Annotated in this window: 48 protein-coding genes and 1 tRNA gene (1 of these 49 running past the window's edge); 21 read left to right on the forward strand and 28 right to left on the reverse strand. The window is 63.4% G+C overall.

What is annotated here, in order from left to right; genetic code table 11:
- The 5 genes from PG900_RS13235 to PG900_RS13255 all read right to left on the reverse strand — a co-directional run.
- Positions 1–76: the 5' portion of a bactofilin family protein gene (locus tag PG900_RS13235; RefSeq protein WP_043121419.1), read on the reverse strand. Its footprint begins 566 nt before the window's first position; only the first 76 of its 642 coding nucleotides appear in the window; it begins with the start codon at positions 74–76; the stop codon falls past the left edge of the window.
- Positions 77–250: 174 nt separating this feature from the next.
- Positions 251–4,003: an AAA family ATPase gene (locus tag PG900_RS13240; RefSeq protein ID WP_266141107.1), complete on the reverse strand. Its 3,753-nt coding sequence runs from the start codon at positions 4,001–4,003 to the stop codon at positions 251–253.
- A complete protein-coding gene (locus PG900_RS13245; protein ID WP_024944177.1) occupies positions 4,000–4,182 on the reverse strand; it encodes a hypothetical protein in 183 nt (60 codons plus the stop codon). The genes PG900_RS13240 and PG900_RS13245 overlap by 4 nt, the downstream gene beginning before the upstream one ends.
- Positions 4,179–5,405: an exonuclease SbcCD subunit D gene (locus PG900_RS13250; protein ID WP_266141106.1), complete on the reverse strand. Its 1,227-nt coding sequence runs from the start codon at positions 5,403–5,405 to the stop codon at positions 4,179–4,181. The genes PG900_RS13245 and PG900_RS13250 overlap by 4 nt, the downstream gene beginning before the upstream one ends.
- 101 nt (positions 5,406–5,506) lie before the next feature.
- Positions 5,507–5,935: a GNAT family N-acetyltransferase gene (locus tag PG900_RS13255; protein ID WP_011706840.1), complete on the reverse strand. Its 429-nt coding sequence runs from the start codon at positions 5,933–5,935 to the stop codon at positions 5,507–5,509.
- A 180-nt stretch (positions 5,936–6,115) separates the two neighbouring features.
- Here PG900_RS13255 and rdgC point away from each other — a divergent pair, with 180 nt between their 5' ends.
- From rdgC to PG900_RS13275, 4 genes are all read left to right on the forward strand, one after another.
- A complete protein-coding gene (rdgC, locus tag PG900_RS13260) occupies positions 6,116–7,027 on the forward strand; it encodes a recombination-associated protein RdgC (protein ID WP_011706841.1) in 912 nt (303 codons plus the stop codon).
- A 179-nt stretch (positions 7,028–7,206) separates the two neighbouring features.
- Positions 7,207–8,985, forward strand: coding sequence for a gamma-glutamyltransferase (gene ggt, locus PG900_RS13265; protein ID WP_270800446.1), 1,779 nt, complete (start codon positions 7,207–7,209; stop codon positions 8,983–8,985).
- Between the two features lie 387 nt (positions 8,986–9,372).
- Positions 9,373–11,016 (forward strand): YbaL family putative K(+) efflux transporter, encoded by a 1,644-nt coding sequence (gene ybaL, locus PG900_RS13270; protein ID WP_043162254.1) that lies wholly within the window; start codon positions 9,373–9,375, stop codon positions 11,014–11,016.
- 400 nt (positions 11,017–11,416) lie between these two features.
- Complete coding sequence (locus PG900_RS13275; RefSeq protein ID WP_270800450.1) at positions 11,417–12,598, forward strand: M28 family metallopeptidase; 1,182 nt, start codon at positions 11,417–11,419, stop codon at positions 12,596–12,598.
- A 74-nt stretch (positions 12,599–12,672) separates the two neighbouring features.
- Here the strand turns inward: PG900_RS13275 and PG900_RS13280 are convergent, their stop codons facing one another.
- On the reverse strand, positions 12,673–12,885 hold the full coding sequence (locus tag PG900_RS13280; protein ID WP_270800452.1) for a hypothetical protein: 213 nt from the start codon (positions 12,883–12,885) through the stop codon (positions 12,673–12,675).
- 304 nt (positions 12,886–13,189) lie between these two features.
- On the opposite strand from PG900_RS13280, the gene pykF reads away from it, so the two are divergent.
- The 4 genes from pykF (at position 13,190) to pgl (ending at position 20,190) form a co-directional block, all read left to right on the forward strand.
- A complete protein-coding gene (gene pykF / locus PG900_RS13285; protein WP_010633307.1) occupies positions 13,190–14,602 on the forward strand; it encodes a pyruvate kinase PykF in 1,413 nt (470 codons plus the stop codon).
- Positions 14,603–14,751: 149 nt separating this feature from the next.
- Positions 14,752–18,075, forward strand: coding sequence for a mechanosensitive channel MscK (mscK, locus tag PG900_RS13290; RefSeq protein WP_270831593.1), 3,324 nt, complete (start codon positions 14,752–14,754; stop codon positions 18,073–18,075).
- Positions 18,076–18,284: 209 nt separating this feature from the next.
- Entirely contained in the window at positions 18,285–19,118 is an 834-nt protein-coding gene (locus PG900_RS13295) for a hypothetical protein (RefSeq protein WP_270831594.1), read from the forward strand.
- A 64-nt stretch (positions 19,119–19,182) separates the two neighbouring features.
- The gene (gene pgl, locus PG900_RS13300) at positions 19,183–20,190 is read left to right on the forward strand and encodes a 6-phosphogluconolactonase (RefSeq protein WP_270831595.1); all 1,008 of its coding nucleotides are present in this window, start codon (positions 19,183–19,185) and stop codon (positions 20,188–20,190) included.
- Between the two features lie 100 nt (positions 20,191–20,290).
- Here pgl and PG900_RS13305 read toward each other — a convergent pair whose 3' ends face one another.
- The gene (locus tag PG900_RS13305; protein ID WP_016351527.1) at positions 20,291–21,529 is read right to left on the reverse strand and encodes a uracil-xanthine permease family protein; all 1,239 of its coding nucleotides are present in this window, start codon (positions 21,527–21,529) and stop codon (positions 20,291–20,293) included.
- 305 nt (positions 21,530–21,834) lie between these two features.
- Between PG900_RS13305 and PG900_RS13310 the strand changes: the two genes are divergently transcribed.
- The gene (locus PG900_RS13310) at positions 21,835–22,947 is read left to right on the forward strand and encodes a hypothetical protein (protein ID WP_270831596.1); all 1,113 of its coding nucleotides are present in this window, start codon (positions 21,835–21,837) and stop codon (positions 22,945–22,947) included.
- Entirely contained in the window at positions 22,944–23,285 is a 342-nt protein-coding gene (locus PG900_RS13315; protein ID WP_270800464.1) for an RT0821/Lpp0805 family surface protein, read from the forward strand. The genes PG900_RS13310 and PG900_RS13315 overlap by 4 nt, the downstream gene beginning before the upstream one ends.
- 69 nt (positions 23,286–23,354) lie before the next feature.
- Here PG900_RS13315 and PG900_RS13320 read toward each other — a convergent pair whose 3' ends face one another.
- Entirely contained in the window at positions 23,355–25,070 is a 1,716-nt protein-coding gene (locus PG900_RS13320; protein ID WP_024944164.1) for an NAD-dependent malic enzyme, read from the reverse strand.
- 240 nt (positions 25,071–25,310) lie between these two features.
- Between PG900_RS13320 and PG900_RS13325 the strand changes: the two genes are divergently transcribed.
- Complete coding sequence (locus PG900_RS13325) at positions 25,311–26,441, forward strand: hybrid sensor histidine kinase/response regulator (RefSeq protein ID WP_270800467.1); 1,131 nt, start codon at positions 25,311–25,313, stop codon at positions 26,439–26,441.
- 65 nt (positions 26,442–26,506) lie between these two features.
- Here the strand turns inward: PG900_RS13325 and PG900_RS13330 are convergent, their stop codons facing one another.
- The 8 genes from PG900_RS13330 to PG900_RS13365 form a co-directional block, all read right to left on the reverse strand.
- Positions 26,507–27,478 (reverse strand): formate dehydrogenase subunit gamma, encoded by a 972-nt coding sequence (locus PG900_RS13330; protein WP_270831597.1) that lies wholly within the window; start codon positions 27,476–27,478, stop codon positions 26,507–26,509.
- Positions 27,475–28,098 (reverse strand): formate dehydrogenase FDH3 subunit beta, encoded by a 624-nt coding sequence (gene fdh3B, locus PG900_RS13335; RefSeq protein ID WP_042865547.1) that lies wholly within the window; start codon positions 28,096–28,098, stop codon positions 27,475–27,477. The genes PG900_RS13330 and fdh3B overlap by 4 nt, the downstream gene beginning before the upstream one ends.
- Positions 28,099–28,102: 4 nt before the next feature.
- Positions 28,103–30,991, reverse strand: coding sequence for a formate dehydrogenase subunit alpha (locus PG900_RS13340; protein ID WP_270800470.1), 2,889 nt, complete (start codon positions 30,989–30,991; stop codon positions 28,103–28,105).
- A gap of 23 nt (positions 30,992–31,014) precedes the next feature.
- On the reverse strand, positions 31,015–31,218 hold the full coding sequence (locus tag PG900_RS13345) for a transcriptional initiation protein Tat (RefSeq protein WP_005303194.1): 204 nt from the start codon (positions 31,216–31,218) through the stop codon (positions 31,015–31,017).
- Positions 31,219–31,287: 69 nt separating this feature from the next.
- The gene (locus tag PG900_RS13350; RefSeq protein WP_270831598.1) at positions 31,288–31,908 is read right to left on the reverse strand and encodes a TorD/DmsD family molecular chaperone; all 621 of its coding nucleotides are present in this window, start codon (positions 31,906–31,908) and stop codon (positions 31,288–31,290) included.
- A 10-nt stretch (positions 31,909–31,918) separates the two neighbouring features.
- Positions 31,919–33,661, reverse strand: a complete 1,743-nt coding sequence (locus tag PG900_RS13355; protein WP_270831599.1) for a 4Fe-4S dicluster domain-containing protein — start codon at positions 33,659–33,661, stop codon at positions 31,919–31,921.
- A gap of 104 nt (positions 33,662–33,765) precedes the next feature.
- Positions 33,766–34,368: a DUF3306 domain-containing protein gene (locus PG900_RS13360; RefSeq protein ID WP_270831600.1), complete on the reverse strand. Its 603-nt coding sequence runs from the start codon at positions 34,366–34,368 to the stop codon at positions 33,766–33,768.
- Positions 34,361–34,927: a DUF3305 domain-containing protein gene (locus PG900_RS13365; protein ID WP_270800477.1), complete on the reverse strand. Its 567-nt coding sequence runs from the start codon at positions 34,925–34,927 to the stop codon at positions 34,361–34,363. Before PG900_RS13365 ends, PG900_RS13360 begins: the two co-directional genes overlap by 8 nt.
- A gap of 336 nt (positions 34,928–35,263) precedes the next feature.
- Here PG900_RS13365 and PG900_RS13370 point away from each other — a divergent pair, with 336 nt between their 5' ends.
- The 3 genes from PG900_RS13370 (at position 35,264) to PG900_RS13380 (ending at position 38,771) form a co-directional block, all read left to right on the forward strand.
- Positions 35,264–36,793, forward strand: a complete 1,530-nt coding sequence (locus tag PG900_RS13370) for a competence protein CoiA family protein (RefSeq protein WP_270831601.1) — start codon at positions 35,264–35,266, stop codon at positions 36,791–36,793.
- A 152-nt stretch (positions 36,794–36,945) separates the two neighbouring features.
- Positions 36,946–37,803: a formate dehydrogenase accessory sulfurtransferase FdhD gene (locus PG900_RS13375; protein ID WP_270803297.1), complete on the forward strand. Its 858-nt coding sequence runs from the start codon at positions 36,946–36,948 to the stop codon at positions 37,801–37,803.
- Positions 37,804–37,904: 101 nt separating this feature from the next.
- Positions 37,905–38,771 (forward strand): helix-turn-helix transcriptional regulator, encoded by an 867-nt coding sequence (locus PG900_RS13380; RefSeq protein ID WP_024944156.1) that lies wholly within the window; start codon positions 37,905–37,907, stop codon positions 38,769–38,771.
- A gap of 146 nt (positions 38,772–38,917) precedes the next feature.
- Here the strand turns inward: PG900_RS13380 and PG900_RS13385 are convergent, their stop codons facing one another.
- Positions 38,918–41,011 (reverse strand): sensor histidine kinase, encoded by a 2,094-nt coding sequence (locus PG900_RS13385; RefSeq protein ID WP_270803059.1) that lies wholly within the window; start codon positions 41,009–41,011, stop codon positions 38,918–38,920.
- 31 nt (positions 41,012–41,042) lie between these two features.
- Positions 41,043–42,398 (reverse strand): sigma-54-dependent transcriptional regulator, encoded by a 1,356-nt coding sequence (locus PG900_RS13390; protein WP_270803057.1) that lies wholly within the window; start codon positions 42,396–42,398, stop codon positions 41,043–41,045.
- A 248-nt stretch (positions 42,399–42,646) separates the two neighbouring features.
- Here PG900_RS13390 and PG900_RS13395 point away from each other — a divergent pair, with 248 nt between their 5' ends.
- The 6 genes from PG900_RS13395 (at position 42,647) to PG900_RS13420 (ending at position 48,543) form a co-directional block, all read left to right on the forward strand.
- The gene (locus PG900_RS13395; RefSeq protein ID WP_270803055.1) at positions 42,647–43,489 is read left to right on the forward strand and encodes a substrate-binding domain-containing protein; all 843 of its coding nucleotides are present in this window, start codon (positions 42,647–42,649) and stop codon (positions 43,487–43,489) included.
- Between the two features lie 67 nt (positions 43,490–43,556).
- Positions 43,557–44,258, forward strand: a complete 702-nt coding sequence (locus tag PG900_RS13400; RefSeq protein WP_043163605.1) for an ABC transporter permease — start codon at positions 43,557–43,559, stop codon at positions 44,256–44,258.
- Positions 44,259–44,373: 115 nt separating this feature from the next.
- On the forward strand, positions 44,374–45,069 hold the full coding sequence (locus tag PG900_RS13405) for an energy-coupling factor ABC transporter ATP-binding protein (RefSeq protein ID WP_045527711.1): 696 nt from the start codon (positions 44,374–44,376) through the stop codon (positions 45,067–45,069).
- Entirely contained in the window at positions 45,041–45,679 is a 639-nt protein-coding gene (mobA, locus tag PG900_RS13410; protein ID WP_118880736.1) for a molybdenum cofactor guanylyltransferase MobA, read from the forward strand. The genes PG900_RS13405 and mobA overlap by 29 nt, the downstream gene beginning before the upstream one ends.
- Positions 45,676–47,421: a bifunctional molybdopterin-guanine dinucleotide biosynthesis adaptor protein MobB/molybdopterin molybdotransferase MoeA gene (locus PG900_RS13415; RefSeq protein WP_270831602.1), complete on the forward strand. Its 1,746-nt coding sequence runs from the start codon at positions 45,676–45,678 to the stop codon at positions 47,419–47,421. Before mobA ends, PG900_RS13415 begins: the two co-directional genes overlap by 4 nt.
- A gap of 63 nt (positions 47,422–47,484) precedes the next feature.
- Positions 47,485–48,543 (forward strand): FUSC family protein, encoded by a 1,059-nt coding sequence (locus PG900_RS13420; RefSeq protein ID WP_043121351.1) that lies wholly within the window; start codon positions 47,485–47,487, stop codon positions 48,541–48,543.
- A 70-nt stretch (positions 48,544–48,613) separates the two neighbouring features.
- Here the strand turns inward: PG900_RS13420 and PG900_RS13425 are convergent, their stop codons facing one another.
- The 9 genes from PG900_RS13425 to PG900_RS13465 all read right to left on the reverse strand — a co-directional run bounded on the left by PG900_RS13425 (position 48,614) and on the right by PG900_RS13465 (position 55,793).
- On the reverse strand, positions 48,614–49,987 hold the full coding sequence (locus tag PG900_RS13425; protein ID WP_017409128.1) for an HD-GYP domain-containing protein: 1,374 nt from the start codon (positions 49,985–49,987) through the stop codon (positions 48,614–48,616).
- 87 nt (positions 49,988–50,074) lie between these two features.
- A complete protein-coding gene (locus PG900_RS13430) occupies positions 50,075–50,695 on the reverse strand; it encodes a DUF3332 domain-containing protein (protein ID WP_017409129.1) in 621 nt (206 codons plus the stop codon).
- Between the two features lie 128 nt (positions 50,696–50,823).
- On the reverse strand, positions 50,824–52,119 hold the full coding sequence (locus PG900_RS13435; RefSeq protein ID WP_270831603.1) for a methyl-accepting chemotaxis protein: 1,296 nt from the start codon (positions 52,117–52,119) through the stop codon (positions 50,824–50,826).
- A 194-nt stretch (positions 52,120–52,313) separates the two neighbouring features.
- The gene (locus PG900_RS13440) at positions 52,314–52,775 is read right to left on the reverse strand and encodes a GNAT family N-acetyltransferase (protein ID WP_016351550.1); all 462 of its coding nucleotides are present in this window, start codon (positions 52,773–52,775) and stop codon (positions 52,314–52,316) included.
- Positions 52,776–52,853: 78 nt separating this feature from the next.
- Positions 52,854–53,297 (reverse strand): DoxX family protein, encoded by a 444-nt coding sequence (locus tag PG900_RS13445; RefSeq protein WP_016351551.1) that lies wholly within the window; start codon positions 53,295–53,297, stop codon positions 52,854–52,856.
- Between the two features lie 5 nt (positions 53,298–53,302).
- Positions 53,303–54,058, reverse strand: a complete 756-nt coding sequence (locus PG900_RS13450; RefSeq protein ID WP_270831604.1) for an HvfC/BufC N-terminal domain-containing protein — start codon at positions 54,056–54,058, stop codon at positions 53,303–53,305.
- The gene (gene bufB, locus PG900_RS13455) at positions 54,051–54,899 is read right to left on the reverse strand and encodes an MNIO family bufferin maturase (protein ID WP_252375675.1); all 849 of its coding nucleotides are present in this window, start codon (positions 54,897–54,899) and stop codon (positions 54,051–54,053) included. Before bufB ends, PG900_RS13450 begins: the two co-directional genes overlap by 8 nt.
- Positions 54,900–54,970: 71 nt before the next feature.
- Positions 54,971–55,234 carry a BufA1 family periplasmic bufferin-type metallophore gene (locus PG900_RS13460; RefSeq protein WP_016351554.1) on the reverse strand — a complete coding sequence of 88 codons (264 nt, stop codon included), beginning with the start codon at positions 55,232–55,234 and terminating at the stop codon, positions 54,971–54,973.
- Positions 55,235–55,592: 358 nt separating this feature from the next.
- A complete protein-coding gene (locus tag PG900_RS13465) occupies positions 55,593–55,793 on the reverse strand; it encodes a YbfA family protein (protein WP_011706879.1) in 201 nt (66 codons plus the stop codon).
- 214 nt (positions 55,794–56,007) lie between these two features.
- Here PG900_RS13465 and PG900_RS13470 point away from each other — a divergent pair, with 214 nt between their 5' ends.
- A complete protein-coding gene (locus PG900_RS13470; RefSeq protein ID WP_011706880.1) occupies positions 56,008–56,301 on the forward strand; it encodes a hypothetical protein in 294 nt (97 codons plus the stop codon).
- 63 nt (positions 56,302–56,364) lie between these two features.
- Here the strand turns inward: PG900_RS13470 and PG900_RS13475 are convergent.
- A tRNA-Cys gene (locus tag PG900_RS13475) sits at positions 56,365–56,438 on the reverse strand.
- Positions 56,439–56,442 lie beyond the last annotated feature (4 nt).

Below are 56,442 nucleotides of genomic sequence, written 5' to 3' on the forward strand. Positions count from 1 at the left end.
ACCAGATGAGATACAGCGCGTCACTGCGTGGCCGCATCGCGATGCGAGCCAGGATCCTTTCAGGCATCAATGTCATTGACCATTCCCTCTTGCGGGCAGATGGATGCAAGACCGGGGTCAACCCCTCACTCTCGTTTCCCGCGATACGCGGGCATGGACCTAGCTCAAGCGACCAGATTGCCGAAACACTGAAACAAAAAAGCCCCGCCAGAAGGCGGGGCCGCGATTAATCAGCAAACCTAAGCAGGATTCAGGGCAACACCACCCGGCTTTCGCCGCCGCCGAGGGCCTCCACCCGCACCTGCACGCCGATCCGCTCCACCAGGGTCTGCACGTGGGAGATGACCCCGATCTGGCGGCCGGCCGCCTGCAGGGAATCAAGGCTTGAGAGCGCCAGATCCAGGCTGTCGGGATCGAGCGTGCCGAAGCCCTCGTCGATAAACAGCGATTCGACCTGGGTCTGGCGCGACGACAGGCTGGAGAGGGCCAGCGCCAGCGCCAGCGACACCAGGAAGCTCTCACCGCCGGAGAGGGAGTCCACCGAGCGCACCTCGTCCCCCATGTCGAGATCCACCACCTGCAGCGCCAGATCGGTGCCGGGCACCCGCTCCAGTCGATAGCGGGGGGAAAGCTCGGCGAGCTGGGCGTTGGCCTCCAGCAGCAGCCGCTCCAGCGTGAGGCTCTGGGCGAAGGTACGCAGCTTGGCGCCGCTGGCCGAGCCGATGAGATCACAGAGTCGCTGCCAGTGATCCGCCACCGCCTGCTGGGCGGCCAGTTTCTCCTGTAAAGAACCCGCCTTGAGAGCCGCCGCCTCAGCCTGGGCCAGCGTGCTCTTGCACTGGAACAACTGCTCGTCAAGGGCGCGGCAGTGCGCTTCCAGCGCCGTCAGCCGGCTGTCGAGCTCCTGTAGCGCCAACGCGGCCAGCTCGGGGTGATGCTCGCGGTAACGATCCCGCTTGCTCTCCTCCAGTGCCAGCGTCCGCTGCCGCTCGGTCAAACGGGTACGCGCCTCGGCGCGGGCATCCTCCAGCGCCTGCAAGGCGGCGCGGCGCGCCTTGAGCTCATCCGGGCTCATGGCCAGCAGGCGGCGCAGGTCATATTCGGCGATGCCGAGGCTGCTGGCGTGGGCAGCCCAGCGCCCCAGCACCTCCCGTCGCCGCCGGCTGCTCACCTGCTTCTCCTGTTCAAGATGGCTGAGACGGGTCTTGAGCTCGGTCTGGCGCTCGCGCAGGGCGCGGGCCGCCCCCTGCATCGTCTCCAGCTCGCTGGCCAGCTGCTGCAGCCGCTGCTGCCAGCGGCTCTCGACCAGGGCAATCTCCTCCCCCCCCAGACAGGTGGCACGGCTGGTAACCAGCCCCTGTCGTTGCTGTTCATGCTCCTTGTAGTCGCGCTCGAGCTTGTGCAGCAGCTCGCGCTGGGTCTGCAGACGCGCCTCCTGGGCGCTCAGGGCCGGGGTGAGGCTGGCAATCTCGCCGGTCAGCCGCTCCCACTCGCTCTGGCCATGCAGCCAGGCCTCGCAGGCCCGCTGCCACTCGCGCCACTGCTGGCTGCCCAGCCACTGACGCCAGGGCTGACCTCCCATCTGCTCGTCGAGCCGGCTGCCCCCCTGCTCAAGGCGCTGGCGCAGGGTCGTTTCCTGCTCGCCCATCGCCTTCACCTCCCCTTCCAGGGCGATGCGCTGGCGGTCGGCCTCCTGCCACTGCTGCTCGAACTGCTGGTGCTGGCTGGCCAGCTGGCTCAGCTGCTGACGCACGGCCTGCAACTGCTGCTGGCCGAGCTGGGCCTCGCGCAGCTGCTGCTGGCTGCGGGCCAGCCCCTGCTCCAGACTCTGGCCGCGACCGAGCAGGGTACTCATCAACTCGTTCCACTCGATTGGGCTCTGACGCAGCGGCAACGGATGGCCCAGCAGCTCGGCACCGCCCAGCTGTTGCCAGCGCTGGGTCAGCTGCTCGGCGCGCGTCTCCAGCTCAGGCAGATGCTGTTGGCGCACCGCCAGCTGACGGGCCAGCTCCTGGTGCTCGCTCTCGCACTGAATGTATTGGTGATTGAGCCGCTCCCACTCGAGCTCCAGGCTGCGGACGCGCTCCGCCAGCTGGCCGAGAATACCCGCCACCTGTGGCTGGCTCTGGTGATAGGGATGCTCCTCGGCGCCGCAGAGCGGGCAAGGTTCACCGTCGCGCAGGATGTGGCGATGCTGCTCGAAACTGGCGATGGCGCGGGACTGCTCCAACGCATGGCGTGCCTCGTCCCGTTGCAGGGCGAGCCGCTCGCGGGCCGGCGTCAGCTCGTCGCCGAGGATGGCCAGCTTGCCAAGCGCCTGCTCCAGCTGGGCGACCTCCTGCTGCAGGCGACCATGCTGCTCGCCGTGATTGCGGCCATAGTCCGCCAGCTCCAGCAGCTGGCGCAACTGGCCCAGCTGCTCGGTCTGCCCTTGCCACTGCTCCTGCGCCTTGGCCAGACGCCCCTCCCACTGCTGTTCCTGCAGCTCATGCTGCTGTTGCTGCAGCCGCGCCTGCTCGCGCTGCCAGTAGTCGCGCTCCTGCTGCCCCTGCTCCAGCTGGTGCTGCAACTGCCTGAGGGCGCGCAGCTTGTGTTCGCGCAGGGTGAGCAGTTGCTGCAGCCTATCGGCATCCTCGGCCCAATCCTGCATGGCGGTGAGCAGGGACTGCCACTGGCGGGCCACCGGCGCCAGCTCCTTGTGCTCCTCAAGCCAGGCGCCCCACTGCAGGTGCTGGGCCTGGAGCTGCTCCACCTGCTGGCGCTGCTGGCGCCAGCCCTGCTCCAGAGTGAGCTGCACCTCCCGCTCCTGCGCCCCCTCCTGCTGGATCTTCTGCAGTTGCTGCTGCTTTTCCCGAATGCGGGTGTCGAGTTCCTGCGCCCGTTTGAGCTCGGGCTGCAGGGCGCCCCACTCGCGCTCGGCGGCGATCTTCTCCGCCAGTAGCTGCTGTTCGGTGAGGGCGCTCTGCTGGGTCTGCTCCTCCAGCTTGCCAAGTTCGGGACCAAGCTCGGCCAGCGCCTTCTCCTGCTGCTGCACCTCCAGGGTGAGGCGAGCCAACTCGTCGTGATCGGCGCGGGCCACCTGGGCCTGCTCGGCGCGGGCGAACTCCTCGCGCTCCGGGGCGGCCGCACCATGGGCCGCCTCGGCCGCGGCAAGGGCCGCCTCCCCCTCCTGACAGGCCTGCAACTGGGCGGCGATGCGGCCGTTGAGATCGCGCAAATCCTGCATCAGCTGCTGTTGCTGCTGCTCGTGCTTGAGGCTGGTGGCGAGGCTGACCTGTTGGCTCACCCACTGCTCGCGGGTCGCCTCGTCCATCAGTGCCACGTCGCCGAGCCGCTGGCTGATGGCGGCCAGTTTCTGCTGCTCCTCCCGCGCCCGTTCATGAGTCTGAATCGAGATGGCGGAGTAAAGCTCGGTGCCGGTCATCCGTTCGAGTAGGGCAGAACGCTCGTCGGCGCTCGATTTGAGGAAGGCGGCAAACTCCCCCTGCGGCAGGATGACGGCGCGGCGAAACTGCTCCCAGGAGAGCCCCACCAGCTCGTCGATGCGATCCTGCAGCTCCCGCTTGTTGCCACTGAACACCTGGCCAGACGCCACGTCGGTCAGGCTGCGCTCCTGGGCCTGAAAGCGCCCCTCGGCGCGGTTGCGGGCCCGGCGTACCGCCCAGCGGGCCAGCCAGATGCGGCCGTCACAGCCGCGAAACTGCACCTCGGCAAAACCGCTGGCGTGGCCGCGGCTGAGGATACCGCGCACGTCGTTGGCCTTGAGCTTCTCCTCGTCATCCATGCGGCCCACTTCGGCCACGTTCTTGCGATTGGCGATAAAGCGCGGCATCTCGTCGTAGAGCGCCAGGCAGATGGCATCGAGCAGGGTGCTCTTGCCGGCGCCGGTATTGCCGGTGATGGCAAACAGGCCGGCGGCCCCCAGGGCACCACCAGCAAAATCGATGGTGAATTGACCGGTCAGGCTGGCGAGGTTCTCACCACTCAAAGAGAGGATCTTCATACGCCACACGCCTCCATCCATACCGACCCGATATCGCGCGTGCTCTTGCCCCCATCAGCCCGGGTATTGCCGGTGATGGCAAACAGGCCGGCGGCCCCCAGGGCGCCACCGGCAAAATCGATGGTAAAGGGGCCGGTCAGGCTGGCCAGATTCTCCCCTGACAGCGACAAGATTTTCATTGGCTAGACTCCTTCACCTGCTCCAGGATCTCTTCAAACGACGCCACCAGCTCGGCCTCCGGCTCCCCGTCGAACTGACGCTGATAACAGAGGCGAAACACCTCGGTGGGGGAGAGCTCATCCAGCCGGCGCTGGCCGGCTCCATCCGCCAGCCCCTGGCCCGAGCCCTGATAACTGGTCGTGATGCGGGCAAGGCGCACCGGCTTGTCGCCGATGGCGGCCAGCACGCGCTCGCGGATGCGGGCCTCGGGTTTGGGCAACAGCAGCCGCACCTCGAGGAAGGGCTGCGCCAGCTGCGGGCAAGCGGGCAGGTCCAGCGCCTCGATGGCCTGTAGCGCCTCGTCGAGACCGCTCTGGGGCAGCCGGATCATCTCCACCGCGCGGGGCACCGGGATCCGCTCAAGCCGGGCCAGCTTGCCCCCCTCAAACGTCACCTCCAGCACCTGATGGTTGTAGTTCGCCTCGGCCAGCGAGAGCGGCAGCGGCGAGCCGCTGTAGTGCACCCCCTCGGCCGGGCTCTGGGCCAGATGCAGGTGACCCAGCGCCGTGTAGTCGGCGGCGGCAAACAGCTCGGCAGGCAGGGCATGCTGGTTGCCGCCGAGCACCCGCCGCTCGGAGAGCTCGGAAAGCTGGCCCGCCGCCAGATAGGCGTGGCCCATGGCGATGAGGGCCTGATCCGGATTGCAGCGCGCACGCCCCTCGCTCAGCACCGCCTCATAGACCTGGCGTACCCCTTCGATCAGTCTGTCCTGCCCCTCGCTGAGCCCGTCGGGGCGCAGATCGCTGCTGCGCAGAAACGGCACGGCGGCGCACCAGGCGGCCACCTCACCACCCTTGCCTCGCAGCGGCACCAGCAGACGCTCGGTCTCGAGGCGCCCCTCGTCGTCCCGGCTGATGCTGCCCACCAGATGCAGGTCGAAGGCGCGCAGCAGCTCGTGGGGGGCATCCAGCTTGGAGGGAGAGTCATGGTTGCCGCCGATCAGCACCATCTCCAGTGCCGGGTGCTCGGCGCGCAGCCGCGCCAGAAAGCGGTAGAGCTGCTGCCAGGCGCTGGCGGGGGGGTTGGCGGTATCGAACAGGTCGCCCGCCACCAGCAGGGCGTCGATGTCGCGACGCTTGATGGTGTCAGCCAGCCAGTCGAGAAAGGCATCGTGTTCAAAACGGCGATCGTGGCCATGGAGTTGATGGCCAAGATGCCAGTCGGCGGTATGCAGGATCTTCATGAAAAACGGCTCGTATGGAGGAGGTGTCAGCGGCACCCGATGCAGACAAGATGAGGATATGCCTCCCCTTTTTCAAGCCATACCCGGCGCGGCCGGCAGATTCAGGCGGGCTCGCAGCACATCTGGTACTGGGGATGACCGGTGAGGGGATCGGCCACCTCCCCCTCGATCACGAAACCGTGGCGACGATAAAAGCGCACCGCCAGATCGTTTTCCACGAACACCCGCGCATGCAGCCGGGCCCCCTTGGATTTGGCCTCCTGCAGCAGGGCATGGCCCACCCCCCGCCCCTGGCGGTCGGGGCGCACGAACAGGGCCGCCAGGTAGTCATCCACCAGCGCCATGAAACCGAGCAGCTCGCCGCGCTCCTCGAACACCCAGATGCGGGCGTGATCGAGATAGCGGGTGCGTAGATCTTCCTGGGCCTGCCACCAGCAGGAGGCATCAACAAAGTCGTGGGCCTGCAGGGAGGCCAGCAACCAGATTTCGACGATCTCGTCCATGTCGTCGGACCGACTCGCCCTCAGCATATTGGTATCCTTGTTAACAACCTGAACATCCGCAGTCTAGGGGAGTTTGATGACGGCTTTGGGGACGAATATGACTCCCTGTGAAGTCGATCGCCCTTTATTTAACAAGAATGATTGGCTGATCACAAAGCGCCTCTCTAGTACAATGCCCGCCGGACAATCTATGAGACCGAGGACGCCATGTGGTTTAAAAACCTGCAGATTTATCGCTTTACCCGCCCCTTCGAGCTGACCGTCGAGCAGCTGGAAACCCAGCTGGAAGCCTGTGCCTTCACCCCGTGCGGCAGCCAGGACATCTCCCGGTTCGGGTGGGTCAAGCCCCTTGGCAAATTCGGCTCCACCCTGACCCACTCCGCCGCCGGCCACATCCTCATCTGTGCCCGCAAGGAAGAGAAGATGCTGCCCGGCACCGTGGTCAAGGAGATGCTGGCGGAGAAGGTAGAAGCGATCGAGTTCGAGCAGGGCCGCGCTCTCAAGAAGAAAGAGAAGGAAGCGCTGAAAGAGGAGATCCTCCACACCTTGCTGCCGCGCGCCTTCAGCCGCACCAGCCAGACCTTCGCCTGGATCAATCCGGCCGACAACCTGATGGTGGTGGACGCGGGCTCCGCCAAGAAGGCGGACGACCTGCTGGCCCTGCTGCGCAAATCCATCGGCACCCTGCCGGTGGTGCCGGTGGCCCTCAAGAACCCGCCCGAGATCACCATGACCGAGTGGCTGAACGAGGGCAACCTGCCCGCCTCCTTCACCCTGGAGGACGAGGCCGAGCTGCGCAGCGCCATGGAGCACGGCGGCATCATCCGCTGCAAGCAGCAGGATCTGATGACGGACGAGATCAAGAACCACCTGGCCAACGACAAGCTGGTCACCAAGCTGGCCCTCAACTGGGGCGAAACCCTGAGCTTCGTGCTGGGGGACGATCTCTCCATCAAGCGCCTGAAATTCAGCGAAGAGCTGCGCGAGCAGAACGATGACGTCACCAGCGAAGATCCGGCCGCCCGTCTGGATGCCGACTTCGCCCTGGTCACCGCCGAGCTGGCCCAGTTCATCCCGGCCCTGTTTGCCGCCCTGGGCGGTGAAGAGCAGTCCATCTAAGTGAACTGGCTCAGCCTGATTGCAAAAAACCGCCTCCGGGCGGTTTTTTTATGGGCGCTCGCTCGGGGCGACTTGTTGATAGATGAGTAACTTGTTGATCTGATTCAACAACTTGAGCCATTAGCGCCAATCGTGACATAGTCGCTCTTCATGCTCATAAAACAGACAAGGGGAGTGTCATGTTGCGCAAACCACTGGGGCTGGCCATCGCCCTCGCACTGCTGGCCGGCTGCGCCACTCAGCAGAGCCTGCAAGCGCCCCCCGCCCACACCCTGATCGCGCCTGAGGCCGCCAGCGGCTGGCAGGACAAACAAGGCTGGCAAGGCCGCGACTTCATGGTGGCCGCCGCCAACCCGCTGGCGGTGGAGGCAGGCTACCAGATGATCCAGGCCGGTGGCAGCGCGGTGGACGCCGCCATCGCGGTGCAGCTGGTGTTGACCCTGGTGGAGCCACAATCCTCCGGCATCGGCGGCGGCTCCCTGCTGCTGGTGTGGGATGGTAAAAAAGTCGCGGCGGTGGATGGCCGCGAGACAGCCCCCGCCGCCGCTACCGATCAGCTGTTCATGAAAGATGGCAAGCCGATGGCCTTCTACGACGGCGTGGTGGGCGGGCGCTCGGTGGGCGCCCCCGGCACGGTGCGGGCGCTGGCGCTGGCCCACCAGCGTTACGGCAAGCTGCCCTGGGCTGCGCTGTTCGAGCCCGCCATCACCCTCGCGGAGCAGGGATTCGTGATAAGCCCTCGGCTGGCCGCGTTGCTGGCCAAGGACCCTTATCTTGCCAAGGACCCGGACGCGCGGGCCTACTTCTATCAGGCCGACGGCAGCCCCAAAGCGGCGGGAACCCGACTGACCAACCCGGCCCTGGCCAAGGTGCTGCGAACCCTGGCAAGCCAGGGGCCGGACGCCTTCTATCGCGGCCCGCTGGCCGAGGCCATGGTGGCCAAGGTGCACGCCCACCCGACCAACCCCGGGGTGCTGAGCGCGGTCGATCTCGCCAGCTACCGCGCCAAGCTGCGCGACGGCCTCTGCTTTGACTATCGCCAGAGCCGGGTGTGTGGCTTCCCGGCCCCCTCGTCCGGCACCCTCGCCCTCGGCCAGATCTTCGGCATGCTGGAGAGCCGCGACATGGCGGCCCTCAAGCCGGTGCAAGGGGAGCAGGGCCAGCCGGCCGCCTCCGCCGAGGCGATCCACCTCTACAGCGAGGCGGCGCGGCTCGCCTTTGCCGATCGCAACCAGTACGTGGCGGACAGCGACTATGTGGCGGTCCCCGTCAGCGGCCTGCTCGACAAGCACTATCTGGCCCGCCGCGGTGCCCTCATCGGCGAGCGCTCCATGGGCCTGGCCAAAGCGGGCACCCCGCCGCTGGCGCCGGCTCGCGGCCAGGATGCCACCCCGGAGCTCCCCTCCACCAGCCACGTCTCCATCGTCGACAAGGCGGGGATGGCGGTCTCCATGACCAGCTCCATCGAAGACGGCTTCGGCTCGCGGCTAATGGTCAACGGCTACCTCCTCAACAACCAGCTCACCGACTTCTCCTTCACCTCGCTGGACGCCGCCGGACTGCCGGTGGCCAACCGGGTGGAGCCGGGCAAGCGGCCACGCTCCTCCATGTCCCCCCTGCTGGTGTTTGACAAGGACAGCGGCGAGCTGGAGATGAGCCTGGGCTCGCCGGGGGGTTCCGCCATCATCAACTACGTGGGCAAGACGTTGCTGGGCACCCAGGATTGGGGGCTCAACCTGCAGCAGGCGATCAATCTGCCCAACTTCGGCAGTCGCAACGGCCCCACCGAGCTGGAGGCGGGCCGCACCCCGGCCGCCGTGGTCGAGGCGCTCAAGGCGAAGGGGCACGAGGTGTTACTGAGCGAGCAGACTTCGGGCCTACAGGGCGTGCAGCGCAACGCAAGCGGCTGGCTGGGCGCCGCCGATCCGCGCCGGGAGGGGATCGCCAAGGGCCAGTGAGCGCGGCTGAATCTGCACTCAGCCCCCCACGCAGCGAAGCGGCCAGTTGGCCGCTTTTTTGCTATCTCCCCTCCTCCAGCGGTGACCAGAAAAACCATCACCGATTGATTACTGTTGCCAGCCTGACCGCCAGAGAAGCGCGCTTTCGCCTCAAAACAGCCACTTATACAGTTTTAATCGCAAATTAAGTCTTAAATGTGGATAAATATTGTTTTTCTACCAAAAACGTATTATTTTTCAACAGAAACGGCAACTGTTGTCCCCCAGACACACCCTCTGTGCATGCGGCCAGCATCTGTCTCTTTCGCCCCCTGCTCATTGACAGCTGCCCTCTTCGCCCGTGCGGTGATCTGGTAGCCCCCTGACTGCCATTAGCGAGGTGACGACATGGACCACTCCCTTCCCCTGATTACCACTCTGGTCGGCGGCTTCGTGCTGGCCTACATCCTCGGCATGTTTGCCCAGCGCCTCAAGATCTCCCCCATGGTGGGTTATCTGGCGGCCGGGGTGATCTCGGGTCCCTTCACCCCGGGTTATGTGGCCGACATGAAGCTGGTGCCCGAGCTGGCGGAGCTGGGGGTGATCCTGCTGATGTTCGGGGTGGGGCTGCACTTCTCCTTCCGCGATCTGATGTCGGTGAAGCGGATCGCCATCCCCGGTGCCATCGCCCAGATCGCGGTCGCTACCCTGCTCGGCATGGGGCTCTCCTCCCTGCTGGGCTGGGATCCGGTCGCCGGCCTGATGTTCGGCCTCGCCCTCTCCACCGCCAGTACCGTGGTGCTGCTGCGGGCGCTGGAGAGCCGTCAGAATCTGGAAACCCTGCAGGGGCGCATCGCCATCGGCTGGCTCATCGTCGAGGATCTGGTGATGGTGCTGGCGCTGGTGATGCTGCCGATCATCGCCGACATCCAGTTCGGCGAGCAGACCCTGAGCTGGCAGAGCATTGCGCTGGATCTGGGCTGGACCCTCGGCAAGGTGAGCCTGTTCGTGGCGCTGATGATGGTGGTGGGCAGCCGCTTCATCCCCTGGCTGCTGGCCCACACCGCCAGCACCGGCTCGCGCGAGCTGTTCACCCTGGCGGTGCTGACCTGCTCGCTCGGCATCGCCTTCGGCGCGGTCAAGCTGTTTGGCGTCTCCTTCGCCCTCGGCGCCTTCTTCACCGGCATCGTCATGAACCGCTCCGAGCTGAGCCACCGCGCCGCCAACAACACCCTGCCGCTGCAGGACGCCTTCGCCGTGCTGTTCTTCGTCTCGGTGGGCATGCTGTTCAACCCGGCGGTGCTGCTGACCGAGCCGCTGGCGGTGCTGGCCACCCTGTTCATCATCATGTTCGGCAAGTCGGCGGCGGCCTACGCCATTGTGCGACTGTTCCGCTACAGCCGGCGCACCGCCCTCACCATCTCCGCCAGCCTGGCCCAGATCGGCGAGTTCTCCTTCATCCTCATCGGGCTGGCCATCGTGCTCAAGCTGGTGCCGGAAGGGGCCCGTGACCTGATCCTGGTGGGTGCCAGCCTCTCCATCATGCTCAACCCGCTGGTGTTCAACGCCGTCGAGCGCTACCTGGAGAAACACCCGGACGCCGACAACGCCAAGGTGCTGGCAGAGTGCAAATGCCCGGCGGTGGAGATGAAGGCCCACACCATACTGGTGGGCTATGGCCGGGTCGGCCGCCTGCTGGTGAACGGCCTGCAGCAGGCCGGCCGCGAGCTGGTGGTGATCGAGCAGGATCCGCACCGGCTGGAGAGCCTGCGCCAGGCCGACATTCCCCACGTCAACGGCAACGTGGCCGATGACGACGTGCTGTGCCGCGCCGCCATCACCGACGCCAGCTGGCTGCTGGTAGCCATTCCCAACAGCTTCGAGGCCGGCGAGGCCATCGCCCAGGCCAAGCTCATCAACCCGGCGATCCGGGTGATCGCCCGCGCCCACAGCGACGACGAGGTGAGCTTCCTCACCAAGCAGGGGGCGGACAAGGTGATCATGGGCGAGCGGGAGATAGCCCTCGGCATGCTGGCCCAGGCCACCGCATAAACCGCTATCCAGTGAACCAGAGGGGCCTTGGCCCCTCTTTTTTTATGCCTCTTTGTCCACCCGCACTTTTGGGTGCCGCCCCCTTTCCCACCCATTCCCGCCGGCGTCTCACGCCGATATGGCACAGTTTGGCTCCCTTTGTCAGCCCCCCAGGTCAGGGCCGTACGCCGCCTCTGCGGCGGGCACACTGCGCAGCTTCCCCTCGCCAGCACAAAGCTCCAGCGGTTACCCCCAGCGGGGCGCAGTAGACAGCAGATCCTGCAGCGGCCCCCACCGGACGGGGGTAGGGTCGCGCCAGATGGGCAAATTCGCCGTTTTCTCCCTTTGGCTAGACTGGGCCAGTCGTCTTATGACACCCACTTGGCACACATGCCTGCAACTCATTCTGGAAGGATCCGCTATGAAACCCTTGTTGACCGCCCTCTTGCTCCCCCTGCTACCCCTCGCCGTACAGGCCGCCGAGCCCGTCTGGATCACGGTCGGTGCCGACAGCGGCGTCGAACTCAAGCAGGTCAAGGCCAAACTGGCCCCCCTGTTCAGCGCCAGCGGCGCCCCGGTCCAGCTGGCCCAGGTCGAGGCGAGCGAGCTTGGCACCCTCTCCCACCTGATGCACGAAGGGCATCAGCGCTGCGGCGGCTACGTGGTGCACAGCACCCTGGCCGACGCCTTGCAGAGCATGGCCCAACCCATCAGCCAGAACCTGTTCAGCGCCCCGCCGCTGACCCAGGGGGCCAGCGTCAACCGGCTGCTGCCCTATCTGGATCAGGGCAACATAGTCGGCACCATCAGCCAGCTCGCCAGCTGGCGCAACCGCTACTACACCACCACCACAGGGGTGCAGTCGGCGGACTGGGTGGCCGGCCAGTGGCAGGCCCTGAGCGCGACCCTGCCCTGGGCCAGCGTCAGCCGGGTCAAGCACAGCGGCTATCCGCAACAATCCGTGGTGCTGACCCTCAAGGGCAGCCGCTACCCGGACGAAGTGGTGGTACTCGGCGGCCACCTCGACTCCACCGCGGGCTCGGCCCCCAACAGCCGCACCCTGGCCCCCGGCGCCGATGACGATGCCTCCGGCATCGCCACCCTGACCGAGGTGCTGCGGGTCATCGCCGAGCAGGGCCGCCAGCCGGAGCGCACCCTGCAGTTCATCGGCTATGCGGCGGAAGAGGTGGGGCTGCGCGGCTCCAAGGACATCGCCACCCGCTACAAGGCGGCCAATACCAAGGTGCTGGCGGCGCTGCAGCTGGACATGACCAACTACCAGGGCTCGGCGGAAGATATCGTCTTCATGACCGACTACACCGACAAGGGGCTGACCGGCTATCTGGCCCAGCTGCTCGACGCCTATCTGCCCCAGATCCGCTACGGCTATGACAGCTGCGGTTACGGCTGCTCGGATCACGCCTCCTGGCATAATCAGGGCTACCCGGCCGCCATGCCGTTCGAGTCGCGCTTCAACGACTACAACCCCGACATCCACACCGCCCAGGACACCTTGCAGAACTCGGATCCCTCGGCTGCCCACGCCCTCAAGTTCGCCCAGCTGGCCACCAGCTTTGCCATCGAGATGGGCAAGATAAACTGAGCCGCCGAGGCGAGGTGACGCATCCAAAACAAGAGGGAGGCCAGGCCTCCCTCTTTCGTCTCAGCGTCTGCCACTCAGGGCTGTCGATGCGCCCCGTCAAGCGGGGTATTGGGGGGCGGCCAGCCCTGCTGCGCGCGGGCTGTGGCGGCCTGGGTCTGGTGCATTTCAAGGCGCTCGAACGCGCGCAGAGCGCCATCGCGGGGAGCGGGATCCGCTGGCCAGCAGCTGGCGGGCAGCGCCTGCACCCCCAGCAGGGCAACGGACAACAGCAACAGATAAGGGGCCATCTTGCAGCACTCCGGTGGCAGCAGAGTGTCTATTCTTGTCGAGGACCGATGACGGCTTGATGACGGGACGGGATCGTCATTTTACAACATCTGACGAGGCGGGCCGGCGCCGAGATACATATGGCGACATTTATGCCAAATCTGCGCGGACCAGTTAATTTATGCCCTAAAAAGTAGCCAAGAGGAAAACGTTATCCCTGAAAAGAAAACGTTATCTGGTCAAAACGTTGTTTCTGGATCATAAAAAGTATCCAAAAACTGGTGTATATTGCACGGCGGAAACTCCTTAACCATGAAGACTGACATGAAAAAGACCAAAATCGTCTGCACCATCGGTCCCAAGACCGAATCCAAAGAAATGCTGGCCAAGATGCTGGACGCCGGCATGAACGTCATGCGCCTGAACTTCTCCCACGGCGACTACGCCGAGCACGGTGGTCGCATCAGCAACCTGCGCGCTGTCATGGCCGAAACCGGCAAGCACGCAGCCATTCTGCTGGACACCAAGGGTCCGGAAATCCGTACCATCAAGCTGGAAGGCGGCAACGACGTTGCCCTGGTCGCTGGCCAGACCTTCACCTTCACCACCGACCAGACCGTGGTTGGCAACAAAGACAAAGTAGCCGTGACCTATGCCGGTTTCGCCAACGACCTGCGCGTCGGCAACCGCATCCTGGTTGACGATGGCCTGATCGGTCTGGACGTCATCGAGATCACCGAGCGCGAAGTCATCTGTAAAGTACTGAACAACGGCGATCTGGGCGAGAACAAGGGCATCAACCTGCCGGGCGTCTCCATCAAGCTGCCGGCCCTAGCCGAGAAAGACAAGCGCGACCTGATCTTCGGTTGCGAGCAAGGCGTTGATTTCGTTGCCGCCTCCTTCATTCGCAAGAAAGAAGACGTGCTGGAAATCCGTGAGCACCTGAAAGCCCACGGTGGCGAGAACATCCAGATCATCTCCAAGATCGAAAACCAGGAAGGCCTGGACAACTTCGACGAGATCCTGGCTGTTTCCGACGGCATCATGGTTGCTCGTGGCGACATGGGTGTCGAAATCCCGGTTGAAGAAGTTATCTTCGCCCAGAAAATGATCATCGAGAAGTGCAACAAAGCCCGTAAAGTGGTCATCACCGCCACCCAGATGCTGGACTCCATGATCAAGAACCCGCGTCCGACCCGCGCCGAAGCCGGCGACGTGGCCAACGCCATCCTGGACGGTACCGACGCAGTCATGCTGTCCGGTGAGTCCGCCAAGGGCAAATACCCGCTGGAAGCCGTGACCATCATGGCCACCATCTGCGAGCGTACCGATGCAGTGATGCCGTCCAACCTGTCTGCTGCCAACGACAGCAACAAGCTGCGCATCACCGAGGCGGTCTGCAAAGGCGCGGTAGAGACTTCCGAGAAGCTGGACGCTCCGCTGATCGTGGTTGCCACCGAAGGCGGCAAGTCTGCCAAGGCCATCCGCAAGTACTTCCCGAAAGCCTGGATCCTGGCCATCACCACCAACAAGAAGACCGCTGCCCAGCTGGTACTGACCAAGGGTGTGGTTGCTCACGTGGTTGACAGCATCGCCTCCACCGACGATTTCTATCGCATCGGTAAAGAAGCGGCGCTGGCCAGCGGCATGGGTCTGAAGGGTGACGTGGTTGTCATGGTCTCCGGTGCCCTGGTACCGAGCGGCACCACCAACACCGCTTCTGTTCACGTTCTTTAATCGGAACTGAACAATCTGAAAACGGCGCCTGCGGGCGCCGTTTTTTTTATCTGCCCCCCTGCTGCCCATTCCTGCCCGGTGTTAGAATCCACGCGGATTTAATCCAAGTGGGAAATCTCCCAAATATCGCGTAATAACCCGGAAGTTTTATGCTCTCAACACGCTTCAAAAGAGCCTCGGCCACCCTGTTGCCGCTGCTCTGCTTACTCGTCAGCCTCTGCGCCCCGCAGGCCATGGCGCAGGATGTGCCCTCACGTGCCAGTGTGCAGCGGGCGCTCGATGCCCTTGGCAAGTCTGATACCCTCACCGTCAGCCAGCAGGCCGACCAGAAATTCCTGACCGACACCCTCACCCTGCTCGACAGCATCGAGAAGGAGAAGAGCAAGGCCAAGAGCCAGAGCGAGCGCATCCGCTCCCTGCCGGCCGAGCTCAGGGACATCAGCGCCAAGCTCGATGCCCTGACCCAGAACAAGAGTGCCGAGCAGATCAAGAGTGAATACGCCAGCATGAGCCTGAGCGAGCTGGAGAGTCGCCAGCCCGACGTCATGGCCAACATGCAGGATGCCCAGGAAGCCCTCGGCACCATCGGCAGCCAGATCACCAGCCTGCAAACCTTGCCGGAGCGGGCCCAGGCCCTGATGAGCCGCGCCTATCAGCGCAGCCAGGAGATCCGTACCCGCCTCAATGCCGGTGACGGGGTGAGCGGTGCCGAGAAGATGAAGCTGGGCGCCGAGCTGGCCTTGCAGGAGCTGCAACTGGCCAACCTGCAACAGCAGTTGGACAACCGCACCAGCATGCAGGATCTGGCGGTCAAGCAGCGCGACTACCAGAGCGCCCGCCTCGCGAGCGAAGAGCAAAAGCTGCAACTGCTGCAAGAGCAGAGCAGTGCCAAGCGCCTCGGTGACACCGAAAAGACCGCCGAGCAGACCGGCGAGCTGGTCGCCGCGGATGACAACCCGCTGGTACAAAAAGAGCAGGAGCTCAACCATCAGCTCAGCCAGCAGCTGGTCAGCGCCACCACCAACCTCAACTCGCTGGTGCAGAAGAACCTGCAGGCCAAGAGCTGGCTGGAGCGCGGCACCCAGACCGAGCGCAACCTCAACGAACAGGTGCAGATGCTCAAAGGCAACCTGCTGCTGTCACGTATTCTCTACCAGCTCTATCAACAGCTGGAGTCGTCGCCTTCCACGCTGGTGAAGAACCTGGAAGAGCAGATCGCCGACCTGCACCTGGCCCAGTTCGAGCTGAGCCAGCAGCGCGACCAGCTGTTTCAGAAGACCCAGTATCTGGACAACCTGATCGCCAACAGCAGCGAGCCGGTGAGCGAGGAGGACAGAACCAGCCTCTCCAAGCTGCTCGACACCCGCATCAGCCTGCTCGACCAGCTCAACCGCCAGCTGGATGCCCAGCTGACCAACGCCATCAGCCTGCAGCTGACCCAGCAGCAGCTGGCGCGGATCTACTCCTCCATCGAATTTACCCTGCAGCAGCACATCTTCTGGGTGAGCAGCAACAAACCCATCGACGGCAAGTGGTTCATCAGCTGGCCGGCCCAGGCCTACAAGCAGGCCTCCGACTGGGTGCTGAAACCGGATTGGAGCGGCTGGGGTGAAACCTTGCTGCCCATCACCCTGCTCGCCTTCCCGCTGCTGCTGGTGGGCGGTCTGCTGATCTGGAAGCGCCCGGCGCTGGTGGAGCGGCAGAAGAAGATCACCAAGGATCTGGGGCGTTTTCGCCAGGACAGCCAGTGGCACACCCCGCGCGCCCTGCTGTTTACCGTGCTGCAGCGCCTGCCGGGCAGCCTGTTCATCCTGGCTGCCGGCCTGCTGCTGACTGACTGCGGTCTGCTCAGCTCCAGGCTCATTTTCCAGATCACCCTCAATCTGGCGCTCGGTTACCTGGTGTTCAGCGTCTATCTGGCGGTGATGCGGCCGGGCGGCATTGCCGAGACCCATTTCCGCATTGCCAGAGCCGAACTGCAGGCCAAGCGCACCAGCATGCGCTACCTGTGGGTGCCCTTGCTGCCGCTCATCATGCTGTCGACCAAGGCTGTAGTAGAGCCCTCGTCGCTGGGCAATGACGTGGTGGGTCAGGCGCTGACCCTGGCCCTGCTGGGGCTGGCCGCCTATCTGGTGTTCCCCATCTCCCGCGCCCGCATCAAGGGCGAGGCGAGCATGCAGCAGTCGATCACCGCCATCGCCCTGGCGCTGGCACCGGTGGCGCTGATGGTGCTGGTGGGACTGGGCTACTACTACACCGCCCTCAAGCTGACCGGCCGGCTGATCGAATCCTTCTACCTCATCATCATCTGGAGCCTGGTCTACCGCACCGCCCTGCGCGGGCTGGAGCTGGCGGCCCGCCGTCTGGCCTATCGCCGTGCGGTAGCCAAGCGCGAGCACAAGTCTTCGGAAGATGCGGAAGGGGGTGAGTCCATCGAAGAGCAGCCCATGGATCTGGAGGATGTCAGCCAGCAGTCCCTGCGTCTGACCCGCACCGTGCTGCTGCTGGTGTTTGGCGTCGCCTTCTACTGGCTCTGGTCCGATCTGGTGGCGGTCTTCTCCTACCTCGACAGCATGGTGCTGTGGCACAAGAGCGTGGGCTCCGGCGCCAATGCGGTGCTCTACCCCGTCAGCCTGAGCGATGTACTGACCGCCATCTTCATGCTGGGGGCGGCCTGGTCGCTGGCCCGCAACCTGCCGGGTCTGCTGGAGGTGCTGGTGCTCTCCAAGCTGCGTCTGGCCCAGGGCACGGCCTACGCCATCACCACCATGCTCAACTATGTGCTGATCGGGGTCGGTACCCTCACCGCCCTCTCCCTGATGGGCATGCAGTGGGACAAGCTGCAGTGGCTCGCCGCCGGTCTGACGGTCGGTATCGGTTTCGGTCTGCAGGAGGTGGTCGGCAACTTCGTCTCCGGCATCATCATCCTGTTCGAGCGTCCGGTGCGGATCGGTGACACCGTCACCATCGGCACCTTCTCCGGCACCGTCTCCAAGATCCGCATCCGCGCCACCACCATCACCGACTTCGACCGCAAGGAGGTGATCATCCCCAACAAGGTGCTGATGACCGAGCGGCTGATCAACTGGTCGCTAAGCGACACCGTCACCCGCGTCATCGTGCGGGTGGGGGTGGCCTACGGCTCGGATCTGGAGCTGACCCGTACCCTGCTGAAACAGGCGGCGGACGACAACAGCCGCGTCTTGAAAGACCCGGCCCCCATCGTCTACTTCCTCACCTTCGGCCCCAGCACCCTGGATCACGAACTGCGCTTCTTCGTGAGCGAACTCGGCGATCGCAACCCGGCGGTGGACGAGCTGAACCGCAAGATCGATGCCCTGTTCAAGGCCAACGGCATCGAGATCGCCTTCAACCAGATGGATGTCTACATCAAGAATATGAAGGGCGAAGAGCAGAAGGTGGAGTCCGACTCCGCCCAGCCTCCCGCCCTGCCGGGTGCCCAGCCTGTCTAAGGCAGCACGCCATACCACTCGAAGGCCCCGCAAGGGGCCTTTTTTATGGTCGGCGGCCAGCCATCTGCGCTGGTTTTGTGACACGCCGGCCAGAATGGGACACCGTTTGCCGCTAGCCTGAAACGCTTATCCCCTGCTCGCCGACCTGCCAATCGAGGCCGGTCGCGATACACTGAGGGGCCAACCCCCACATTTGCCAAGGTGCGCCAATGAGTTCCCAACCCACTCTGCTCTCTTTTCTCGGCTCTCCCCTGCTCGGGGTGGCCGCCACCTATGTCGACCCCGCCAGCAAGGAGACCGGCGTCTACATCTGCGGGGTCGAGATCCAGGCCGGCGACGAACTGTTGCTGAGCTTTCCCAAGGGGCACCAGCTGGCGATGGGGGAGAAGGTCACCCTGCATCTGGACAACCGCACCGGGGTCGACGAGTACGATGCCTCCTTGAGCGTCTACCGCGTCTCCTACAAGGGGGTGATAACAAAAACCGCCCCGGACAAGGTACAGGTCACCCCGCTGCAGTTCGAGCTCTGGTACGGCAACCGGGTAGTCTATGGCTTCGCCCGGCCGGACTATCAGCATCCGGCCGATGAACGCCCCGCCCGCGGGCTGCCGGTCACCCCGCTCACCGGCCTGCCGGTGCCTGACCTGCGCGAAGTGGAGAACAAGATCGGGGTGCTGGTGACCCGGGCCCAGTCCCAGCCGCACACCACAGTGCTGGCATTTCTCTCCTCCGATGAGGACGATATCTTCTTCATCACCTTCCCCGAGACCTTCAAGTCGCAGTTGCTCAAACGCGACGGTCGCTGCCACTTCGCCATCGACTCGCGGGCGGTGTTCACCTACACCCGCGCCATCGAGTGGAACTACACCATCATCGCCGCCGACGCCTACCAGATCCCGCAGGATCACCCGCTGTTCGAGCCCATCCGCGCCGCTTTCGTGCAGAAGAATCCGTGGGAAGTGGGCTTCTTCAGCCACCCGCAGGTGGAGCTCTATCACCTCAAGGCCCGTCAGGTGGTCTGCCCGGGGCGGGCAAAAGAGTAGCCCAGAGCGGGCCCGAAAGAGGATAAGATGACCGCCGTTGCCCATGACAAGGAGTAGAGAACAGATGCAGCAGGTCGTTTATGTGGCGAGCCCCGCCAGCCAGCAGATCCACGTGTTCGCCCTGACCGGGAGCGGGGAGCTCGCGTTATTGCAGGTGGTCGACACCCCGGGCCAGGTCCAGCCGCTGGTGATCAGCCCGGACGGGCACTGGCTCCATGCCGCCGTACGGCCCGATTTTGCGCTCATCAGCTACTGGATTGGCGTGGATGGCCGGCTCAGCGAGCCGGGCTCGGCGCCGCTGGCGGGCAGCGCCTCCCACACTGCCATCTCGGCCGACGGCCGCTTCCTGCTGGCGGCCTCCTATGCCTTCAATCATGTCACCGTCTCCGCCATCGGCAGCACCGGTCGGGCTGCGCCGCCCCACCAGCAGCTCGACGGCTTGCAGGCCGCCCACTCGGTCACCCTGCTGGCCACCGATGGCCAGGGCGAGCAGGAGGTACTGGTCGCCTGCCTCAAGGAGGATCGTATCCGCCGCTTTGTGCTCTGCCGGGAGGGCCGGCTGCGCCCCCATCCGCTGGGGGATCTGCAGACCGCCAGCGGCGCCGGCCCGCGCCATCTGGCGCTCCACCCAATCAATGGCGACCTCTATTGCCTGAACGAGCTCGACTGCACCATCAACCGCTATCGGCGCAGCGCCGATGGCGACATCACACTGTGCCAGAGCCTGGAGATGCTGCCTGCCGGTTATCAGGGGGAGTACTGGGGAGCTGATCTGCACGTGACACCGGATGGGCTCTTTCTCTACAGCAGCGAGCGGGCCAGCAGCCTGCTGACCCAGTTCGCCATTGCGCCGGATGGCGAGCTCGGGGTGGTCGGCCACTTCCCCACCGAAACCATGCCGCGCGGCTTTGCCATCGACGGGCAGGGCTGCTGGCTGCTGGCGGCAGGGCAAGCCTCCCACCAGCTGGCGCTGCACCGCATCGATCCGGCCAGCGGCGCCCTCACCCTGCAGGCACGCCAGCCAGTGGGCGAAGGGGCCATGTGGGTGCGGGTATTGACGCTGGCACCCTGAGATCTCAGTACTTAGCCCAAGCCCGGCGCACCGACAAAACAGAGAGGCCACCCTGGGGTGGCCTCTCTTTCATCATCTCAACGCACAGCAAGCCAGGCATTTAATCCTTGGCGCTCTCCATGGCACCCTCTTCGGAGTGCTGGGGCAGGATGAGGTTGAGCAGGATGGCGGCCACCGAGGCCAGACCCACACCCGCCAGGGCGAAGTCACCGATCTTCATCTCCAGCGCACCGACACCCACGGTCAGGGTCACGGCCACGATGGCGATGTTGCGCGACAGCCCCAGATCCACCTTGGACTCCACCAGGGTCTTGAGACCGATGGCGGCGATGGATCCGAACAGCAGCAGCATGATGCCGCCCATCACCGGCATCGGGATGGAGGTGAGCAGGGCGTTGAACTTGCCGAAGAAGGCCAGAATGATGGCGAACACCGCGGCCCAGGTCATGGTGACCGGGTTGAAGTTGCGAGTGATCATCACGGCGCCGGTCACTTCGGCATAGGTGGTGACGGGGGGGCCACCAATGAAGCCGGCGAAGCAGACGCCGATGCCGTCACCGGCCAGGGTACGGTGCAGGCCCGGGTTCTTGGTGTAATCCTTGCCCGTCACGCCACCGATGGCCAGCACGCCGCCGATGTGTTCGATACAGGGGGCGATGGCCACCGGCAGCATGAACAGCGCCGCGGCCCAGTTGATCTCGGGGGTCACGAAGTGGGGCAGCGCCAACCAGGGGGCGTTCACCATGCCATCGAAGCTCACCTGACCCATCAGCACGGCGGCCACGTAACCGGCGATGACGCCGGAGAGGATGGGGATGAGCTTGATCCAGCCCTTGCAGAACACCGCCGCAATCAGGGTAACCGCCAGCGAGATGCCGGCCAGGGTCAGCGCAACCGAGGCTGGCACGACCTGCTCACCGCCGGCGCGGCCCATCGCCATGTTGCAGGCCACCTGGGCGACCGACAGACCGATCACCATGATCACCGGACCAATCACCACCGGTGGCAGCAGCTTGTGTACGAAGCCCATCCCACGCACGCGAATGAGCGCGGCCAGGATGAAGTACATGAAACCGGCGGCAAACAGGCCGAACATGGTGGAGGGCAGGCCCCAGGTCTGGGTGGCGTAAATGATGGGGGCGATGAAGGCAAAGCTGGAACCGAGGAAAATCGGGACCTGGCGGCGGGTGCAGAGCTGGAACAGCAGGGTGCCCACACCGGCGCCAAGCAGGGCCATGGAGGGGTTCAGTCCGGTGAGCAGGGGCACCAGAACCATGGCACCGAAGGCGACAAACAGGATTTGCAGCCCGGCGACACTTTGCTTGACTAAGGAAAACATGGATGTCCTTAATTTTTTGATAACTGACAGGGATATTTGACACTTTTCAGTTATCACAAGACTTTTTCAAGGCACTGAATGAGCCATTCGGCGTCATTTGTTGCCTCTTACTGCTTGGGGATGGCATGAAACTGGCTTTTTAGGCGGGATTCGTTGCTACAAGCATCGAGGAAGCGATTTTACGCACTTTTATGGCCGGCGCCAATCGTTTTTCCATGCTGTTTTGTTGTCAGGTGTTGCCCCTGCCCCGCCACCGGCCCCCTCTATACTTGATGACGTGAACCCAGCCGGACAAGGAGTCCCCCATGTCACTGCCCGCTTTCAAGCCCAGCCAGCGCCGACTGCTGGTGGGCTCGGCCATCGCCCTGGCCCTGTTTGCTACCCCGCTGAGCTATGACTTCAGCCACCATCAATGGCAGCTAAATCAGGCCTATGCCAAGTCCTGTTTCGTGGCCGGCACCCGCATCCTGATGGCCGATGGGGAGGAGAGTCCCATCGAGACCCTGCAGGTCGGTGAGCGGGTGCGGGATCAATATGGCCACAGCAACCGGATCCTGGCGATCGAGCGGGTACCGCTGGGAGAGCGCAGACTATACGGGCTCAACCGGCTGGCCCCCTTCTTCACCGCCGAACACCCCTTGCTGACCACCCGCGGTTGGGCGGCCATCGCCCCGGCCATGACCCGCACCGAGAACCCGACCCTCGCCGTGCTGCCGCTCTTTACCGGCATGCATCTGCTGGGTTGGTCGGAACACAGCAGTGCAGGCAACCTGGCGCTGGCCCCCCAACCCACCCCGCTACTGGTGGAGTCCCTCTGCTGGCTGGACGCCCCGCCCACCACGGCACTGTTCAACCTGATCCTGGATGGCAGCCACAGCTATGTCGCCAATGGGCTGATCGTTCACAACAAGGATGGCGATGGCAGTGGCGGCGGCAGTGGAAACGGTGGAGGAGGAAGCAGCGGCGGAGGCGGTAGCGGTAGCAGTAGTGGAGGCAATGACAGCGACGGCGGTGGCAGCAGCGGTGGAAGCAGTCACGATGGCGGCAGCGACAGCAGCCATGGCGGTGACGACAACGGCGGTGGGGAACATGCCGGCGGCGAACAGCATGCAGGAGGTGATCGGCATGCCGGTGGTGAGCAGCATGGCGGAGGGGACAGCCACGCCGGCGGAGATCGTCACGGTGGCGGGCGTGGCCTCGGCAATGGCCTCGATGACAACGGGGTCGATACCGTCGACGCCAATGGCAACGAGATCCGGGGTGACGGCACGGTCGACGACAACGGGGTAGATGCCGTCGACGCCAATGGCAACGAGATCCGGGGCGACGGCACGATAGACGATCGCGACCAGACCCTGACCGATGCGCAGGAGCAAGCGCTGATCCAGCAAGGGTTCAACAGCAAGGTGCAACCATGAGCCGTTATCTGCTGATCTGCCTGGCGCTGTGGTTGTCCGCCTGTGCCACCCAGCCAGCCACCCCGCTCTATCACCAGATGGACAAGCAGGATGTGGCGCTGGCCAATCAGGCGCTGGCCGAGGCGCTGCAAACCCGCCCCAAGGGCCAGAGCCTCACCTGGTTCAACTCCGCCAACCGCCACTCAGGCAGCGTCACGCCACTGCGCACCTTCCGCCACCCCAACGGCCTCTGGTGTCGCGACTACCGCGAGCAGCTCTACATAGGCCAAGCCAGTCAGCAGTGGCAGGACACCGCCTGCCGCAGCAAGGTGGGGCACTGGCTGCCGCTGCGCAGCTGACAGCTCAGGTAACAAAAAAGGGGTGGCCGTGGCCACCCCTCTGCTATTGCCAGTGCAAGCTTGCAGCCATCATACCCGGCGATAGGGCAGGTAGACCGGCTCCCACATGTGGTTGAGGATGTGCTGCTGCAGATCCTGACCGATGAGCGGATGGGAAGGATCCCGCCGCACTATGTCCTTGAGCACCGCCGTCGCCACGTGCACCGAGATGTTGCGCAGCTCGCGAATGCGCGGATAGACGGCCCCCTTGGCCAGGTCCACCTCGCTCACGCACTCTGCCAGCGCAAAGGCGGCGGTGGTGAAGATGTCCGGCGTGATCTCGCGGATCTGGCTGACGATGGCCGCCAGGCCCACCCCCGGGAAGATGAAGACGTTGTTGCCCTGGCCGACCCGGAACTCCTGCCCTTCGTAGTGCACATCCTTGAACGGGCTGCCGGTGGCGACGATGGCCTTGCCCTGGCTCCAGCGATAGATGTCGTCCGGCAGCGCCTCGCAGTTGGCGGTCGGGTTGGAGAGCGGGAATACCATGGGGCGCGCGCAGTGTTTTTGCATCAGCTGCACGTGCTCCTCCTTGAAGGCGCCGCCCGAGCCGCTGGTGCCCAGCAGCACGGTGATCGGCACATGGCGCAGCACATCGGTCAGGTTGGCCTTGCCGGGCACCTCGGTGTCCCAGCCAGCCAGCAGCAGACCCGGCTTGGCGTAGCGGCGCTTGTACTCGTCGAGCCCCTCGCGGTTGTCACACACCAGCCCCTGGGTATCCAGGATATAGATGCGATCGCGGGCCGCCTGCGGATCCAACCCTTCGCGGATCATGCCCGCGCAGATCTGATCCGCCACCCCGACCCCGCCAGCACCGGCGCCATAGACCAGGTAGTTCTGCTGGCCCAGGGTCTCGCCCTTGACCTTGACCGCCCCTATGATGCCCGCCAGCACCACGGCCCCGGTACCCTGGATGTCGTCGTTGAACGACGGCAGCGACTGCTGATAGCGGGAGAGATTGTTGAAGGCGTTGGACTTGCTGAAATCCTCCCACTGCAGCACGGCGTTAGGGAAGTGGCGCTTGACCCCGGCCACGAACTTGTCGATGAAGTCGTCGTACTCCTTGCCACGGATGCGCTTGTGGGGCTGACCCAGGTACATGGGATCATCCAGCAGCGCCTGATTGTCGGTGCCCACGTCGAGCGCAATGGGCAGGCAGCAGGCGGGGTGAATACCGGCGGCCAGGGTATAGAGGGAGAGCTTGCCGATGGGAATGCCCATGCCGCCCACTCCCTGGTCACCGATCCCCAGGATCCCCTGGCTGTCGGTCACGACGATGATGCGCACCGATTTGGCATCCAGCTGACGGGCCAGGGAGCCCATGTCATCGACGTTCTTCGGGGTGATGTAGAGGCCGCGCGCCTTCTGGTAGCGGTGGCTGAACTCCTGACACGCCTTGCCCACGGTCGGGGTGTAGATGATGGGGGTCATCTCCTCCACGTGGCGCGCCAGCAGGGCGTAGAACAGGGTCTCGTTGCGATCCTGCAATGCCCGCAGGTTCTGATACTTCTCGATGTCGCTGCAGGCGCTCAAAAAGCCCTGATAGACCCGATCCAGCTGGGCTTCGAAGGTTTGCACCTGGGGAGGCAACAGGCCGTCGAGCTCGAAGTCGGCGCGCTCCTGTTCGGTAAAGGCGGTGCCCTTGTTGAGATTGCGATCGTTGAGCAGATCGGTGCCAGTCAGTGCGACGGGGCGAAAATCTTGTCCCTGTGCATCTTTCCACAGCAGATATTGTCCGGTAGCCATAGTCATTCTCTTTGATTTACGTGAAATTGCCGTTCGGCAGGAGAGCAAGACTCATAATGAAATCAATCATATGACGTTTGCCTGTTTAGTTTTGTGAGCTTGGGCATACCCTGCGGCCAAAATCCGCGCCGAGGTGGATGATGGTCTCATACCGGCCACGCGCCACAGAGAGCGGCCAACTATGCTCAACAGCAGGCCACCGGCAGGGAGAGGTTCCCGGGGGCAGGAGAGAACACACAGATGAGTGAAATCCTGATCGTCGATGACATGGCATCCAACCGCTACATCTTGCGCAGTCTGCTGGAAGAGGCGGGTTACCGGGTGCGGGAGGCCACCGACGGCCTGCAGGCGGTGGATGCCGCCACCGAGTTCCCCCCCGATCTGGTGCTGATGGACATCAACATGCCGGTGATGGACGGTTACGAGGCGTGCCGCCGCATCAAGCAGCTGCCGGGCCAGTGGTGCCTGCCGGTGCTCTTCATCAGCACCAACAGCGGGATCGGGGCGCTCGAGCAGGCCTTTCAGGCCGGCGGCTGCGACTATGTCTCCAAGCCTTTCCACCAGCTCGAGGTGCTGGCCCGGGTGCAAAACCAGCTGCGTCTCAAGGAGCTGGGGCGCCAGCAAGCCAAGGTGCAGCTCTACCAGAGCCTGTTTCAGCTCACCGCCAGCATCGCCCACGAGATCAACACCCCGATCGGCATCGGCATCACCGCCTCCAGCCTCATTCACGGCGCCGGCGATCTGCTGGCCAGCGCGGTGCAAAACGGCATGCTGGGGCAGCGCCTGCTCCAGCAGCAGCTCACCGACATCAAGGAGGGCACCGAGCTGGTGGAATCCAGCCTGCGCCGGGTCGCCCTGCTGGTGACCCGCTTCAAGGAGCTGACCCGGGATCAGACCGAACTGCCCGCCACCCCCTTTGCCGTACAGAAGAGCCTGCGCAAGCTGCTGCAGGCCTTCACCCCCGAGTTTCTCATCGCCCGAGTCAACGCCGAGCTGGGCGGCGAGGAGGTCACCCTGACCGCCCCCGAGTCGCTGTTTCTCGACCTGGTGCAGGAGCTCATCAAGAACAGCATGGAGCACGCCTTCAAGGGGCCGGGGGAACACCGCCTCTCCCTGCAGGTGGAGCGGGCCGGCAGCGAGCTACTGCTGATCTACCGGGACAACGGCCCCGGCATGGCGGCCGAGCAGCTCGCCCACCTGTTCGAGCCCTTCTTCACCACCCTGCGCGGTGACGCCCGCCACTGCGGGCTGAGCGCCTGTCGCATCCACAATCTGGTGGAGAACAACCTGCACGGCCAGCTTGCCGTCACCAGCCCGCCCGGCGAGGGGCTCTGCTACTGCATCCGGCTGCCGCTGCAGCCGCCGCTCTGAGCGGCAGACACAACAAAGGGGCGCCGCAGCGCCCCTTTTCTTTCATTCTGATGTCGCGGCCAGCCTCAGCCTGACTTGCCTACCTTGGGCTCGTCGAGCTGGTGCTTCACCTCTTCATACCAGAGATCGTGGTGCTCCTTGGCCCAGGTCTCGTCCACCTCGCCGCTGATCATCCCCTCCAGCGCCCCTTCCAGCTGGAACAGGCCCATGTAGATGTGGAAGATGAAGCCGCAGATGAGGATCAAGGCGCCGACGATATGGATGAAGCTGGCCCACTCCATCTGGCGGCGCAGCTGGCCGAAGATGGGGAAGTCCAGAAACAGCCCGGTCGCCACGACGATGCCGCCAAACCAGATCAGCAGCCAGAAGATCGCCTTCTCGCCGCCGTTGGAGAAGCCCGCCGAGGGGTGACTCCCCTTGTGGGGCCCCAGCATGCCGCCCGCCTTCATGAACCAGCGCACGTCCACCATGTTGACGATGTTGTGGCGAAACCACTTGATGAGCACTCCCATCAGGCAGAGGAAGAAGAGCGGCCCCACGTAGTTGTGGAACACCTTGGCGAACCAGATCCAGTTCTCCCACACCCCGATGCTCACCACCGGCTTGATGAAGTGCTTGCCGTAGATGATGGCCAGCCCGGACCCGGAGAGGGTCAGGAACATGCCCGCCGTGGTCCAGTGCAGCGCCCGATCGAGCCGGCTCCAGCGCTTGAGCTTGCGCCCGGTGCGCGGCTTGGAGAGCTTGGTCGACCCCACCGCCCAGTACATCAGGCCGCACATGGCGAGCGACCCGAAAATGGCGATGGCACCGAGCGGCGACACCCACTTGGTCTTCACCTCGAACCAGAGCTGGCCCGGCACCGAGATGAGCACCCCGTGCTCCGGCGAGCGGGAGGTGGTCACCCCCTCCTGCCCGTCCTTCACCGCCCGCCAGTAGTCGGCGCCGGCAAAACCGACCGCCTCTTTCTCGGCGTCGGCGAAGCTGGCGGTACTCACCAGCAGCAGGGCGGCAAACAGGGCCATTAGCCAGGTTTTCATGCCGCCCCTCCCTTGCCCGCCTTGCTGGCGTCATGGAACAGCTCTTCACCGCTGCCCCAGCCCGCTTCTTTGGCGCCGCGATAGGCGACCCGCTCGCGGAAGATGTCGGAGATGACCTGCGCATCCCCCGCCAGCAGCGCCTTGGTGGAGCAGAGCTCGGCACACATGGGCAGCTTGCCCTCGGCGATGCGGTTGGCTCCGTACTTCTGGCGCTCCGCCTCGCTGTGATCCTCCTCCGGGCCGCCGGCACAGAAGGTGCACTTGTCCATCTTGCCCCGATCGCCGAAGGCGGCGGTCTTCGGGAACTGGGGCGCCCCGAACGGGCAGGCGAACAGGCAGTAGCCACAACCGATGCAGAGATCCTTGTTGTGCAGCACGATGCCGTCGTCAGTGTGATAGAAGCAGTCGGCCGGGCAGACCGCCATGCAGGGGGCGTCGGTGCAATGCATGCAGGCGACCGAAATGGAGGTCTCACCCGGCAGGCCGTCGTTGAGGGTTACCACCCGGCGGCGCTGGATGCCCCACTCCAGGGCATCGTCGTTCTCGTTCTTGCACGCCGTCACACAGCCGTTGCACTCGATGCAGCGCTTGGTGTCACACATGAATTTCATTCTGGCCATGGGATCAGGCTCCTACTTTGCGAAAACGGCACAGGGTGACCTTGGTCTCCTGCATCTGGGTGACCGGGTCATAACCATAGGTAGTGACTATGTTGACCGACTCCCCCAGCACATAGGGGTCAGACCCTTCCGGATATTTGGATCGCAGATCCTTGCCCTCGAAGTGGCCGCCGAAGTGGAACGGCATAAAGGCGAGCCCCGGCTTGACCCGCGGGGTCACCAGCGCCTTCACCTTGACCCGGCCTCCTTCCGGCCCCTCGACCCACACGTCCTGACCGTCGCGCACGCCGACGTCGTTGGCATCCGCCGGGTTCATCTCGACGAACATCTCCTGCTGCAACTCGGCCAGCCAGGGGTTGGAGCGGGTCTCGTCACCGCCCCCCTCGTACTCCACCAGACGGCCGGAGGTGAGGATGATCGGGAACTCCTTGCTGACGTCCTTCTCCTGCACCGAGGCGTACTGGGTCGGCAGGCGCCACAGGCTCTTGGCATCGGGCCAGGTGGCGTAGTCGGCCAGCAGATCCCGGCGCGGGGTGTAGAGCGGCTCGCGGTGCTTGGGCACCTGATCCGGGAAGGTCCACACCACGCAGCGCGCCTTGGCGTTGCCGTAGGGGACGAAGCCGTGCTTGATGGCCACCCGCTGGATACCGCCGGAGAGATCGGTCTTCCAGTTTTTGCCCTCGGCCTCTTTCTTCTCGGCCTCGGTCAGCTCATCCCACCAGCCAAGCTGCTTCATCAGATCGGCGGTGATCTCGGGATAACCGTCTTCCACCTCGCTCCCCTTCGGCCAGGAGTCTTCGGCCAGCAGCGAGACGCCCTGATACTCGATGCCGAAACGGGCACGGAAACCGCCGCCCCCTTCCGACACCGGAATGCTGGTGTCGTAGAGGATGTGGCTGCCTGGGTGTTTCATCTCCGGGGTACCCCAGCAGGGCCAGGGCAGACCGTACACTTCGCCGCTGACCGGGCCCCCTTCGGCCTTGAGGTTGGTCTTGTGGAAGGTGTGCCAGTTCTGCTGGTGCGCCTTGAGCCGCTCCGGGCTCTGGCCGGTGTAGCCCACGCTCCACATGCCGCGGTTGTATTCGCGGGTGATGTCTTCCAAGAGCGGCTCGTTGTTCTCCACCTTGATGTGCTTGAACAGCTCATCGGCAAAACCGAGCTTCTTGCTCAAGAGATACATGATCTCGTGGTCGACCTTGGATTCGAACAGCGGCTCGACCACCTTGTCGCGCCACTGCATGGAGCGGTTGGTGGCGGTGACGGAACCATAGGTCTCGAACTGGGTGGTGGCCGGCAGCAGGTAGACGCCGTCGGTGCGATCGTTCATGACGGCGGCGACCGTGGGGTACGGGTCGACAATCACCATCATGTCGAGCTTTTGCATCGCCTTCTTCATCTCGGGGCCGCGGGTCTGGGAGTTGACAGCATGACCCCAGTAGAACATGGCGCGGATGTTGGAACCCTGCTCGATGAGATCGGCGTTCTCCAGCACACCATCAACCCAGCGGGAGACCGGAATGCCGTTGTTGTTCATCGGCAGCTTGCCGTTGTAGGCCTTGTTGTCAAAACGGGCCTTGATCCACTCGTAATCGACGTCCCACACCCGGGCCCAGTGCTTCCAGGAGCCCTCTTCCAGCCCGTAGTAACCGGGCAGGGAGTCGGAGGTGACACCAAAGTCGGTGGCGCCCTGCACGTTGTCGTGACCACGGAAGATGTTGGTGCCCGCCCCGCTCTTGCCCACGTTGCCGAGGGCCAGTTCGAGGATGCAGTAAGCGCGGGTGTTGTTGTTGCCGGTGGTGTGCTGGGTGCCGCCCATGCACCAGACCACGCAGCCGGGGCGGTTGTCGGCCAGCAGTTTGGCGGCGCCATGAACCTGCTGTTCGTTGAGGCCGGTCACCCGCTCCACTTCGGCCGGGGTCCAGCGCGCCACCTCTTTTTGCACCTCGTCCATGCCGTAGACGCGGGTGCGGATGAACTCCTTGTCTTCCCAGCCGTTCTTGAAGATGTGCCAGAGCATGCCCCAGATAAAGGCGACGTCGGTGCCCGGACGCAGGGAGAGGTACATGTCCGCCTTGGCAGCGGTGCGGGTACGGCGCGGGTCGACCACCAGGATCTTGCAGCCGTTGCGCTCTTTGGCCAGCAGGATGTGCTGCATGGCGACCGGATGGGCCTCCGCCGGGTTGGAGCCGATGAACATGATCGACTTGCTGTTGTGCATGTCGTTCAGGCTGTTGGTCATGGCGCCGTAGCCCCAGGTGTTGGCGACCCCGGCGACCGTGGTGGAGTGGCAGATGCGCGCCTGGTGATCCACGTTGTTGGTGCCCCACAGGGACGCCATCTTGCGAAACAGGTAGGCCTGCTCGTTGGAGTGCTTGGCGGAGCCGAGCCAGTAGACGCTGTCGGGGCCGGACTCCTTGCGAAGGCGCAGCACTTCATTGCCCACCTCTTCGATGGCCTGCTCCCAGCTCAGGCGCTGCCACTTGCCGCCCACCAGCTTCATCGGGTACTTGAGGCGACGCTCGCCGTGGCCGTGCTCGCGCAGGGCCGCCCCCTTGGCGCAGTGACCGCCCAAGTTGAAGGGGTGATCGAAGGCCGGCTCCTGGCCGGTCCAGACGCCGTTTTGCACCTCGGCATAGACGCCGCAGCCCACCGAGCAGTGGGAACAGATGGTGCGCTTCACTTCGACCGGCACGTCGGCCGCCACGCTCTTGGCCTCGGCCCGCTGCATCATGGCAGGGGCCAGCCAACCGGCGGCCACGGCGCCGCCGGCCACCAGACTTGAGTTGACCATAAAGGCACGACGGGTCAGCCCCTGACCGCGAGCGGCCCCATTGCTTTGCAAGCTGCCCTGCTCGCCCGCCTGGGGCTGCTCGGCACGTTTCGTCAGTTTCATGAGTTCTCCTTCACTGAGCCGGCTCAGTCGGTGCCGCGCAGGGTGCGATAAAAGTCGTGAACATGGGGGGTCTCCCGATAGCCCTTATCCGGCTCGGTGTCGTGGGTCAGCACCTCCTTGCCCACCACCCGGCCAGTGGCACCGGCCAGCACGCCGATGGTGGCAACCACCCCCACCCCCTTGATCAGATTGCGGCGGGACGGGTCTTTCAGCTGTTCATCGCTCATCTTTCTGTGACCTCTGTTGTTATGGTCGGCTGCGGTGAGCCGGTTTTGCTATGAGTGGGTGACGCAGCGTCATGGCTGCGTCACCACCGGGCTGCCAAAGGGCAGGCGCAGTTCCTGTTCCAGTTTGAAAAAGTCTTCGGCAAGAGCACCGACCGCCCGATAGAAGCTGCCCCCTTTCGCCTGTTGCTGATCGCGGCAGCAGGCGAGTACCCAGGGGGCAAGGTGGCGTTCATAGAAGCGGTTGCGATCCGGGTGCTGCTCGGCAATCAACACCGCCATCACCTCGCAGAGGGCGGCCAGGTGATCTTCCGGCTCGCACACCCCGCTCCGGCGCTCGAAGCCGAGCGACTGGAGGTCGGCGCGCAGCACCGCCAGCGGCAGCTCCATCAAAGAGCCGGTGAGATACCAGGAGGCAAACGGCACGATCTCCCCGCGCCCCAGCCCGATAAAGAGATCCTGATACTCCTCGGCAAGCTCATGCTCGTGGTGGCTGCTGGCCGCCAGCTGCACCAGCCCCAGCCCTCTGGCAAAGGGGCCGGGCATGGCCTGCAGGCCTTGCAGCCAGGCGAGCTGTTCGCCACGGGGGGCGGCGCGCCAGAGGCTCGCCAGCAGGGCGTACATGTCGGCGCTATTGCGATCCAGGTCGGTCATTGCCGGCGCCTCCGGGTAGTCATTGCGTTGTTCAGTCATCAGAGCCCCCTCACACCTTGAGCTGGGAGACGGGATCCGCCGCCAGCGCCGCAAACACATCCTTGACCCGGCAGTCCTCGCACATCAGCAGCCGCTGGGCGGCCTCGTTCTGAAAGTGGGAGTGACCGGCCAGTTTTTGCTGGATGCGGCGGATAAGGGAGGCCGGCGCGAACGGCTTTCCGCAGCGAATGCAGCAGGCCGCCTCTTCGGCTTTAAGGCTCTGCACGGCGCGGCGCGCCTCGGGCACAGGCTGCAAGCGGGGCATCAGCACGATGGCCTGCTCGGGGCACGCCTTTTCGCACATGCCGCACTGGATGCAATCCTGCTCGATAAAGTTGAGGCCGGGCGCATGACCCACCGCATGCAGGGCGCGGCTCGGACAGACCGCCACGCAGCCCATGCAGAGGGTGCAGTCTGCGTCTTTCAGCTCCACGCTGCCGTAAGGGGCGCCGTGGGGCACTGCCAGCGGCTCACGGCGCCCCTCATTGGCCTGCCAGAGGGCATCGAAGGCGGCAAACAGGTTCTCCCGTTTGTCTCCTTTCAGCGGCTTGTCCAGCAGGGCAATGGCTGGTTCACCGGAGATCGGCTTATCTTGTTCGGCATCCGGGTTAAACAGGGCGATGCGATCGGCAGCAAGCCCAGCGCCCGCCAACAGCACGGCGGCGCTGGCCAGTTCCCGCTCAACCAGCGCACGGACGCTTGCGGGGGCATCGTCACCCAGCGCAATGCGCACTGCGCTGGCACCGTAGGCGAGTGCCGCGAGCCAGCTCTCGATGCCTAAACTCGCGCTCTCCTCCACCCAGACCGGCAGCCAGTTGGCAGATAGGTGGGTGAGCTCGGCTTCCACCCATTCGCGCTCGCTTTCACCGGCAATCAACAGCCGAGGTGCGTCGCCTCCCGCCTCCCGGTAGTGCTTGAGCAGACGCAGCAGATAGTCGCCGCTGGTATTGGCGTCGGGTTGGTGATAGCCAATCGCCCCGGTCGGACAGGCTGAGGCGCAGCTACCAAAGCCCTGACAGAGATGGGGATCGATCTGGATGCGACCATTGATAGGCTTGAGCGCATCGGTCGGGCAGACATCGAGACAGCGGCTGCAACCGGGCACGCCGCGGGCGGTAAAGGCGCACGCCTCGGGGTCGAGGCGAAAATAGCGCGGCTTGTCGAAGATACCGGTCAGCGCACAGAGCTCGGCAAGCCGCTCGGCCAGGTCAGCGTCATCAAAGAGATGCAGATAGCCCACCGGCGGGCGTTCCAGCGCAAACAGCGGGACGCGGCCCAGATCGGCCACCAGATCGAAGCGTGGTTCGCGTAGCTGTTCACTAGCAGCAGCCGCTTGTTGTGGAAAACAGAGCGCAGCCAGATCAAACCTCTCACCCTGCCCATTGAGGCCGGTGAGCTGAAACTGACCGAGATACCCGGTCAGGCTCGGTTCGCGCAGGGTCAGAGCATCCAGGGTGGCGGTAGCCTCGAAGATGGCCTCGAGATCCGCTGCCTCGGCGTCATGCACCGACTCGGTCACCAGCAGGGTCGGCATCACGCCTTGGGGCAGCAGGCTGGCGGCGCGGCGAATGCGGTCTTCCGGGCCGACCAGCAGCAAGCGCCCCTGACTCTGGTAAGAGACGGTGGCCGGGATCAGGTTGTTGGTCTTGACCGTATGCTGCAGGGCATGGGCGCGGGCACGTTTGTTGCGCGCGGCCACGCCATCGGCGGTCAGAGTTGCGACGGATGTTGTTATGGGTTGTTCGATGCTCACATGCACTCCTGTGCGCGCCACCTCGTGGGACGGCGTGCTTGTTGGTCAGCTGGGAGAGCAAGAGCCGAGCCAACTCCCCCAGGAAAAAAGTGACTGGCAGGGAGTCAGGATCCCAAATGCTCTATTTCCCCACCCTTGGTTGGGACATTTTGTCCATCATAGTCAACCAAAATGTCCCGATCGTCGGTGTGGGTTTGAGAATGGTTATCAGCCAAACCTTGCGGTTCGCTGGTTATGGCCGTGGCGGCCACTGTCGCCGGTTCGGGTGCGGCAGCGGTTGAGTGAGGCGCTTCGTCATCCGGCGCCGTCGCCTGCTCCACCAGCCAGTTGCGCAGGCCGGCGGTCAGGGCCGCGGGCAGCAATTCGGGCTGGCTGAAATCCTGGGTGTAGTCGTCGAGCCCATCCGGCTTATGGCTGCGAAACATGGCCCGCAGCGCCTCCCTGTCGGGGAGTTTGGCCTTGCCCGGCTGGGCTGTTGTTAGCTGCGGTTCGCCACTCTCGGCCCCCTCAACGGCAAGGGGTTCACTGCTCCCCTTGTCAGTACTGACTACGGGGCTATCCAGCGCATTATCAGGGATTTCACCTTCGTCACTGCTTTCGATGGGGGCGACAACAGTCTCGGGGATGGCTTCTTCCCTCGGCTGCAATGCCTGATGCTTGCGCGCCTCACTCTTGCGAGACGACCAGCGCTTGAGAAACTCACTCATGGGCGCTGTTTACGGCACAGGTTCCGGCGTCGCTGCCACGCTCGCGGCCATCGGGGCCGGTGGCCTTGACGGCGCCACAGCTGGCTTGATCCTGGCTATCGACACCGAGCTGATCCTGCGCCCGCCCCTTGCCCTTCTTGCCCTTGCGACGGGCCTCCAGCAGCTCGCCGTGGCGGCCGATAAAGGCCTCCACCCAGGCTTGCAGCGCTTCGGGCAGCGGGCAGGAGAGCACCTGCCGCTCGCCATCCATATAGGCGGCGGCCACGGTCTGGCTCAGGGTCAGGCCATCGGCCACAAAGCCATTGTCCACGCGGCTTCCGGTGACAAAGAGGCGGGGCGAGCCGGAGCTCAAATTGAAGCGATAATCCCCCCGCTCATCGCGAAACAGGGTTAGGGGCAAGGCACCGGCAGCCTTGGGCTGCGCGGGGTGGAGTGCCGCAATCTCGAAACGGCGGCTCTGCCAGCGGCCAACCTGGCTGTCGATGGCCTTTAACTCCAGTTGCAGCCAGCGCTGCGGGGAGAGGGGTTTGGTTGTCTCTTGCACTGTCACGGCTCCCATCAGAAGGTCTCTGCCAGGCCGCCCTCCCCCGTGATCCACCCCGTTCGGGACGGATCAGAGCAGGACATTCAGGGCGGCCACAGCCATTAATGGGATAAGACTTAGCAAGAGTGGGGCCAAGGCCGGTCTGGTGGCCACTTGGGGCTTTAATGCTAGTTGGGGCGTCGTGCGGGATATGGGTAGACGCGGGCGTAGGCTGGTGCAGAGCGCAGCGAAGCCCAACATGCAAGGTTAGTTTCAAATCACAGATATCGAAATTTTAAAGAAGAACTATTGATAATCTTCATCTTTTTATAAAAAATCACTTTTGTTTCGGATGACTATTCGAGGTATAGAATGATTCATAGTGTAAAATTAGCATGGGGGATTAATCTTAATGGCGATATAAAGCATATTTATGAGGTGCCTAATGGAAATAAATGTCAATGCGTGTGTATTGAATGTGGTGGTGCACTATGTGCTAATCAAGGAGAAATTAAAACTTGGCATTTCTCACATCAAACAGAGACTAATTGTACCGGTGAAAGCATTATTCATTTCTTAGCAAAGAAAATTATAGAGAATGCGTCAAAAAAATCTGAAAGAATCCATTTTCCTTCTTCGAAGGGAGAAGAAGGTTCATATTGCGATCTAGAAGAATGGCATGTGGAACACTGGCAATATAAAAACTTGTTTTTATCTAACTACACAGCAAAACTAGAAGTTAAAATTGACAATCTGATAGTGGATGTTTTATGCACAGACAATATTACAGGGCAAGCCTTTGCCATTGAAATATATCGAACAAACAAAAAGGATGATGCCGCCGTATCCAAATTCGAACAAAATAAACTGATGTCCATTGAAATAGATCTTAGTGAGGTAAGCTTAGATATATCAAGGCATCAGTTAGAAGAACACGTATTAAAAAGAGCCCCCAGAAAGTGGATTTTCAATACCGAACATGCTCAATTAAAAACTAAAGCCATAGAGAAGCTAAAAAAAGAAATTAACTCTATCAATGCTAAAAACTATAACAATTTTTTAAATCACTCCAAATCAATCGACACATGTCATTGGGCAAAACGTATTCAAATACCTGATTTGAAGCATGATGAAAAATCTAGTGATTACGTCGGGAACGTAATAGAGCACAAATGTTCTGAGCCTCTAAAGATCACCAACTTAACTACACCATTAGATTTTTATTCGGAAAAAAGAGTTGCTCATGCCATGGCAGAAATAAATCATAAAGCTTGGTATGATATTTTTTATGTTTTAGGGTATGAAACGGACTTTTCATATAACACGCCAAAACCACATATCATTGCAATTGTTGAAATTGATGACAACAATAACTATTCCTCAATATGCAAAATGATAAATATTGAAAAATGGAAAAATGGAAAAATGGAAAAATGGAAAAATAAATTAAAACTTAGAACACAGATGGAGCTAGCCAACAAAATCAATTCAATGAATGAATACAAACAATCATTTTCCAATAGAACAGATGTAGAAAAAATATTGTATTTGTGTTCCAAGCTAAACATATCACCTCCAGACTTGAGTGCTAAATCAACACATATAAAGCCCTATTGGAATGTCAGTGACTATGTATGGAAAATGATGATTTACATACATCATATTTGCAGATATGAACGAATCAATTGTGACTATATTTCCAAAAATAAATCGCTAAAGGGATTGTTTAACTTTCCTGATGACGATTACTCTAGAGTAAAACGTTCTAAAGATATCTATTTTTGGCTACGTGATACAATGGCACCTAAAGGTTTAGTTTCTCATTCATATAGACTTCATTTTGACATCAACAAAAACAGTAATCTCAAAAATAAAATAAATACAATATTTGATTTATTTTAGATGAGAATAAATGATAAAAAACTCGTCAAAATATACATTTTCTTTTCAAAGCAAATACCTCACCCCCCCCCCAAAAAAACTTAATAAAAATATTGGAACAAAACTTGCTGTATCCCTCCCCTTAGATCCCGGCAACCGGTCGCGAGGGGCCCATGACACCGACCTTTATCAAAAGCAATGCTGCCGCCCAGCTCACCATGGCCGTCGAGGTGATGGATGAACAGGGCACGCTGCAAACCCGCCAAATCGCCTGTGAGCGGCCACTGACGGTCTACCTCAACTGGAAGGAGATCGTAACCCTGATGACGCTGGGGGCCCGCCCCGAGGCGCTGGTGCTGGGTTATCTCAAAAATCAGGGCTTTATCGAGGATATTTCGGCCATCGAGTCGGTGATCGTCGACTGGGAGAGCGAGGCCGCCGCCGTGGTGAGCAGCCAGCAGGCCGCCGATCTCGACAAATCACTGGAGAAGAAGACGGTCACCTCCGGCTGCGGTCAGGGCACCATGTATGGCAGCGTGATGAAAAAGCTCGAAGGGGTGGTCTTGGCCGCGCCTGAGCTTAAGCAGAGCACCCTCTACGCCCTGCTCAAGGCGCTGTCGGCCCATAACGAAACCTACAAGATGGCCGGTGCCGTCCATGGTTGCGCCATCTGTCGAGGCAGCGAAATCCTCTCCTTTGTCGAGGACGTGGGGCGCCACAATGCGGTGGATACTCTGGCGGGCGAGCTCTGGATGCGCGGCGAGGCTGGCCACGACAAGATCTTCTACACCACCGGGCGGCTCACCTCGGAGATGGTGATCAAGGTGGCGCAGATGGGCATTCCAGTGCTGCTGTCGCGCTCCGGCGTCACCCAGATGGGGCTGGATCTGGCCCGCCAGCTCGGCATCACCATGATTGCCCGCGCCAAGGGGCGCCACTTCGAGGTATTCAGCGGCCACGACCATATGGTGCTGGACGAGAAACCGCCGGTGCTGGCGCCCGGTTCGGCCGGTCGCGGGATGCGGGACTAGGTAATGAACGAGTTGATGAGTGCCAAGCAGATCGCGCTGTATCTCGATCACGCCACCACACAGGCCACCACAGGGGTCAGGAACAAGCCATGAACGAGTTTATGAACGTGAAGCAGGTGGCGGAATACCTCGATCTCAACGAGAAGAAGGTCTACCAGCTCGCCAACGAGGCGCGCATCCCCGCCACCAAGGCGACCGGCAAGTGGCTGTTTCCCCGCTCCCTGCTCGATCGCTGGCTGCTCGGCAGCTGCCACGAGGGGGTGATGAACGACCGCCTGCTGCTGGCGGGCTCAGACGACGTGCTGCTGCACTACGCCAGCAGCCGGCTAGCCCAGCAGCTCGGCACCCAGGCTCTGGTGGGCTACACCCCGTGCGGCACCCGGCAGGGACTGGCGATGCTGGCGCGCGGCCATGTGGACTTGTGCGCCATCCATTGGGGGCAGGCCGAGGAGGCCCACCTGCGCCACCCGGCGCTGGTACAGCAGTATCAGGGCCACCGGCAATGGGTGATCGTTCATGGATTTCGGCGGGTGCAGGGGCTGGTGCTGCGCCGGGGCTTGCAACCGAAAGAGGCGAGACAGGCGCTCGACTGGCGCTGGGCCATGCGCCAGGAGGGGGCCGGCAGCCAGCGCGCCCTGCAGGAGTGGCTGCAAACCCAGGGGGAGTCGCTGACCCGGCTCGAGCGCACTATCGAGGTCAACAGCGAGCGGGAGCTGGCCGCCGCCATCAGCCGCGGCGATGCCGATGTCGGGCCCGGCGCCCAGAGCACCGCCACCGAGTTCGGCCTCGATTTCATGCCGCTCTCCCAGGAGTGCTTCGATCTGGTGATGCCGCAGGGGGTCTTCTTTCGCACCCTGCTGCAGCAGCTGATCGGCTGGCTGCAATCCCCCGAGGGGCGCGAGCTGGCGGCCCGCCTTGGCGGCTATGACCTGACCCAGAGCGGCAAGCTGGTGTGGAGCCCGCAGTAAGTATCCCCTCACTCGCCCGTAAAAAAGCCCGCCAAGACCAATATTGACGGGCTTTTTTGTGCCTCACTCTGAAGCTCGACAGCCACCCCCCTCCCCGTTGAGGGCAATACGTGCCCTTCAAGTTCGGCGGGCTTTTTATGATGTCGTCATGACTGGGGCTCGACGCTTGCCTCACGCCCCTCGGCGTTGAGGGCGATGCGCCACCCCTCCAGCCGGTCGCGCTCGCCGCCGCTGGCCAGCCGGGCGTGGCTGCGCAGGCGGATGGTAAAACAGCTGCCCTGCCCCGGGGTGGAGTCTACCAACAGCTCCCCGCCCCAGCGGCTGATGATGCGGTGGCTCAGGGCCAACCCCAGCCCGGTGCCGGTGGCGCGGGTGGTGAAGAAGGGGTCGAAGATCTTGTCGATGATGGCTGCCTCGATGCCGCTGCCGTTGTCGATGACCCGCACCTCGGCCCCTTGCAACTGGCCGGCGTCATCCAGCCAGTCGCGGCTCTCGACCCGGATCTCCCCCTGCTCCCCCAGCGCATGGCTGGCGTTGACCAAGAGGTTGATCAGCACCTGCAGCAGCTGCTGGCGATCCGCCTCGATGGGCTGCTGGGCCCTGAGATCGGCCACCAGGTTCACCTGCTGCTGGCGCAGGGCGGAGCGCACCAGGGTCAGGCTCTCCTCGATGATGGGGGTGAGATGCTGCCACACCGGCGCCGTCTCGTAATCGCCGGGGCGGGAATATTGCAGCAGGCTGCGGGTGATGGCGCGAATGCGCTCGATCTGGGCCAGCACCAGCGCCAGCTCCTCGCTCACCGGCGCGGCCGCCTCCCCCAGCTCCAGTTTCATCAGCTCCACATTGCCGAGGATCACCGCCAGCGGGTTGTTGATCTCGTGGGCCACCCCGGCACAGAGCTCGCCGAGGGCCGCCAGCTTCTCGCTGATGAGCAACTGCTGGCGGGCCTGGGTCAGCATGTGGATGTGGTGCTCGAGCTCGGCGGTCTTCTGCTCAAGGCTCTGGGTACGCTCGGCCACCTTCTGCTCCAGCTCATCGGCGCTGCGGGCCAGCTGCTGCTGGTGCGCCGCCTGCTGATCCAGCATGGCGTCGAACTGGCGACCAAGCTGGGCCAGCTCGTGATCGGGGTCGAGAGCCAGCACGCCGATGCGGGCCGGCTGACCCGCCTGCACCTGACGCACCACCTTGTGCATCCGCTCGATGGGGGTGAACAAGTCCCGCGCGCCGCGATAGACCAGCAGGCCGGAGAGCAGCAGCAACACCACCACGCCGGAGCCCAGCTCCAGCAGGTTGGTGAGGTAGGTGCGGATGATGGGCCACTCGAGAAAACCGACGTAGAGCATGCCGATGCGCTCACCATTGGCGCCCAAGAGCGGCTCGTAGCCCGACACATACCAGGCGTCGTGGACGAAGGCGCGATCAATCCAGGGCTCACCGCGGCCCAGCACCTGCTCGCGCACCGGCGCCGACACCCGGGTGCCCACCGCCCGCCCCAGCTGGCGACTACTGCTGGCGGGCACGTTGGTGCTCACTCGCAGATCGCCGAGAAACAGGGTGACGGTGCCGATGCTGCCGGCCGGCAGGGTGTTCTTGGCGAACACCTGGCCCTTGAGCTCGTCCACCAGCCGGGTGCTGCCGTTGATGAGCTCGCCTCCCTCCAGCACGCCCCAGAGGCTGCCGTCCCGCCCCATCACCGGGGTCAGCGAGAGGCTGACCAGGCCGCGGGTCTCCTGCCCCGCCACCGGATCATATTCCCGCTCCAGCACGGCACGGCTGGCCAGCGCCGGCGAGAGCGCCAGCAGTTGCTCCCGCGACCAGACCACGAAGTGGCTGACGCTGCGCCCGGCGGCGAGGGCCGCGCGATCCTGCGCTGGCAGCAGATCCAGCTCGCTGCCGCTGCGCAGGCGCAAAAAATCGAGGCCGTAGTTGGCGGCGAGCGGCATCACCCATTGGCGCAAGCGGGCGGGAGATTCGCGCAGCTGCAGCTGGAAGGCCCAGGCATCGCGCAGGTGCTCGAGGTGCTCGGCCTGGCGCTGCTGCTGCACGCTCACCGCGTGGTGTGCCACGCCAAGGTCGCTGCGCACCGTGGTGAGCAGATTCTGCCAGCTGTAGGTGAGGGTCCAGTAGAGGGTCAGTCCTATCATGCCGGCCAAAGTCAGCATGATGGGCACCGAGGTGAGCAGCAGCAGACGCCAGCGCACCTTGGTTCTGAGCAACCACGGGATCTGCGCCAGCCTCATGACTCACTCCGGCGGCAAGGGGCGAGCCGGCTCATTCGATGGCCCACTCCTTGAACTTGCGCTCCAGGGTCTTGCGCGCCACCCCGAGCACCCGGGAGGCGGCCGACTTGTTGCCATCATGGCTCGCCACCACCTGCAGGATGTGAGCCTTCTCCACCTCGGCCAGCGCCCACTCCAACGGATAGCCCTCCTCGCCCCGCGCCGACTCGGCCGGCTTGGCGCTCTGCCAGTATTCGGCAGGCGGCTTGCCCAGCAGCAGGCAGCGCTCGATGAGGTTGCGCAGCTCGCGCACGTTGCCGGGCCAGGGGTAGGCCTGCATGGCTACTACGTCCTCGTGGGTCCAGTGCAGGGCGCCCATGCCCATCTCGGCAGTGAGTTGGCGGGTGAAGTGGTGCACCAGGGCGGGGATGTCATCGATCCGCTCGCGCAGGGGGGCCACCGGCAGCGCCACCACGTTGAGGCGATAGAAGAGGTCTTCACGAAAACGGCCCGCCTCCACCTCCGCCTTCAGGTTGCGGTTGGTGGCGGCGACGATACGCACGTCCACCGAAAGTTCCCGCTCGGCCCCCACCGGGCGGATGGCTTTCTGCTCCAGCGCCCGCAGCAGGGAGGCCTGCATGGCGAGCGGCATCTCGCCGATCTCGTCCAGAAACAGCGTGCCCTGGTGGGCGACCCGGAACAGGCCGTCGCGCCCCTTGCGGGCGCCGGTAAAGGCCCCCTGCACGTGGCCGAACAGCTCGCTTTCCAGCAGCTCGGGGGCGATGGAGGCGCAGTTGAGCGGCACGAAGGCCCCCACCCGGCCAGAGAGCTGGTGCAGGGCGCGGGCCACCAGCTCCTTGCCGGTGCCGGACTCCCCCTCCACCAGCACGGCGGCGTTGGAGGGGGCGACCCGGGCGATCAGCGTCTTGAGCTCGCGGGTCTTGGCGCTGTCGCCGATCAGGGTGGGCGGGAACAGCTTGCTCACCTCCCGGCGCAGCAGCAGGTTCTCCCGCTCCATCTGGCGGCGCTCGATGACCCGGTCCACCGCCTGCACCATCTGATCCAGGTTGAAGGGTTTGAGAATGAAGTCGCTGGCGCCGAGCCGCAACGCCTTGAGGGCCGTCTCCATGTCGCCAAAGCCGGTCATGAAGATGATGTCGCTGCGCCGGGTGGCGGGATCGATGGCCTCGTGCCACTCGATGCCGGAGCGCCCCGGCAGGCGGATGTCGGCGATGATGAGATCGAAATGCAGGCGGCAACGCAGGGCTTCGGCCTCCTCCACGCTGGCGGCCGTCTCTATCTGGGCGAAGCGGCGGGCCAGCGCCTTGGCGAGGAAGCTGCGCATGCCTGGTTCGTCGTCGACGATGAGCAAGGAGAGGGCGGACCAGCGGCTGGCGGGTGCAGTCATGAAAAAAGTACCTCAGATTCAACAAGGTTCCGGGATTGTCCCACCGACCTTATAAACTGTGGGACATTTTGTCGCTAACCGGCCCCAAGTGCCAACTCCGTTTATTAAAAGCGACGGTGCCATCACGCAATTAGTGCGCTTAACCGACTGTTTTCACATTAAAAACCGGGCCGAACAAGGCTCGCGGTCAGCTTGGCACCCTGCTTGCTTAGTCCTGCCCTCTCTCCATCACCGGGTACCCTGACATCATGATCACAGCCACAGTGCGCAAACGCCTCGCCCTTGCCCTCTCCTCCGCCCTGCTGCTCAGCCTGCCGCTCTGGAGCGCTGCCAGCCATGCCGAGACCAAGGCACCCATCCGCCTCGCCACCACCACCAGCACCGAACAGTCCGGCCTGCTGGGCTGGCTGCTGCCCCAATTCACCAAGGAGACCGGCTACCCGGTGCAGGTGATGGCGGCCGGTACCGGCCAGAGCCTGAAGATGGGCGAGAACGGCGACGCGGATCTGGTGATGACCCACGCTCCCTCTGCCGAGAAGGCCTTCGTCGAGGCGGGCTTTGGCATCGAGCCTGAGCACCTGATGTACAACGACTTCGTCATCGTCGGCCCGACGAAAGATCCGGCCGGTCTTGGCAAGCTGCACGACGCCGCCAAGGCGCTGCAGGCCATCAAGGAGAAGGGGCAGACCTTTATCTCCCGCGGGGACGAGTCCGGCACCCACATCAAGGAGAAGACCCTGTGGCAGGCGGCCGACGTCAAGCCTGAGTTCGCCGGCTACAAGTCCATCGGCCAGGGCATGGGGCCGACCCTGACCATGGCTTCGGAGCTGGGTGCCTACACCCTGACCGACCGCGGCACCTGGCTCGCCTACCAGAGCAAGCTGGATCTCGCCGTGCTGCTGGAGGGGGACAAGCGGTTGTTCAACCCCTACCAAGTGATCCTGGTCAACCCCAAGCGTTACCCGGATCTCAACACCGAAGGGGCCCGCACCCTGAAGAACTGGCTGGTCTCCCAGCATGGTCAGCAGCTTATCGGTGACTTCAAGGTGGCCGGCCAGCCGCTGTTCGTGGCCGACGCCAAGCCGCAGTGATGCCACGGCCGCCCCTGCTCGACCAGCCCCTGGCGCCCCTCGCCACCTTGAATGACGGAGGCGCCCGGTGCCGACCCTGATCGAAACCACACTGGCCGCCCTGGCGCTGCTGTTCAGCGGCGACGCCGAGCTGTGGCAGGTGGTGGGGGTCTCCTTCTCGGTGTCGGGCCTCGCGCTCGGGCTGGTGCTGCTGCCGGCCCTGCTGCTCGGCTTCGCGCTGGCCTATCTGCCGATCCCGGCGCGCTGGCTCTGGCTCTCCTGCATCAATACCCTGCAGTCGGTACCGACCGTGGTGATTGGCCTCTTGCTCTACATGCTGCTGTCGCGGGCCGGCCCCTTCGGCGACTGGAAGATGCTGTTCACCCAGCAGGCCATGGTGGTGGGGCAGATGCTGATCGCCTTTCCGGTGATCGCCACCATGGCCCACGCCGCGTTCGTGCAAAGCGATAGGCGCGCCTGGGAGACCGCCCGCACCCTGGGGCTCTCCTGGCCCAAGGCGCTGCTCGGGCTGATGCGCGAGTGCCGCTTCGGCCTGCTGGCGGCGGTGATCGGCGCCTTCAGCCGCATCGTCACCGAGGTGGGCTGCTCCATGATGGTGGGGGGCAACATTTTGCACTTCACCCGCAACATCCCCACCGCCATCGCGCTGGAGACCCAGAAAGGGGCCTTCACCCAGGGGGTGGCACTCGGCATCGTGCTGCTGGCCCTGGCCCTGCTGCTCAACCTGTTGCTGACCGCATGCCGTGGTCACAGCTATCTGAAGAACTGACCATGGCGCAGCGCACTATTATCCATAACCAAATGCTGCTGACCCCACCGCTGTCGCGGTCACGGTTATGTGAAGAACCGACCATGCCCCCACCGTCCATCCACCGGAGTACGCCATGGCCCTGACCGCCCACCAGCTGATGATGCGCTTTGGCGAGCGCGACCTGTTCCAGATTGAGCAGCTCTCCATCGCGGCCGGCGACGCCATCTGGCTGCGCGGCGCGAACGGGGTGGGCAAGACCACATTGCTCAAGATCCTGGCCGGCCTGCTCACCCCGACCCGGGGCCACACCAACCTCCCCTCTGGCTGGCGCGGCAAGCTCGGTCAGTGGCTCAAGCGCGATCCGGGGCCGGGCCGGGTCACCTACCTGCACCAGACCCCCTACCTGTTTGATCGCAGCGTGCACGACAACGTGGCCTGGGCCCTCGGCCATCGCGCCGCCGACGAGGTACGGGTGTTCGAGGCGCTGCGCCGGGTCGAGCTGGAGGGGCTGGCACGGGAGCACATCAGCATTTTGTCTGGCGGCGAGCGCCAACGGCTGGCCATGGCCCGCGCCTGGGCGCTGCAGCCCGCCTTTTTGCTGATGGACGAGCCCACCGCCAATCTGGATGCACATTCGGTTGCCCTGATGGCCGCCATGGCGCAAGATCTGCGGGAACAGGGCAGCGGCCTGGTCATCATCAGCCACCAGAGCAACGATCTGACAGACCTGTGCGAGCGGCAATGGACCCTCGCCCGGGGCCGGCTGCACGAACCCACTCCTTTGAAAATCATCGAGCGACATGACCTCAAACAGCGAACCTCGTACTGACCGCTTTCCCGTCTCCGCCGTGGTGCTGGCCGGCGGCCGTGCCACCCGCATGGGGGGCGCCGACAAGGGCTGGGTCGAGTTGGCGGGCCGCCCGCTCATCGACCACGTGCTTGACCGACTGAGGCCCCAGGTTGACGAGATCCTGATCAACGCCAACCGCAGCCAGGCCCGCTACCAGGCGCTGGCCCCGGTCATCGGCGACGACAACCCCGACTATCTCGGCCCGCTAGCGGGCATGCAGGCCGGCCTTGCCGCCGCCCGCCACGACTGGGTGCTGTTCGTGCCCTGCGACGGCCCTGCCCTGCCCCGCGATCTGATGGCGCGCTTTCGCGCCGCCCTGACCCCGGCGACCGAGCTGGTGGTGGCCCATGACGGCGACTGGCTGCAACCCGTGGTGGCCCTGCTGCACAAGTCCCTGCTCCCCTCCCTGTCCGCCGCGCTGGCCGAGGGAGAGCGCAAAATCGATATCTGGTTTGCCCGCCACCAGATGGCGGTGGTGAGCTTTGCCGACCAGCCGGATGCCTTCATCAATCTCAACAGCCCGGACGAGCTGGCCGCCTACGAGGCGCGCCTGCCAGACGCCACTACCGGACAAGGAGCCACCTCATGACCCCGGCCCCCACCCTGCCTCTGCTCGGCTTTGCCGCCTGGAGCGGCACCGGCAAGACCACCCTGCTCGAGCAGCTCATCCCCCTGCTGGTGAGCCGCGGCCTGCGCCTCGGGGTGCTCAAGCACGCCCACCACGACTTTGACATCGACCAGCCGGGCAAAGACAGCCACCGCCTGCGCCAGGCCGGTGCCAGCCAGATGATGGTGGCCTCCCGCCGCCGTCACGCCCGCATCATCGAGACCGATCTGGGTGAGGCTGATTTTCGCGAGCTGCTGGCCAGCTTCGATCAGCGCAGCCTCGACCTGCTGCTGGTGGAAGGGTTCAAGCACGAGCACTTCCCGAAAATCGAGTTGCACCGCGCCGCCATCGGCAAGCCGCTGCTGTTCCCGCTTGATCGCGACATCATTGCCGTGGCCAGCGATCAGCCCACAGAGACCGCCCTGCCCCGGCTCGACATCAATGATCTGGACGCCATCGCCGACTTCGTCTGCCACTGGCTCAAAGAGAGTCAGACGCGGGAGCAGGAGGCTGGCAACGGCTTTCTGTCGGTCGAGGGGGCGCGTCAGGCCATTCTTGATGCACTCGCCCCCTCTACCCGCAGCATCGACCTGCCACTCGCCCGCTGCCACGGCGCCGTGCTGGCGGGGGATCTCGTCAGCCCCATCAATGTGCCGCCCCACGCCAACTCGGCGATGGACGGCATTGGCCTGCGCAGCGACGATCTCGCCGCCGGCCACTGGCAGCTGGTGGGAGAAGTGCTGGCGGGTCAGCCGCGCAGCGCGCCGGTACTGGCGGGACAGGCGGTGCAGATCATGACCGGCGCCCCGCTCCCCCCCGGCGTCGACACCGTGGTGATGCGCGAAGAGACTCACATTGAGGGTGAGTGGGTCAGCGTCAACGCCCCCGTCAAGGCGGGGCAGAACGTGCGCCAGGCTGGGGAAGATCTGGCGCTGGGGGCGGTCGCCATCGCGGCCAGTACCCGCCTCGGCGCCCCTCAGCTCGGGCTGGCGGCTTCTCTGGGGCAGGCAACGCTGACGGTACGCGCGCCGCTCAAGGTGGCGCTGTTCAGTACCGGCGACGAGGTGCAGGCACCGGGCGAGACGCTCGCCCCCGGCCACATCTTCGACAGCAACCGCTTCACCCTGATGGCGCTCATCGCCGGGGCTGGCTGCGAGGTGATGGACCTTGGCATCATCCCCGATGATCCCGCCATCCTGCGCCAACAGCTGGCACAGGCCGCGGCCGATGCCGACCTGGTGCTGAGCTCGGGCGGGGTGTCGGTGGGCAATGCCGACTTCATCAAGCAGGTGCTGGCCGAGCTTGGCCAGATCGCCTTCTGGCGCATCCAGATGCGGCCGGGCCGACCGCTGGCGTTTGGCAAGCTGGGGACGACCCCCTTCTTCGGCCTGCCCGGCAATCCGGTGGCCGCCATGGTCTGCTTCCTGCAATTCGTCGAGCCCGCCATCGCCCGCCTGCAGGGCCGGGTCTGGCAGCCGCTGCGCCTGTCGGCGCTGGCCGAGCAGCAGATGCAGAGCCGCCCTGGCCGCACCGAGTTTCTGCGCGGCGTCTTCCATCAGGATGCCAGCGGCGTGCTGCGGGTGCGCACTACAGGGCCGCAGGGCTCCGGCATTCTCAGCTCCATGAGCGATGCCAACTGCCTGATTGAAATCGTCCCCGCCCAGCCCGCCATCGCGGTCGGCGAGCGGGTCTGGATCCACCCACTCCAGGGACGAGTGGCCTGATACCGGTGTCCACCCCGCCGGGCGTGGCGGGGTGGTTGCCCCCATGAATCCGAGGCTTGTCCCTTGCGCCTGAATGCCCCCCTCTCCCGACTCGATCTGCTGATCTACGGTCACTACCGCATCGTCCACGGCCTGCGCATCGCGCTCGCCTTCATGCTCACCTTTCTGCTGACCCGCGAGCTCAAGCTGCCGGAAAGCACCTGGCCCCTCATCACCCTGGTGGTGGTGATGGGCCCCATCTCGTTCTGGGGCAATGTGCTGTCGCGCGCGCTGCAGCGGGTGGTCGGCACCATCTTCGGCGCCAGCTGCGGGGTGGTGGCGCTCTATCTCGAGCTCTACTCCCTGCCGCTGATGCTGCTGTGGTGCGGCTGCATCATGTTTCTGTGCGGCTATCTGGCGCTTGGCAAGCGCCCCTACGTGGGGCTGCTCATCGGCATCACCCTCGGCGTCACCATGGGGGCCATGCCCGGCGACATCGAAACCGCCCTGTGGCGCAGTGCCGACGTGATCCTGGGCTCATTGCTGGCGCTGCTGTTTTGCAGCATCTATCCCCAGCGCGCCTACAGCCACTGGCGACTACAGATGCACGACACCCTGCAGCAGGCCCAGCGGCTCTATCATACCCACCTATCCCCCAACGTGCTGGAGCGGCCACGCCTCGCCCACAGCCACGCCAGATTGCTCTCCAAGATGGTGAGTCTGCGCCCGCTGCTGACCCCGGCGGTCAAGGAGACCCGCCTTGGCAGCGCCCTGTTCGAAGCGATCCAGACCACCATGCGCAACACCCTCTGCACCCTGGAGATGCTGGCCAATACCTACTGGCGCGATCGCCAGAGCCACTTTCTGATGCAGAGCACCCCGGAGCTGCGCGCCTGCCAGCAGGCAACCGAGGCGCTGATGAGCGAGCTGGCGCTGATGCTCAAGAGCGGCGAGCTGCAGGGCTCGGAGCTGGCCATCAGCCGTCTGCAGGAGGCGGCCGGCCGGGTGCGGATCGACGCCGGCGGCGAGGCCGCCATCAGCGGCTATCTGTGGCTCAACCTGCAACTCACCGAACAGCTCACCCACCTGCGCCGGCTGCTGGGCCTGGTGATGCACCCTCCCCGCAGCCAGAACCACCCATAGCAAAACGCCCCGCAAAGCGGGGCGTTGTCGTTAAAAGGCCAATAACTTGAGGCCCGATATGGCACCAACATTAACTGGCGTTTGCCAGCGGCTGCTCGAACGGGAGGTAGAGGGAAAAATCCTGGATCCCCGCCTGCAGGGCAGCAAAGCAGTCTGGATCAATGGCCGACCCCAGTGTCTCGGCCATCATCTCCAGCGCCTGGGGCACCGGGATGGCACCGCGATAGGGGCGTTTGGCCGTGATGGCATCAAAAATGTCGGCCGTGGTGATGATGCGGGTCTCCAAGGCTATCTCGTCCCCTTTCAATCCTTTGGGGTAACCCTTGCCATCGAGGCGCTCATGGTGGGCCCCCGCCACTTGCGCCAGCTCCTCGAACGCCCCTATGCGACTCAGGATCTCCTCGGTATAGGCGGCATGCATCTGCACGGCGGCCCACTCCTGCGCATCCAGCTTGCCCGGCTTGTCGAGAATGGCGTTGCTCACCCCCAGCTTGCCCACGTCGTGGAGCAGAGCGCCACGCTTGAGCCAGCGTCGTCGCTGTTCGGACAAGCCCATCTGGGTGGCGAGGATGTCGGTATAGAGCGCCACCCGGCCACTATGACCAGCGGTGTAGGGACTTTTGGAGTCCACCACCTGGCCAAACGCCGCCGCGATCTCGTCCAGATAATCTTCATCCAGAGCGACTTCCCCCTGCCCGGCCGGGTGAACGAACACCCACTCAGCCAACCTGGGATCCGCCAGTCCTTGCCAAAAGTCGTCATCCGCCAACGCCTCAAACTCGCTAACCAATTGAGGATCAAACCAGCTGCCGCTGCGCTCGCGCAGCTCTTTGAGGGCGGCATCCGGGCCAGCAGTAGCGTGAAACACATCCACCACCTGGCAGAGCAGCGCTATGCGAGAGAAGAGCGGAATCGCGTCACCGGCCAGTTGCAACGGCCGACCTTTGCCGTTCCAGTGCTCATCCAAAGAGAGGATGCCGGCGGCAACCTCTTCACTGAACCGCAACTGGCGAGCGATGTCCGCCCCCCGGTGGCAACGGGTCTGGATCAGTTCGTTGGCTATCTGATCGCCATTGCGAAAGATGTGGAACAGGCTGCGAAAACGCCCCAGCAGATCCGCCTGCAGGCCGGTGTGGCCCAGCACGAAGTTGACCACCTCGGAGAGGGAGCCATCCACCAGCTTGAAGTCGCGTTTGAAGTGAAGATCGTCGGTGAGATAGAGCTCGCAGATACGGGCCGCATTGCTGCTGCACCCCAGATCCTTGAGCAGCAGCATGTAATAGAGATCATGGCGCTGCCGGGCATCCAGCGCCAGCCGCTCGGCCAGCCGGGAACCTATCCAGCAACAGCGAATGCAGTGCCCTCTTGGTTGTCCCTCGGTCATGTCGAGTGCATGACTGAGGGAACCAATCAACTCTGCCAACCGCAATCCATTCACCGTCATAGCCTGCTCCCTTGGACATCATGGCGATCTTGCCTGCTGACTAGGTATACCTTATCCCGAGAGGAATAGATCTGGATTCAGATGAATTTACGCCTCGGCGCTGCCAGTCCGGGCTTTTTCCTCCAGCTGGGCCGGGGTCAGGGTCGACACCAGCCGGCCGTCGAAGTAGATGTCCAGCAGCTCGCCGCGCTTTTCGCCACGCATCAGGCTGCTGCGCCCGTCCAGGTAGTGCACCTCCATCTGGGCGGTGCGCTCGTCCGGGTAGCTCACCTCCACCTCGCGCACCCCTTGCGGCAGCATGGCCAGCGGCACCTTGTTGAGGGACGGATCCAGGTGCTGATTGACCTTGATCAGGGCATCCAGCTTCTGATCCACCAGCGCCGGCGACTTGCCGGTGATGGGGTTCTTGCCAGACCAGAATTCGATGGTATTGAACACGAACAGATCGGCGGTGGCCGCCAGGCCGTACACCGGCGAGAGCAGGACGAAGACCCCGGCCCGACCGTAACGGTTGTCCACCACGCTGAGGTTGCCCTTGGTCACCATGGAGGAGAGCCCCATCTGCCCCATGCAGCCGCTCAACCCCACGCTTGCCACCATGCCCGCCAGCAGCGCCAGTGCCCTGCCATGTCTTCTCGTTGCCATCGTCTTCGCTTGCTCCAGAAATAATGAGGCGGCAAGCCTAAACAGGCCGCCACCGGCGGGCAATTCACAAGCAGGGCGCGATACAGCGGGGGTTCAGACTGGGATATCGACTGCTCACCATTCATACAGCCTGTCGAAATAACGGCCAGGATGACAGCCTGCCTCTCACGAGGCAGGCCCCCTGAACGGCATCAGATGGAGAGGCTGGAAACGGTCGCCGAGACGTTGTTGGCCTCCTGCCGGATCTCCGCCATCACCTCGTTGACCTTGTCGATCTGCTGCTTGCCGAGCTCGGCGCTGCCGGCCACCCTGGCCATGTCGTCGGTCACTTTGGCGGTCAGCTCGCGGTTCTTCTGCACCACCTTGGCAATCTCGTCGGTGGAGAGGGACGTGCGTGCCGCCAGCTGGCGCACCTCATCGGCTACCACTGCGAAACCGCGCCCCTGATCCCCGGCCCGGGCCGCCTCGATGGCCGCATTGAGGGCCAGCAGATTGGTCTGATCGGCGATGCTGCTGATGGTGGAGACAATGGCCTCGATGCTTTTGGACTGCTCGTTGAGCTGGTTGATGAGCAGTATCGTCTTGTCCACCTGCTCGCTAATGAGCGACGAGGTGTCCACCACAGAGCGCAGCAGATCCGCCCCCTGCTCGGCACTGCGCAGGGTCTCCTGCGCCGTGGCATGAGCCACTTGGGCTGCATCGCGCACCGCATGGCTCTTGGTGACCCGCTCGGTGATGTCGCTGGCAAACTTGATGACCCGGCTCACCTTGCCGCTCTCGTCGCGGATCGGGTTGTAGGTGGCCTCCAGCCAGATCACCTCGCCGTGGCTGTTGCGCCGCAAGAAGAGCCCGGACTTGAACTGGCCCTGTGCCAGCTCCTCCCAGAAGCGGGGGTGCTCTTCATAGAAGGCGTCATCGCAGAACATGCGGTGATTGCGTCCCTTGAGATCGCTCAAGGTATATCCGACACAGCTCAGGAAGTTGGCGTTGGCCGAGATGATGTCGCCATTGGGGGTGAACTCGATCATCGCCAGCGAACGTTCCAGCGCCTTGGTGACCGCTTCCTGACGCAGCAATTGCTGATGCTTGGCGGTGACGTCGCTGGCGATCTTGATCACCTGAGTCACCCGCCCCTGCGACTTGACCGGGAAGTAGCTCGCCTCCAGCCAGACCACCTCGCCCCGCTTGTTGAGGCGCGAGAAGATGCCGGACTTGACCCGGCCCTGCTTGAGCTGGGCCCAGAACTGCTGGTAATCGGCAGAGCGAGCCAACTCCGGGCTGCAAAACATCCGGTGGTGCTGCCCCTGCAACTCCATCGCGCTGTAACCCATCAGGTTCAAGAATGGCTGGTTGGCCTCCAGGATCTCGCCATCCGGAGTGAACATGATGGTCGCGATCCCTTCCTTGACCGCTTCCACGAAGCCCTGGGATTCGGCCAGCTGTGCCTGGCAGGCCTGCAACTGCGCCTTCAGCTTGTTGTTGAACATGGATGTCATACCTCTGTACTGACAAGGTGGATACGGGCACAAGACTCGGCGCTAGGGTGAACCGGCACAAGCCTGTTGAGGCTGATCTTAGTAGAGCACAGTGGTGCGATCAGAATTCGGCCGACATTTTGCCACAGCCGACGAGGGGCTCGCAGTGCAGCCTGCGCCTGATACGTGCAAGGCCCGGCGAGGGATCACCCGGGCTGCCACTCCAGATAAGCGGGATTGGCCACAAAACCGATCCGCTCATAGAGCGGGCGCCCCTCGTCGCTGGCGTGCAGCCAGACCCGGCCCAGCTGCTGCGCCCTGGCATAGTCCGCCATCTGATCCAGCAGGGCGCCGGCCAACCCCTGCCGGCGGTGGGCCGGCAGAGTATACATGTTGAGCAGATAGCCCTCCCTTCCCGCCAGGTTGCCGGGATAGGGCGGGCGCACGAAGAGGGCCAGGGTCGCACTCGCCACCACCTCGCCATCCACTTCCGCCACCCAGGAGCGGGCGCTATCCTCGGCCTGCGCCGTGCTGAAGTAGCGGCTGGTCGCCTGCCAGAGATCGAGGTCGGCCAGCGGTTCGCTCAGCTCCCCCACCTCGCAAAACAGTGCCATGCGCAGGGTCACCAGCGCGGGAATGTCTGCCTGCGTTGCCTGACGGATGATCATAAGCGCTTCTCCTTGTGACGCTCGTTGAGGTGAACAGGCACCCCGCGGGCGCCTGAACAAAGCGCCAGTGTGGAGACTTCACGCCCCCCTGGCAAGGCGCCACTGGTCCCAGGCCAGTGGCCCCGAGCCCCAGACAACCAGGGTCAGCAGCATCCAGCCCCACAGCTGGTGATCGTAAAAACCGCCGGCCCAGAGGGTGGGATAGGAGATCACCGCCACCATGTTGAAGGCAAACAACAGAGCGGCGACCGGCCGGGTAAAGAGCCCGACCAGCAGCAGCACCGGCAGCAGCAGCTCGGTGGCCGTGCCAAGCCAGGCCGCCCACTGCCAGGGCAGCAGGGGCACCTGATACTCGAATTCGAACAGATAGAGGGTGCTGTCCCAGGCGCTCAGCTTGAGCCAGCCGGAACGAAAGAAGGCCACCGCCACCCAACACCTGGCCAGCAGCAACAGGGCGCCGCTCAGCCACCAGGGAACGGCGGGGCCCACCGGTTGCATCAGTGTCCACTTGTGATTTGTCATCGAATTTACTCCAGCGTTGAGGTCACATCGACCAGCAGGCCCAGGGTGACGAGACGAGTCAGAGACTCTGCAGCCTGCGAGTCTCGCGCCAGCAGAGCCGACAGGGCTATGCCCTGGCGACAGCCATCCAGCAGGCGCCACTCTCCTTCGTTCAGGCTCAGCGGCAACACCCGGCAATCGGGCTGTTTCTTGAGGGCTAGCCAGGCGGGAGCCGCCAGATCCTGCACTGTCTCGCCTTCGTGCAGAGCCATCTGCCAGAGGGCATCAACCGGGCGCGGGCTGTCAAACAGAGACAGATCGCAGGCCGGGATCAGCACCAGCGTCTGCCAGGCTGCTGGCGACAGGGCGGCTACCCGCTCGGCCGGCCAGTGGCGCCCCTCGGCAGCCAGCAAACTGGTGCGCTCCAGTGCCCACTCGAAGCGGGCCAGCTCCCCCAGCCAGGGCAGATTTGCGGTGGTCGGCAGCCGGGCAAGCCACTCGCCAAAGCCGGCGCCGTAATGCATCACGCTCCCTTCGCAGAGCGGCTCTGCCAGCACGAAGCCGCGCGCCGCAGCGTCGAAAAACGCCTCCCCCACCATGGCTTTGACGGCCGGGTAGCTGCCCGCCAGCACCTCGCCAAGGCTCAGGATGAAGTGGTTGCGATAAACCTGCAGTACGGCATCCGCCGTAAAGAGACGGGAGTGGATGTGGGGCAGGATGGCCTCGCTCTGGCCAAGCAGCCCCTCGGCAAACTGCTGCTGCCGGCGAGCCAGCTCAGACATGGGCGGCCTCCGACACAAGATGGGTGGCCATGGCGGCATCCAGCATGGCGCTCGCGCGCTCGGCCTCTGCCAACAGCACGGGAAGCGGCGGTATCTCGAGGTCCCACTCGATCAGGGTGGGAATGGCGCGCTGACGGCAGATCTCCTCATAGAGGGCCCAGACCGGTTCGCTCACCGGCGCGCTGTGGGTATCGATATAGAGGTGCCCCTGCGGCAGGGACTGATCGGTAAAACCGGCCAGGTGAATTTCGCCCACCGTAGCGATGTCGATGGCGGCCAGATAGTCGCGGCATGCAAAGCCATGGTTGAAGGCACTGACGTAGAGGTTGTTGAGATCGAGCAGGATGGCGCAGTCGCTGCGCCGCTGCAGCTCCGCCAGAAACTCCCACTCCGGCATCTCCCCCGCCAGTTGCAGGTATGAAGAGGGGTTCTCGATCAGCAGCCGGCAGCCGAGCGCCTCCTGCACCTGCATGATCTTGTCGCTCATGTTGAGCAGGCTCTCCTGGGTATAGGGGACCGGCAGCAGATCGTTGAAGTGGCGCCCCCCAATGCTGCCCCAGCTGAGGTGCTCCGAGATGCGCACCGGTTTGATGGCGCGGGCCAGCGCCGAGAGGCTGGCCAGATGTTCAAGGTCGAGTGCATCGGCCGAGCCCAAGGACATACCGACGCCGTGCAGGCTGACGGGATAGTGCCTGGCCAGCTCGCTCAGCACCTGAAAACCCCGGCTGTGGCGTTCAAAGTAATTTTCGCTGTGCACCTCCAGCCAGCCAACCGCCGGCAGGGTGCGCAATATCTCGTCGTAATGGGGCGTGCGCAATCCAATACCAATCAAGGGGTTCATCGCAAAGCCTCGCTGCAAACCAGCCAAAAGAAGGCCACGGTGCCCCTGAGGCAACACCGTGGCACCCAGCCTTACTTGGGTTGCAGCGAGCCGCCTGCCAGCTTCTCGCACAGCCCCTTTGGCACCACCACGAAGGCGTCACCCTGAGCATCCATTTTGGCGGTACCGGCGCAGGAGCTGGTCTTGGTCGCACAGTCGTTCTTGCTCGCCTTCACCACCCCGTAGCACTTCTCCTTTTCATCGGCCGCCATGGCAGGGGCGGCAACAAACTGGGCGCCGAGGGCCAGCAGACCGGTCATGGCGGAAGCGATGGCAGTGCTCTTTTTAACGTTCATGTTCTGTTCCTTCTGATTGTGTGTGGTGTGCCCGATCGGTCACGACCGGATGCCCTCCATAGAACCGGAGCGCCGGCGAATTGATTTCAAAAAAAATGCAAAATCGGCACATCTATAAAAAACACAATTGGCAACAGACTGTTTTTAAAGGGTTATTTCATTCCCCTTTCAAATGTTCTTTCGCCATGAAAATGTGCACTGCGCCACCCTGCCGCCGCCAATACCCAGGATGCAGGCAATAAAAAACCCCGCCAGAGGGCGGGGTTTGATTGGCACGATACCACCGTGCGGGCATCGGCGGCCGATACTTAATGACAAAAAAGACAGCCGCAGCTGTCTTTTTCAATTGAAACCTGACTTAGTAGAAGATCCGCTCGCCACGCTCGCTCATCTTGAGCCATACCGGCTTGGTGCTGGTCTTGTTCCAGATCCGGTGCAGATAGCTGTAGAAACGGGCCCGATCGCTGCGAAACAGCATCACGGGGAAGGCCAGCATACCCACCAGCAGCACATAGATGCGACGAAGAATTATCTGAGTCAGGGAATAGGGATGAAACATGATAGAACTCCTTACTGGTAAGACCACTGAGCAAAGATTACTCCACAATTTGTAGGATTACTACACCAAGATTCCCATTTTTTTGCAAAAAGATCCCTTAAAAGCCTTAAAGTGAAATTGGGTTACATCGATTAACTTACAAGTAACAAAAGCTGGCAAAGCAGCTCCCGTCGACCAGATTTAATGAGTTGGCACTCAAGATGGAGTCGGTGCGATGAAACCCGCAGAAATGGCGATCATAGGGATACTGGGCCTGCTGCTCTGGTCGGAATGGCAGGATTGGCAGCTCAACCAGGCCGACAGCATCACGCTGGCCTACAAGGGAGCGCCGACCGTCAGCATGTGGCAATGCGGCCAGTTGAAACAGAAGATGATGGATGTGACCGAACACTCAGCCGAAGTGCAGTTTCAATACCGGGGACAGGACCTGACGCAGGTCAACCGCTATCTGGAACGGGAGTGGCAGCAACAGGGCTGTGAGCAGCTGTTGTTGCAGCAAGGATATTGAGCAGAGTGATCCACACCGGGCTGGTGTGATGAAAATACTTTATGGGATGAGACTAGGAGAAGATGGAGGCACGTTCCGGAGTCGAACCGGACTAAACGGATTTGCAATCCGCTGCATAACCGCTTTGCTAACGCGCCATGC

Origin of the sequence: Aeromonas sp. QDB03, assembly GCF_027707985.1 — a bacterium.
Taxonomy (GTDB): domain Bacteria; phylum Pseudomonadota; class Gammaproteobacteria; order Enterobacterales; family Aeromonadaceae; genus Aeromonas; species Aeromonas hydrophila.

Bases quoted from the DNA above. Each gene is read 5' to 3' on its own strand.
- fdh3B (WP_042865547.1), bottom strand. From the start codon at position 28,098: ATGGCCAGAATGAAATTCATGTGTGACACCAAGCGCTGCATCGAGTGC.
- pykF (WP_010633307.1), top strand. From the start codon at position 13,190: ATGAAAAAGACCAAAATCGTCTGCACCATCGGTCCCAAGACCGAATCC.
- PG900_RS13375 (WP_270803297.1), top strand. From the start codon at position 36,946: ATGACACCGACCTTTATCAAAAGCAATGCTGCCGCCCAGCTCACCATG.
- PG900_RS13255 (WP_011706840.1), bottom strand. From the start codon at position 5,935: ATGCTGAGGGCGAGTCGGTCCGACGACATGGACGAGATCGTCGAAATC.
- PG900_RS13330 (WP_270831597.1), bottom strand. From the start codon at position 27,478: ATGAAAACCTGGCTAATGGCCCTGTTTGCCGCCCTGCTGCTGGTGAGT.
- PG900_RS13435 (WP_270831603.1), bottom strand. From the start codon at position 52,119: ATGTTCAACAACAAGCTGAAGGCGCAGTTGCAGGCCTGCCAGGCACAG.
- PG900_RS13240 (WP_266141107.1), bottom strand. From the start codon at position 4,003: ATGAAGATCCTCTCTTTGAGTGGTGAGAACCTCGCCAGCCTGACCGGT.
- PG900_RS13385 (WP_270803059.1), bottom strand. From the start codon at position 41,011: ATGAGGCTGGCGCAGATCCCGTGGTTGCTCAGAACCAAGGTGCGCTGG.
- rdgC (WP_011706841.1), top strand. From the start codon at position 6,116: ATGTGGTTTAAAAACCTGCAGATTTATCGCTTTACCCGCCCCTTCGAG.
- PG900_RS13470 (WP_011706880.1), top strand. From the start codon at position 56,008: ATGAAACCCGCAGAAATGGCGATCATAGGGATACTGGGCCTGCTGCTC.
- PG900_RS13460 (WP_016351554.1), bottom strand. From the start codon at position 55,234: ATGAACGTTAAAAAGAGCACTGCCATCGCTTCCGCCATGACCGGTCTG.
- PG900_RS13325 (WP_270800467.1), top strand. From the start codon at position 25,311: ATGAGTGAAATCCTGATCGTCGATGACATGGCATCCAACCGCTACATC.
- PG900_RS13450 (WP_270831604.1), bottom strand. From the start codon at position 54,058: ATGTCTGAGCTGGCTCGCCGGCAGCAGCAGTTTGCCGAGGGGCTGCTT.
- PG900_RS13350 (WP_270831598.1), bottom strand. From the start codon at position 31,908: ATGACTGAACAACGCAATGACTACCCGGAGGCGCCGGCAATGACCGAC.
- PG900_RS13465 (WP_011706879.1), bottom strand. From the start codon at position 55,793: ATGTTTCATCCCTATTCCCTGACTCAGATAATTCTTCGTCGCATCTAT.
- PG900_RS13440 (WP_016351550.1), bottom strand. From the start codon at position 52,775: ATGATCATCCGTCAGGCAACGCAGGCAGACATTCCCGCGCTGGTGACC.
- PG900_RS13345 (WP_005303194.1), bottom strand. From the start codon at position 31,218: ATGAGCGATGAACAGCTGAAAGACCCGTCCCGCCGCAATCTGATCAAG.
- mscK (WP_270831593.1), top strand. From the start codon at position 14,752: ATGCTCTCAACACGCTTCAAAAGAGCCTCGGCCACCCTGTTGCCGCTG.
- PG900_RS13275 (WP_270800450.1), top strand. From the start codon at position 11,417: ATGAAACCCTTGTTGACCGCCCTCTTGCTCCCCCTGCTACCCCTCGCC.
- PG900_RS13295 (WP_270831594.1), top strand. From the start codon at position 18,285: ATGAGTTCCCAACCCACTCTGCTCTCTTTTCTCGGCTCTCCCCTGCTC.
- PG900_RS13415 (WP_270831602.1), top strand. From the start codon at position 45,676: ATGACCCCGGCCCCCACCCTGCCTCTGCTCGGCTTTGCCGCCTGGAGC.
- PG900_RS13365 (WP_270800477.1), bottom strand. From the start codon at position 34,927: ATGGGAGCCGTGACAGTGCAAGAGACAACCAAACCCCTCTCCCCGCAG.
- PG900_RS13245 (WP_024944177.1), bottom strand. From the start codon at position 4,182: ATGAAAATCTTGTCGCTGTCAGGGGAGAATCTGGCCAGCCTGACCGGC.
- PG900_RS13445 (WP_016351551.1), bottom strand. From the start codon at position 53,297: ATGACAAATCACAAGTGGACACTGATGCAACCGGTGGGCCCCGCCGTT.
- bufB (WP_252375675.1), bottom strand. From the start codon at position 54,899: ATGAACCCCTTGATTGGTATTGGATTGCGCACGCCCCATTACGACGAG.
- PG900_RS13280 (WP_270800452.1), bottom strand. From the start codon at position 12,885: ATGGCCCCTTATCTGTTGCTGTTGTCCGTTGCCCTGCTGGGGGTGCAG.
- PG900_RS13425 (WP_017409128.1), bottom strand. From the start codon at position 49,987: ATGACGGTGAATGGATTGCGGTTGGCAGAGTTGATTGGTTCCCTCAGT.
- PG900_RS13250 (WP_266141106.1), bottom strand. From the start codon at position 5,405: ATGAAGATCCTGCATACCGCCGACTGGCATCTTGGCCATCAACTCCAT.
- PG900_RS13395 (WP_270803055.1), top strand. From the start codon at position 42,647: ATGATCACAGCCACAGTGCGCAAACGCCTCGCCCTTGCCCTCTCCTCC.
- mobA (WP_118880736.1), top strand. From the start codon at position 45,041: ATGACCTCAAACAGCGAACCTCGTACTGACCGCTTTCCCGTCTCCGCC.
- PG900_RS13340 (WP_270800470.1), bottom strand. From the start codon at position 30,991: ATGAAACTGACGAAACGTGCCGAGCAGCCCCAGGCGGGCGAGCAGGGC.
- PG900_RS13390 (WP_270803057.1), bottom strand. From the start codon at position 42,398: ATGACTGCACCCGCCAGCCGCTGGTCCGCCCTCTCCTTGCTCATCGTC.
- PG900_RS13305 (WP_016351527.1), bottom strand. From the start codon at position 21,529: ATGTTTTCCTTAGTCAAGCAAAGTGTCGCCGGGCTGCAAATCCTGTTT.
- ggt (WP_270800446.1), top strand. From the start codon at position 7,207: ATGTTGCGCAAACCACTGGGGCTGGCCATCGCCCTCGCACTGCTGGCC.
- PG900_RS13370 (WP_270831601.1), top strand. From the start codon at position 35,264: ATGATTCATAGTGTAAAATTAGCATGGGGGATTAATCTTAATGGCGAT.
- PG900_RS13360 (WP_270831600.1), bottom strand. From the start codon at position 34,368: ATGAGTGAGTTTCTCAAGCGCTGGTCGTCTCGCAAGAGTGAGGCGCGC.
- PG900_RS13405 (WP_045527711.1), top strand. From the start codon at position 44,374: ATGGCCCTGACCGCCCACCAGCTGATGATGCGCTTTGGCGAGCGCGAC.
- PG900_RS13320 (WP_024944164.1), bottom strand. From the start codon at position 25,070: ATGGCTACCGGACAATATCTGCTGTGGAAAGATGCACAGGGACAAGAT.
- PG900_RS13380 (WP_024944156.1), top strand. From the start codon at position 37,905: ATGAACGTGAAGCAGGTGGCGGAATACCTCGATCTCAACGAGAAGAAG.
- pgl (WP_270831595.1), top strand. From the start codon at position 19,183: ATGCAGCAGGTCGTTTATGTGGCGAGCCCCGCCAGCCAGCAGATCCAC.
- PG900_RS13315 (WP_270800464.1), top strand. From the start codon at position 22,944: ATGAGCCGTTATCTGCTGATCTGCCTGGCGCTGTGGTTGTCCGCCTGT.
- PG900_RS13310 (WP_270831596.1), top strand. From the start codon at position 21,835: ATGTCACTGCCCGCTTTCAAGCCCAGCCAGCGCCGACTGCTGGTGGGC.
- ybaL (WP_043162254.1), top strand. From the start codon at position 9,373: ATGGACCACTCCCTTCCCCTGATTACCACTCTGGTCGGCGGCTTCGTG.